Source organism: Bacteroides sp. M10 (assembly GCF_014334015.1).
In the GTDB taxonomy this organism is placed as follows: Bacteria; Bacteroidota; Bacteroidia; order Bacteroidales; family Bacteroidaceae; genus Bacteroides; species Bacteroides intestinigallinarum.
The window spans coordinates 2,259,626-2,317,296 of sequence record NZ_CP060488.1; the positions used below are offsets into that span (position 1 = coordinate 2,259,626).

At 41.5% G+C, this 57,671-nt stretch carries 34 protein-coding genes and 1 tRNA gene (2 of these 35 running past the window's edge); 5 read left to right on the forward strand and 30 right to left on the reverse strand.

What is annotated here, in order from left to right:
- On the forward strand, positions 1–623 hold the end of the coding sequence (locus H8796_RS08140) for an ATP-binding protein (protein WP_117932241.1). 943 nt of this gene lie to the left of the window's left edge; only the last 623 of its 1,566 coding nucleotides appear in the window; its start codon lies off the left edge, out of view; it ends in the stop codon at positions 621–623.
- Positions 624–776: 153 nt separating this feature from the next.
- On the opposite strand, the gene H8796_RS08145 is transcribed toward H8796_RS08140, so the two are convergent.
- On the reverse strand, positions 777–2,888 hold the full coding sequence (locus tag H8796_RS08145; RefSeq protein WP_117932239.1) for a BT4734/BF3469 family protein: 2,112 nt from the start codon (positions 2,886–2,888) through the stop codon (positions 777–779).
- Between the two features lie 1,089 nt (positions 2,889–3,977).
- Between H8796_RS08145 and H8796_RS08150 the strand changes: the two genes are divergently transcribed.
- Together H8796_RS08150 and H8796_RS08155 are read left to right on the forward strand one after the other, a co-directional pair.
- Entirely contained in the window at positions 3,978–4,454 is a 477-nt protein-coding gene (locus H8796_RS08150) for a hypothetical protein (protein ID WP_117932237.1), read from the forward strand.
- Between the two features lie 197 nt (positions 4,455–4,651).
- Complete coding sequence (locus H8796_RS08155) at positions 4,652–7,210, forward strand: outer membrane beta-barrel family protein (RefSeq protein WP_117932235.1); 2,559 nt, start codon at positions 4,652–4,654, stop codon at positions 7,208–7,210.
- Between the two features lie 27 nt (positions 7,211–7,237).
- Here the strand turns inward: H8796_RS08155 and H8796_RS08160 are convergent, their stop codons facing one another.
- From H8796_RS08160 to H8796_RS08180, 5 genes are all read right to left on the reverse strand, one after another.
- Complete coding sequence (locus H8796_RS08160) at positions 7,238–8,641, reverse strand: glucoamylase family protein (RefSeq protein ID WP_117932233.1); 1,404 nt, start codon at positions 8,639–8,641, stop codon at positions 7,238–7,240.
- A 111-nt stretch (positions 8,642–8,752) separates the two neighbouring features.
- A complete protein-coding gene (gene bglX / locus H8796_RS08165) occupies positions 8,753–11,062 on the reverse strand; it encodes a beta-glucosidase BglX (RefSeq protein WP_117932231.1) in 2,310 nt (769 codons plus the stop codon).
- A 14-nt stretch (positions 11,063–11,076) separates the two neighbouring features.
- Positions 11,077–12,609: a RagB/SusD family nutrient uptake outer membrane protein gene (locus tag H8796_RS08170; RefSeq protein ID WP_117932229.1), complete on the reverse strand. Its 1,533-nt coding sequence runs from the start codon at positions 12,607–12,609 to the stop codon at positions 11,077–11,079.
- A 64-nt stretch (positions 12,610–12,673) separates the two neighbouring features.
- Complete coding sequence (locus H8796_RS08175; RefSeq protein WP_117932227.1) at positions 12,674–15,739, reverse strand: TonB-dependent receptor; 3,066 nt, start codon at positions 15,737–15,739, stop codon at positions 12,674–12,676.
- A gap of 209 nt (positions 15,740–15,948) precedes the next feature.
- Complete coding sequence (locus tag H8796_RS08180) at positions 15,949–16,809, reverse strand: AraC family transcriptional regulator (RefSeq protein WP_117932225.1); 861 nt, start codon at positions 16,807–16,809, stop codon at positions 15,949–15,951.
- Positions 16,810–16,948: 139 nt separating this feature from the next.
- Here H8796_RS08180 and H8796_RS08185 point away from each other — a divergent pair, with 139 nt between their 5' ends.
- Positions 16,949–18,595 carry an alpha-L-fucosidase gene (locus H8796_RS08185; protein WP_187343959.1) on the forward strand — a complete coding sequence of 549 codons (1,647 nt, stop codon included), beginning with the start codon at positions 16,949–16,951 and terminating at the stop codon, positions 18,593–18,595.
- A gap of 20 nt (positions 18,596–18,615) precedes the next feature.
- On the opposite strand, the gene H8796_RS08190 is transcribed toward H8796_RS08185, so the two are convergent.
- The 8 genes from H8796_RS08190 to H8796_RS08225 form a co-directional block, all read right to left on the reverse strand.
- Complete coding sequence (locus tag H8796_RS08190) at positions 18,616–19,506, reverse strand: PfkB family carbohydrate kinase (protein WP_117932222.1); 891 nt, start codon at positions 19,504–19,506, stop codon at positions 18,616–18,618.
- Positions 19,507–19,697: 191 nt separating this feature from the next.
- Positions 19,698–21,854, reverse strand: coding sequence for a GH92 family glycosyl hydrolase (locus tag H8796_RS08195; protein ID WP_117932220.1), 2,157 nt, complete (start codon positions 21,852–21,854; stop codon positions 19,698–19,700).
- A gap of 22 nt (positions 21,855–21,876) precedes the next feature.
- A complete protein-coding gene (locus H8796_RS08200; protein ID WP_117932218.1) occupies positions 21,877–23,982 on the reverse strand; it encodes a family 43 glycosylhydrolase in 2,106 nt (701 codons plus the stop codon).
- 106 nt (positions 23,983–24,088) lie between these two features.
- Positions 24,089–25,267 (reverse strand): glycoside hydrolase family 76 protein, encoded by a 1,179-nt coding sequence (locus H8796_RS08205; protein WP_117932216.1) that lies wholly within the window; start codon positions 25,265–25,267, stop codon positions 24,089–24,091.
- Between the two features lie 57 nt (positions 25,268–25,324).
- Complete coding sequence (locus tag H8796_RS08210) at positions 25,325–26,500, reverse strand: SusE domain-containing protein (RefSeq protein ID WP_158570817.1); 1,176 nt, start codon at positions 26,498–26,500, stop codon at positions 25,325–25,327.
- Positions 26,501–26,538: 38 nt separating this feature from the next.
- Positions 26,539–28,152, reverse strand: coding sequence for a RagB/SusD family nutrient uptake outer membrane protein (locus H8796_RS08215; protein WP_117932211.1), 1,614 nt, complete (start codon positions 28,150–28,152; stop codon positions 26,539–26,541).
- A 27-nt stretch (positions 28,153–28,179) separates the two neighbouring features.
- Positions 28,180–31,296, reverse strand: a complete 3,117-nt coding sequence (locus H8796_RS08220) for a TonB-dependent receptor (RefSeq protein WP_117932209.1) — start codon at positions 31,294–31,296, stop codon at positions 28,180–28,182.
- Between the two features lie 152 nt (positions 31,297–31,448).
- Positions 31,449–33,260: a glycoside hydrolase family 2 protein gene (locus H8796_RS08225; protein ID WP_117932207.1), complete on the reverse strand. Its 1,812-nt coding sequence runs from the start codon at positions 33,258–33,260 to the stop codon at positions 31,449–31,451.
- Positions 33,261–33,647: 387 nt separating this feature from the next.
- On the opposite strand from H8796_RS08225, the gene H8796_RS08230 reads away from it, so the two are divergent.
- Complete coding sequence (locus H8796_RS08230) at positions 33,648–37,655, forward strand: two-component regulator propeller domain-containing protein (protein WP_117932510.1); 4,008 nt, start codon at positions 33,648–33,650, stop codon at positions 37,653–37,655.
- A gap of 127 nt (positions 37,656–37,782) precedes the next feature.
- Here the strand turns inward: H8796_RS08230 and H8796_RS08235 are convergent.
- The 16 genes from H8796_RS08235 to H8796_RS08310 form a co-directional block, all read right to left on the reverse strand.
- Positions 37,783–37,864: transfer RNA gene (locus H8796_RS08235), tRNA-Leu, on the reverse strand.
- Positions 37,865–37,937: 73 nt separating this feature from the next.
- Positions 37,938–38,972 (reverse strand): S41 family peptidase, encoded by a 1,035-nt coding sequence (locus H8796_RS08240; RefSeq protein ID WP_117932205.1) that lies wholly within the window; start codon positions 38,970–38,972, stop codon positions 37,938–37,940.
- Positions 38,973–39,018: 46 nt separating this feature from the next.
- Complete coding sequence (locus H8796_RS08245) at positions 39,019–39,879, reverse strand: DUF3316 domain-containing protein (RefSeq protein WP_008642868.1); 861 nt, start codon at positions 39,877–39,879, stop codon at positions 39,019–39,021.
- Positions 39,879–42,524 (reverse strand): DNA gyrase/topoisomerase IV subunit A, encoded by a 2,646-nt coding sequence (locus tag H8796_RS08250; protein ID WP_117932203.1) that lies wholly within the window; start codon positions 42,522–42,524, stop codon positions 39,879–39,881. Before H8796_RS08250 ends, H8796_RS08245 begins: the two co-directional genes overlap by 1 nt.
- Before the next feature lie 203 nt (positions 42,525–42,727).
- Entirely contained in the window at positions 42,728–44,071 is a 1,344-nt protein-coding gene (locus H8796_RS08255; protein WP_117932201.1) for a Gfo/Idh/MocA family oxidoreductase, read from the reverse strand.
- Between the two features lie 87 nt (positions 44,072–44,158).
- Positions 44,159–44,398: a hypothetical protein gene (locus H8796_RS08260; RefSeq protein WP_004309603.1), complete on the reverse strand. Its 240-nt coding sequence runs from the start codon at positions 44,396–44,398 to the stop codon at positions 44,159–44,161.
- 3 nt (positions 44,399–44,401) lie between these two features.
- Positions 44,402–45,727 (reverse strand): Gfo/Idh/MocA family protein, encoded by a 1,326-nt coding sequence (locus H8796_RS08265; RefSeq protein ID WP_117932199.1) that lies wholly within the window; start codon positions 45,725–45,727, stop codon positions 44,402–44,404.
- Position 45,728: 1 nt separating this feature from the next.
- Positions 45,729–46,499, reverse strand: coding sequence for an FAD:protein FMN transferase (locus tag H8796_RS08270; RefSeq protein ID WP_117932508.1), 771 nt, complete (start codon positions 46,497–46,499; stop codon positions 45,729–45,731).
- A 10-nt stretch (positions 46,500–46,509) separates the two neighbouring features.
- On the reverse strand, positions 46,510–47,964 hold the full coding sequence (locus tag H8796_RS08275; RefSeq protein ID WP_117932197.1) for a putative oxidoreductase C-terminal domain-containing protein: 1,455 nt from the start codon (positions 47,962–47,964) through the stop codon (positions 46,510–46,512).
- A 7-nt stretch (positions 47,965–47,971) separates the two neighbouring features.
- On the reverse strand, positions 47,972–48,976 hold the full coding sequence (locus H8796_RS08280; protein ID WP_117932195.1) for a Gfo/Idh/MocA family protein: 1,005 nt from the start codon (positions 48,974–48,976) through the stop codon (positions 47,972–47,974).
- A 6-nt stretch (positions 48,977–48,982) separates the two neighbouring features.
- The gene (locus tag H8796_RS08285; RefSeq protein WP_117932193.1) at positions 48,983–49,774 is read right to left on the reverse strand and encodes a glucosamine-6-phosphate deaminase; all 792 of its coding nucleotides are present in this window, start codon (positions 49,772–49,774) and stop codon (positions 48,983–48,985) included.
- Positions 49,755–50,942, reverse strand: coding sequence for an N-acetylglucosamine-6-phosphate deacetylase (gene nagA, locus H8796_RS08290; protein WP_117932191.1), 1,188 nt, complete (start codon positions 50,940–50,942; stop codon positions 49,755–49,757). Before nagA ends, H8796_RS08285 begins: the two co-directional genes overlap by 20 nt.
- A gap of 17 nt (positions 50,943–50,959) precedes the next feature.
- The gene (locus H8796_RS08295; protein WP_004305154.1) at positions 50,960–52,276 is read right to left on the reverse strand and encodes a sugar MFS transporter; all 1,317 of its coding nucleotides are present in this window, start codon (positions 52,274–52,276) and stop codon (positions 50,960–50,962) included.
- A 6-nt stretch (positions 52,277–52,282) separates the two neighbouring features.
- Positions 52,283–54,487, reverse strand: coding sequence for a beta-glucosidase (locus H8796_RS08300; protein ID WP_117932189.1), 2,205 nt, complete (start codon positions 54,485–54,487; stop codon positions 52,283–52,285).
- A 23-nt stretch (positions 54,488–54,510) separates the two neighbouring features.
- Positions 54,511–56,079: a glycoside hydrolase family 26 protein gene (locus H8796_RS08305; protein WP_117932187.1), complete on the reverse strand. Its 1,569-nt coding sequence runs from the start codon at positions 56,077–56,079 to the stop codon at positions 54,511–54,513.
- A 41-nt stretch (positions 56,080–56,120) separates the two neighbouring features.
- Positions 56,121–57,671: the 3' portion of a DUF5018 domain-containing protein gene (locus tag H8796_RS08310; protein ID WP_117932185.1), read on the reverse strand. 147 nt of this gene lie beyond the right edge of the window; 1,551 of the gene's 1,698 nt are visible here — the last part of the coding sequence; the start codon falls outside the window, past its right edge; the stop codon is at positions 56,121–56,123.

A 57,671-nucleotide genomic window follows, 5' to 3' on the forward strand; every position in this document is an offset into this window, starting at 1 on the left:
TGGATGGTGCTATGGCTACTGCAGAGCAGTTTGATGCACCAACAAGTGGTATTACCGATCCTCTTCCTGTACTTTATCAGAGTGGCTATCTTACCATCAAGGGATATGATCCGGAGTTTCAACTCTACACACTGGCTTATCCTAACAAAGAAGTGCGGAAAGGATTCATAGAATCTCTTATGCCCGCTTATGTACATTTACCTGCTCGTGAAAATACCTTCTATGTTGTCTCTTTTATCAAGGATTTGCGTGCCGGAAAACTGACCGAATGTCTGGAACGAATCAGGTCTTTCTTTGCTTCGATTCCCAATGATTTGGAAAATAAGCAGGAAAAACATTATCAGACAATCTTCTATTTGCTGTTCCGTTTGATGGGGCAGTATGTAGATGCAGAGGTAAAGAGCGCAATCGGACGGGCGGACGTAGTAGTAAAGATGCAAGATACCATTTATGTCTTTGAATTTAAGGTAGATGGAACTCCGGAGGAAGCTTTGGAACAGATAAACAATAAAGGATATGCTATTCCTTATCAGCCCGATCATCGGAAAGTGGTAAAAATAGGAGTTAACTTCGATACTGCGACAAGAAGCATTGGTGATTGGAAAATCGTAGAGGAAGTATAATTCTTTCTCTCCCTGTTGATTTCGTCAATTCCTCTTTCAACCTATCACCATCGTTCTGAAACTCTTTATTTATCGTGTTTACAGAGCGGTGATAGGTCATTCTTAACCTATCACCGTATCTTTCACCTATCACCTGAACGGAGAGATGCATATTTATGCTCTTTTCGGCTTGATTCGAACCACTTTATAAACATTCCCACGTTTGGTGTGTATAGAAGGCACTTGATTCTTTTGCAATATTCTCCCGAATTGAATAATATTGCAATCAGATATATGAATTTTACTGTCGTGCTGCACCTGTTCCAGTATCTCAATAGCAAGAAGTAACTCATATTCTTCCTCCTCTTCTTTAGCAGCCCGGAAAAATTGGTGGAATAACTGCTCTGCAATAGGGATCACTTGAAATTCCTGATTGGCTTCGGTCATCACCTTTTCATCTTCAGTGTCGAACCAGTAACGTTCTCCCCTGTAAATGTCGTGCATTGCTTGTGCATAAAGTTGTTCGTAATCAATCGGAGAACAGTCAATCGGACCGGTCACATTGATAACAATGTAGCGTCGACTTCCGGAAGTGTCAGTCAGTAAATCCTTGTGATTGCTTGTTCCTATAAATGATGCGTAACGGCGCATCTCTTGTGTGGCTGTGCCATGAGGACGACGGATATTAACCACAGGTTTTTGCAGGATATGCTTCAGAAAAGCCTGTTGACTCACTCTGTTTTGATCGAACTCGTCCATGTTAATGAGCGCGAAACGATTTAGAGCCAGCTCGGCATCCCTTTTGTTACTGAAATCAATGCGGTCGGTATAGTATATCTGTAATTCCGGTGGCAACAAACTTCGGCAGAAAGTCGATTTTCGATAGGCTTGCGGCCCGACTAATAACGGTACTGTACAATTGGCATACTTGCGATCGGTGTGACGCCAGTGTTCCACCATATTTAGAAACCAACGGTAAAATAAATCCGGCCAGTGAATGTTGTTGCAAGGAACACGGGAAGCCAGTTCACGAATCCGGTCGCGTCCGTCCCAACGGACATCTACTCCGAAAAGAAAATCCTCAATAGGGTTGAATATCGGGATGCGGTCGGAATCGAGGTAACGGATCACGTCCCGATCCCATAAGTTGAGGCCTTCCAGGCGTGCGTTCATGGCAATACTGTTGCGTATACGGTTGGTGATGGGGCGGAAACAAAAACAAAAGGTGTTCCGTTCGCGATATTCCGTAACAGTCGTCATTGTGTTGTAACGAAATTCGTACCGGCGTTGCATAAACTCTTCTGTTCGGAATTCCAATTCCTGCTCTGTCGATAAAGGTGATTTTTGTCCGAATCCTTTTGCTCTTGTGTATACGTTTTGTATGGTTTGCCGGATAAGAAATTCTTTCTTCTTGGTATAGAAATGAGCGATTGCCCAACGGGCTGTTTCTTCTTCCGGTATGCCTGCCTGAAAACAGTTTTCCGCCAGGTGAACCAATAATGGCTTGAGATCTTCGTCGGAATGTAGGTGTATGTTGGGGTGAAGTTCGCTTAATGAATGGTAAGCCTTGTTCAGGGCTGCTTCGAAGAGTGCGGACAAAGTTTCAAAGCTGTCATAACCGGGAATCAGTCGTTTGAAAGGAGATGTTTCTGCCTGTACGGATTCTTTGTAGGTTGTGTCCGATGGCATTTCCAGTGGCTGACGCATATAAATGACGGTGGAATCGGGATTATAGTAAAGTTCCGGATCACACGTTTGCCGGCAGAATTGCTCCAATGTCGGATTTTTGAGTTCGATGGAGTAGGAGAGTGCCGGTTGATAAAGGCTGACGGCTTTTCTGTAGGCGTGAGCTTGGAATATTTCTGCTTCTTCCCGGTCTTTGGGGAGTGATTTGTCCGGGCGGGTGAAGCGTAGCCATATTTTTACGGAATGACCGCTGGAACCCATAAAAGCGGCAAAAGTCTGTGTAAGTTCGGCTGCTTCTTGTTTGATACGATTTACTTCCGTCCGGTTTGCCAGATGATTCACTTCTATTTGTATAATGCCGTTATATCCGGTCATTTGTGTGCCATTTGTTGTTTTGCGGAAGTTAGCCGCAGGGATGACTTTGGGTAGTTTTTGAGCTGCTTCCAGTTTACTGTCCGGTGAGGCATAACGTATGCTTGTCCGTAGATTACTTATCGGGCGGGCTTTTGTTTCATGCTTCATCGCTTCTATTTGTAGGTTTATGTCCAACGTCCGCATGGTTGATGTTCCGTCGTTGTCCCGCATCAAAGTAAGTTTCATGTTAAAAGTGATTATTGTTTATGCTTTTTATTAAAGGCTCATAAAGGTAGGCTTTATTATCCGGTCTGCCAAGCTATATCGTACTTATTTATTGTTTATTTTATGGGGGATTCTGTTCTTTTATGTGGTCACAAAATTCTATTGTGGAAAGAGTTAATCGCATTAATATACTAAAAGGAAGAATGCCACATTACGGGATAAAAAATGTTTCATGCCTCAAAACACTTGGTTTCAAGGCGGGAAACTCTTGTTCCCCCGCCTTGAAACTTTAGTTCCACCATGGGGAAACTTTGGTTTCATCGGTAGGAAACTAAAGTTCCCTAGCCTTTGAAACTAAAGTTTCGTACCGGGAAAATAAGTGTTTCAAGCCTTGGAAATAAGAGTATCGTATGCTGAAACAAGAATTACCCCTTATTAAAACGACTGTTTGCTATCTGCTTTTTCAAAAAAATAGGCGGTGATAGGTGATAGATGAGGTGATAGGTTAATAACAACCTGTCACCATGCTGAAAGTATTATAAATAGGGAGTTTTAGGAAGTCGGTGATAGGTTGAAAGAGGATTTTCATTTTTATGTATGAGAGAGCTTGATGGATATACATAACTTCCAGCATTTATTTCTAAATTTCCACCACATTAAAAAAAATATGTATATCTTTGCCATGTGCTTTCTGCTCATCAGCGTGATGAAATTAGCGGGAAGCAGTATATATTACTAAATTGAGTATATGTGTATTATCTCTCACCTCTAAAAATAGCAAGTTTAAGTAAAGAGAGATGATTCGACAGATACTCCACGTGAACGGCTGTATATCAACATATCCGTAAAAGATGTGTTATATATAAACGATTGACGTGGGTGTCTGTTGTTATCATTGTCTTTTACGAGGGTATTGCTAGCCTTAGAGGTAGATAATGGTGCAACAGCATTCACGTCTTTCTTGTGTCCGGTCGGTTATGATTACCCCAAAAAGTCTAACCTAAACAATTCCCCGTCCGCCCGAAATACAGAAAACGTGAATGCCCGTTGCTCCACATAAACAAAATAATATTCAATCTTTATTGTGGAACACATTAAAACAAGAGCATTATGTCGAAATGGATTAGCGTAGAAGAAGCGGCGGTCAAGTATGGAATTAACAAAGAAGTTATCTGGCTTTGGGCGGAGATGAAAAGATTTCCTATGTCGTATGAAGAAGGGATCACTGTTGTGGATGAAGAAAGTGTTGAAGGATTCCTGTTTCAGAATAAAGACCGAATTACAGCCGAGTATATCGATACATTGGAAGAACTGTGTATTGAAAAGGCAAATATCTGTAATTTATATGCTGAAATTATCGGTTGTCAGGATAAAGAACTCTTGTGTCAAAGGGAACAAATTGCCCGGATAAGCGAGATATTATCGGCCATGGAAAGGCAAGACGTCCGGCTCCGGGATTGTAAGAAAGTACTCACGAAATATGAACAAGAATTCGATGGCTGCTGGATTGGAAGAGTCTGCGCTAACTTGAGGCGTCTGAAACGACCGATACAACGGTATATATCATCTTTATTTCATTTCAAATAAAGAAGATTTGTTACCCTTAAACGGGAATGTTTAAATATACTAGAAATATACTGTAATAAGATATTTTATCCATTCGTTTTATATTCTTAACTCCGAAAAATTCGTAAGCGTAGATAAACCAATTACTTTTGGCCTCTGAATTTGCATCATTTTTGAATATACCACGTATAATAAACATAAGCTAAATATTTCTAGTCATGAAACACAGACTGTTACTACTATTGCTATTCGTGTTCGCTACATCTATGACTGGGTGGGCACAAAAATCCACGGCTCTTTCTTATACTATCAAAGGAGTACTTCTTGATTCTTTAACACAAGAAGGGGAACCGTATGCCACGATTAAGATAACTCCTAAAAATGCTCCGGACAAAGCTGTAAAGATGGCGGTCACAGGGGCGAATGGTAAATTTCAGGAAAAACTGAATGTCGCTGCAGGTAGTTATATAATCACGATTTCTTCCATTGGCAAGTCGCCTATAGTAAAAGAATTCACTTTAAAACCTTCGGTCAGGGAGATTGATTTGGGAACGATGATTTCTTCAGAAGCCAATAATGTGTTGAAAGGAGTGGAGGTTGTTGCACAGAAACCTTTGGTAAAGGTAGATGTGGATAAAATCGAATATAATATTGAAGATGATCCGGATTCAAAATCAAACAGTATATTGGAGATGCTTCGAAAGGTTCCTCTGGTCACGGTGGATGGAGAAGACAATGTACAGGTGAACGGCAGTAGCAGTTTCAAGATTCATGTGAATGGAAAGCCCAACAATATGATGAGCAATAATCCGAAGGAAGTGCTGAAAAGTATGCCGGCGAATACGATTAAATATATTGAGGTGATTACTTCACCGGGAGCTAAATATGATGCGGAAGGTATCGGAGGTATTCTGAATATCGTCACAGTGGGTACCGGATTTGAAGGATATACGGCTACTTTCAGAGGAAATGCCAGCAATAACGGGGTAGGTGCCGGCACTTATGCAATGGTAAAACAGGGCAAACTGACGGTTTCTGCCAACTACAACTATAATTATAATAATAGTCCGCGCAGCTATTCCGACAGTTACCGGGAGAATTATGAACCTGATAAGGAGAATGAAAAGTTCCTGGAGTCGGAAAGCAGTTCCAAATCGAAGGGTAATTTCCAATATGGCAATTTGGAAGCCAGTTACGAGATTGATACGTTGAGGCTGCTGACTGTGGCTTTCGGAATGTATGGTAGCAATGACAAGAGTAACAGTGACGGAAATACGATTATGCACGGAGCCGACCGCCAGAATTTTGCATATCGCTATCGAACGGACAATCACGGAAAAGGATCATGGTATTCCATCAACGGAAATATAGACTATCAACGTACTTCCCGAAAGAACAAAGAACGGATGATTACCCTTTCTTATAAGATCAACTCTCAACCTCAAACGAATGATTCCTATAATACCTATCTGGACATCGAGCCTGATGAGAATAAACTGGATATCATCAAAGAACTGGCATTGAAGAATTTCCATTCGGACGGAAAGACGAATACGATGGAACAAACCTTCCAGGTGGACTATACTACTCCGATTGGAAAGTTGCATACGATTGAGACGGGTGCCAAATATATTTTCCGGCGCAACTCCAGTGATAATCGGTTTTATGAAGCCGAAGGGGAAAGCGAAAACTATGCATATAATGAGAAACGCAGCAGCGAGTACCGCCATCTGAATCATATCATTTCCGCTTATGCCGGATATACGCTGAAATACAAGGATTTTACTTTCAAACCGGGACTTCGTTATGAGCAAACCATACAGGAAGTGAAGTATCTGGTCGGTGCAGGCGAGAATTTTAATTCGAACTTTAGCGATCTGGTTCCTTCCGTCTCTTTGGGAATAAAACTAGGCAAGACGCAAAACCTCCGCGGTGGATATAATATGCGTATCTGGCGTCCGGGCATTTGGAACTTGAATCCTTATTTTGATAATCAGAATCCGATGTTTATCAATCAGGGAAATCCGAACCTGAAGAGTGAAAAGAGCCATTCGTTTGATTTGTCTTACAGCAGTTTCACGGCCAAGTTGAACATCAACCTCTCTTTGCGCCATTCTTTCAATAACAATGGAATTGAAAGAGTCAGTCGCTTAATAACCGATAAAGACGGAGAAATATTTGAAGGTGGTCATAAAGCTCCTTATGGTGCTTTGTATAGCACGTATGATAATATCGGTAAAAGCCGGGAAACAGGATTGAATTTTTATTTGAACTGGAATGCTTCTCCCAAAACGAGGATTTATATCAATGGGCGTGGAAATTACAGTGATTTGCGGAGTCCTGCTCAAGAGTTGCATAATTATGGATGGAATGCTTCTGCGTATGGAGGAATTCAGCAGACTTTACCGGGAAAAGTCCGTTTGAGCTTGAACGGAGGTGGAAGTACACCGCGTATCAGTTTGCAGGGAAGAGGTTCGGGATACAATTATTATAGCTTGGGATTGAGCCGTTCTTTCCTGAAAGAGGAACGTCTTTCTTTGAATATTTATTGTAGCAATATCGTAGAGAAATACAGAACTTACAATAATCACACGGAAGGAGTCAACTTTATCTCGAAAAGTTCGAGCAAGTATCCAAGCCGGTATTTTGGCTTTAGCGTCAGCTATCGGATTGGAGAGTTGAAAGCCAGTGTGAAGAAAGCTGCACGCAGCATCGACAATGATGATGTGAAAGGTGGCGGAGGAGGTGGAAACACTGGTGGCGGAGGTGGTCAGTAGACCACTTCCACGCACCGTGGTTCCCACTTATTTCTGTCTCACATCTTGCTTGTTGGTGTTAAAACCAAGTTTGGTCAATCCGGCTTGCACGTCAGGATGGCTCATGAAAAGGTTCCATAACAATCCTGTCCGGTAATTTTCGATCATTACAGCGATAGGTCCCTGATCGATAGCCAGATATCGTTGCGGGTACCAATTATCCGTTTCGCTGAAAGCATCATAGAATCCGAAAGGACCGAACACTTTATCTCCCATACCATACAAATGGCGCATTACCTGCATGGAATACTCCGGTGTATAGACAATCGATGAAAGTGCGGCAGTGGGGGAGATAACTCCTTTGTCGTCCTGCTCGTTGGGGGAATGAGCTGCATATCCATCAACGGAGTAGCTGGCAGTCAGTCCCCAACAATCCGGTCCGAAACCTTTGTAATGTTTGGGGTTGCGGATGCAGTAGGCACGGTTGACTAATGTCAGGTTGCGCATTTCGTGGAAGTAGCTGGGGCAGTATTCATCTTTCAATCCTACCGGGTCGAGTCCGAGGAAAGAATATTGAGCCCAGAAAAGCGGTCCGGCTTCCGTGCCCTGATAGCGGAGATGCAATTCGATTCCTTCTACTTTATGGGGAGAGACGATGGCTCCGTTCTGTGCCCAACCGTCATGATAAACAGCGGCAGGTACTCCATGTGTAGGAGAAGCGGCGGCAAGAATATACATAATCATACATTCGTTGTAACCATGTACGGGGAAATTCATTTCCCAGCCATACGTCGGACTCCAATGCCAGTAAAGGACATTTTGCCCGCCTTTCCGGTACCAGTTCCAGTCGACATCCCGCCAAATCCGGTCGATACGTTGAGCGAGTGCTTTCTCTTTCTCATTTCCGTTGACGTAATATTGGTGTACGGCAAGCAGACCTTGTATGAGGAAAGCTGTCTCTACCAGGTCGCCTCCATTGTCTTTCTGGCCAAACGGTTTCACCTTTCCGGTGTCACCATACCACCAGTGGGGGTAGGCTCCGTGGAAACGGTCTGCTTTTTCGAGGAAAGAAACGATGCGTTCCATGCGCGTCAGTCCTTCTTCGCGGGTGACATAACCGCGGTCGATTCCCGCAAGGATAGCCATGATGCCGAAACCGCTACCGCCGGAGGTGACTACGTTGGCATCATTTTCAGGATATACGCCATCCACATGATACCGTTCGGGAGCCAGACCGCTATTCGGTTCGGCACCTTCCCAGAAGTAGAGGAAAGTCCGTCGCTGAACGGTGTCCATTAATGCGTCGTCCGACAGCGAGTCGGTAGCGGCAGAAAGGTTGTCATTCTTGCTTTTCCCTTTACAGCTCTGGAAAGTCAGGGCGATGGCGGATAGAAACAGTAACATGAGCGGAAGTGCGCTCATCACTGCGATTCTTTTATATTTATCGTTCATAATCAAGGTTATAATTTATTGGATTAGGCACGGATTACACGGATTTCACGGTTTTAGGAATTGTGGTTACATAAAACAACAGCGTAATCCGTGTAATCCGTGCCTAAAAGTTTAGTTCAACGTAAATTTCGCAGTTTTCACATCCCGGCTGTTCGTACCGATCATCACTTCAAAGTCGCCCGGTTCGGCAACCAGTTGCAGGTCATAATTGTAGTACCGTAGCATTTCCGGTGCAATCTTGAAACGGACAATCTTCATCTCTCCCGGTTCCAGAAATATTTTCTGAAAGCCTTTCAGCTCTTTGACGGGACGGGTGCTACTGCCTACAACGTCACGGATGTAAAGCTGTACCACTTCCGTGCCGGGCCATGTTCCGGTATTGGTAACTTCCACTGCTGCGGTCAATGATCCGGTCATATCCATGCTGGAATGGCTCAAGTCGATGTCACTGTAAGAGAAAGTAGTATAAGAAAGACCATAACCGAACGGATAAAGCGGATCATTATCCACATCGAGATAGTTACTGCGGAATTTCTCAAACCATTTACCTTCTTTCAAAGGACGTCCGGTATTCTTGTGCGCATAATAAAGAGGTATCTGGCCTACATTCTTCGGGAAAGTCATAGTCAGTTTACCACCCGGATTGACATAGCCGAAGAGGGCATCGCCAATGGCATAAGCTGCTTCACTACCTCCAAACCATACATTCAGAATGGCGGGTACATGTTCCTGTTCCCAGCTCAACGTAAGCGGACGGCCTGTAAATAATACCAGTACTACCGGTTTGCCTGTCTTTAAAAGCTCTTTCAACAGATTCTGCTGTACATCGGGAATGTTTAAATCCGTGCGGCTGCTACTTTCACCACTCATTTCGGAAGATTCGCCTAAGGCAGCGATGATAATGTCCGACCGGCGGGCTACGTTCAACGCTTCATCCAACAACTGTTGGTCGGTGCGGTTATCGCGGTTCAGGGAACGGCCGAACATCGTTGCCCGTTCTTCGTAACTTGCATCACTAATCAAATTACTTCCTTTGGCGTACATGATATTCGCTTTTCCGGCAGTCATCTCTTTCAGTCCTTCCACGAGAGAAGGGCAGCGGTCGAGCACGGCTGCTACGCTCCATGTACCCGGCATATTACTCCGGCTGTTTGCCAACGGACCGATCACTGCAATATTTCCTTTCGGATTGAAAGGCAGCAACGGATTTCCGTTCGGATTACCGTCGGGACTGTCGTTCTTTAGGAGAACGAAACTTTCTGCTGCAATCCTGCGGGCTGCATCGCGATGCGCTTTGGTAAAGATGTCGCGTGCCGGACGTTTCGGATCGCAATATTTATAAGGATTATCAAATAATCCCAGTTTATATTTGGCTTCCAGAATACGGCGACAAGCAGTATTCAACGTTTCCATAGAGACTTTTCCTTCCTGAACGGATTTCTTCAATGTCCCAACAAAACCTTCGCTTACCATATCCATATCCACTCCGGCATTGATGGCACGGGCGGATACCGTTTGAAGATCACCGATACCATGATCGATCATTTCTGAAATACCCGTATAATCGGTTACCACAAAACCGTTGAATCCCCACTGTCCGCGGAGAATGTCTGTCATCAACCATTTGTTGGCAGTGGCCGGAATACCATCCACTTCATTAAAAGAAGCCATCACGCTACCTACACCTGCTTCAACGGCTGCTTCATACGGCAGCATATAATCATTGAACATCCGCTGACGGCTCATATCTACGGTGTTATAGTCACGTCCTGCTTCTCCCGCACCATATAGTGCAAAGTGTTTTACACAAGCCATGATTTCATCATTCCGTTCCATGTTCTTCCCCTGATAGCCGCGCACCATCGCTTCGGCAATCATGGCTCCGAGAAACGGGTCTTCACCGTTACCTTCGGACACACGTCCCCAACGAGGGTCGCGTGAAATATCCACCATCGGGCTGAAAGTCCATGAGATACCGTCGGCACTGGCCTCTACGGCTGCAATACGGGCAGATTCCTCTATGGCAGTCATATCCCAGGTGCAAGACAATCCGAGTGGGATGGGGAACATCGTTTCGTATCCGTGAATAACGTCCATACCGAACAGTAATGGAATTCCTAAACGGGATTCTTCCACAGCCTGCTTTTGTACTTCACGTATTTTCTCCACTCCTTTCAGGTTGAACAGTCCTCCCACTTCGCCTTTCTTGATTTTAGCGGCAATATCGCTGCTTTTGGCTTGTCCCGTAGTAATCTCTCCGGTGACGGGAAGGTTCAACTGTCCGATCTTTTCTTCCAAAGTCATTTTGTTCATCAATACGTCGATGAAGCGATCCATATCCTGTGGCGACTTCTGTGCCGATGCGGTCAGAAAACCTGCGGCAAACAACAGGATGGATAGACTTAACTTTTTGTATATCATGCTATTATATTTATTTATAGATAATCGGGGTTCTGTACCAGTACTCCTTTAGACTTGTCAATCTCTGTTTGAGGCAATGGCAGTAATGCGTTTTTGTCCTGATAATTAGTTTTACCGGCTGCGTGCAGTACTTCCTTTGCAATACCCCAGCGAACAAGATCGTAGAAACGGTCGAATTCCATTCCCAGTTCCACGCGGCGTTCGTGGCGGATGGCATCACGCAATTCTCCCTGGTCGGTGGTCGTTACTTTAGGCAATATATTGGTATTGGTACCTCTGGCACGTGCGCGGACCTGTTCCAAATAGTCGATTGCTTCACCCGGGATTCCTTTTTCGTTGGCTGATTCAGCTCCCATCAATAATACATCTGCGTAGCGAATCAGACGAATGTTTACCCAGAAACCCTTGTTGGTGTATTCTTTACGCAAAGCCGGATCGGTATATGCTTTCTTATTGAAGTAAGCCCCTATTGCCGGAGAAACCGGAGACTCGCCATAAGGCTCATTGGTGTTTTCCGGGGTGATAGGATCATCATCCGAGTGGCGGAAATAGAGTAGGGTAGCGTTCTTACGCGGGTCACCTTGTTCATAAGCCTGTGCCATGTACTCTGTTGCCATGTGCCATCCCCAGCCTAAGTCCCATTGACCGGCTCCGCGAATACCTTGTACTTCGCAGAATTGGCTACCGATAATATCACTTTGGGGAAGAGCGGCAGTAGCTGTACATTGCAGTTCGAATATGGAACCGCCGTTGTTTTCGCCGTCGTCCGTGAATATCTCGTCGTAGGGAGTCTTCAGGTTGTACAATCCTTTTTTAATAACGTCGGTAGAGGCCGTGTACATATTGTTCCAATCGTTGCGCATCATATAAGTACGCGCGTGTAAAGAACGGGCGGCTCCCCAAGTCAAGCGTCCGGTGTATTCGGTGCTCCATGTTTCCGGCAATGACTCTTCCGCTGTTTTCAGGTCGTTGTCTATCTGCTCGTAGATTTTATCCACCGTTGTTTTCGGGATATTGGCTTCCGAAGCATCATTGATTTTATAAGTTACCAGAGGTACTTCACCGAAGGCTCTTACCAAATTGAAGTAGCAATAGGCGCGGAAGAAAGAGGCCTCTCCTTTATTGATAATGTCTTCAGTCTCTGTCTGTCCGGCTGTTTCTTTATCTGCGATGGCGGTAAGTATGTCATTGCATTGGTAGATGATGGCATAATTTTTCCCCCAATAAGCACCCAGCAAACCGTTGGTCGGTGTGTACAGGAAGTCGTCGTACATTTCGGCTACATCAGAACCGTCACTGGAAATACTTCCTTTTTCCGAATCTTCGGAACGGAAACAGTGGATGGCAAGTGCAGGAGGTCCGGCGGTGACATCATAATTACGCATCATCGTATAGACGTTGTAAATCTTACCGTTGACCAGTGCGTTCGGATTATCATCTTCCGTGAACTGTCCTTGTGGACTACGGTCCAGAAAGTCACTACAACCACCTAGAAATAAGGTAGTTGAAGTAATAAGGGTTGCAAATATATATTTATTCAGTTTCATATAATGATAGTTTTAAAGATTAAAGTGGTGTCCCGCATGGAAAACTGGCAGTGACACCTTATCACTAGAATGTTAAGTTGATTCCGAAAGTATAGACTGCCGGTACGGGATAGCTGCCGTTGTCTACTCCGAATGCAGTAGCAGTACCTCCCAATTCCGGTGTATATCCGGTGTTATGTTTCCATGTTTTCAGGTTCTGTATGTTCACATAAACCTTGAGTGCCTGTAAACGTATCTTTGCAAGCAAGCTCTTGTCGAATGCGTAAGCCAACTGTATATTACGGATGCGGAAGAAATTTCCGTTTTCAATGTAATAGTCGGAGTTCATCGTATTGATGGAATGTTTGGTATTCAACAAGGGTTGCGTGTTGGAAGTACCCTCTCCGTGCCAACGGCCCAGGCGTTGCTCCAAGTAGTTGAATTGGGCGAAGTTGTAATTGTCCCATGTGCGGTAAATTTTGTTTCCGCCTTGTCCCATCATGTCGATGCCTAACGACCAGTTTTTGTAATCTACTCCGAGAGATAAACCGTAAGTTACTTTAGGAGTCGGATTTCCTATCATGGTACGGTCTTCCGGAGTGATTTTGCCATCACCGTTGACATCGGCAAATTTCAAGTCACCGGGGGTAACTGTTGCCAGTGTGTTTTCCGGAGATGCATCGATGTCGGCTTGTGACTGATAAACGCCTGCTACCTTATATCCGTAGAAATATCCGATAGGATAACCCGCCATCGTATAACTTTGTTGCTTATCTCCGGCAATGATGGAATATCCATCCTGAACGAGGCTCTTCACTTCATTCTTGATGGTAGTCAGGTTAGCACTGACAGAATATCCCCATTCGCCGATCTGGTCACGCCAGGTCACTGCCATTTCTACTCCTTTATTCTGAATCTGTCCCAAGTTACCGATGCCGGGGATTGTTCCAGAAATACCGGGAACTTCTGCCAGCAAGTCTTTGGTGTTCTTCATGTAATAAACACCTTCAAAATGCAAGCGGTTACGAAGAACATTCGTTTCGAATCCGGCTTCCCATGCTTCTACTTTTTCCCAACGGAGGTTAGGGTTGGGCAGATAGGCCAGTTGGTATCCCGGGTAAATGATAGACGGCTTTCCGAAGACTGCCGAGTAGGCATTGGTCAATAGCGGTTGGGCAGGATAGGCTTTATCCAGATTCTGGTTTCCCAGTGTACCATAGGATGCTTTGATTTTCAACATGTCAAGCCATTTGATATCTTTCATGAATTCTTCTTCAGACATCAGCCAACCTCCACCCAGGGAGAAGAAGTTTTGCCATTCATTGCCTGTATAGGAGAAAGCGGAAGAACCATCCCGGCGGAATGAACCGTTGAACAGATATTTGCCTTTATAATTATAGATGACACGTGCAAGCACGGATAGCGTACTGCGTTCCCATTGGGTACTTCCATTGGTAGCTGTGGCGGCATCACCGATGCTGACAAACCATTTGTCCGGATCGTCGGGAATAACCAGTCCTACACCTTGTTTACGTGCTCCGTCCAACCGGCTCAAAGAGTTGTAGTAAGTCGTAAAACCGGCGGTTGCAGTCAGGTTATGATTGCCATTATCGAAACTATTGGTATAGGTTAATACATAGTCGCTCTGTACTTTCGTCTCATTTTCCTTGAACTGGCTGACTTCTGTCTTTCCTGTTCCCAACGTAGAGACGTTTCCGCTAACTGCGGCATCATATACTTTTACGATCGGTGTGTAGGTACGTCCGTTATTGGATGCATAATCCATTGAGAACGTTGCTTTGAATTTGAAATGTTTCAGGAAGTCCACTTCACCGTAAATGTTGCCCGATGCCCGATAATTCTCGGCTTTGGTAGTATTCGCTTTTAAGCCTATATCTACCATCGGGTTGTTGATCTGTGCTTTCTGGAATTCGGGCAGAGAGGTATATAATCCATATTCTTCGTTATATACCGGAGCAATAGGAGTGGCGCGAAGAGCATTCAGCACCTGCTTGGAATCGGCAGGGAGCATACGTGCTCCGTTAAACTGAAAACCGACTTTCAAGAAGTCTGTAATCTTATAATCATTGCTGGCGTTGATGGTCACCTTGCTGAATTTCTCATGCTCGATGTTTCCTTGTTCGTAAGAGTAGCCTACACCCAGATAGAAACTATGTTTGGGCGAAGCTCCTGTAATGCTAATGTTGTTGTTTGTAATGAAAGCAGTTTGGAAAATTTCGTCTTGCCAGTCTGTATTGGCATCCCAACCGGTATAATCGAACGGAGCGTCTCCCTGGTTGGCAAGTTGTTCGCTATATAGTTCCTTGAATTGCGAACCATTCACCATTTTCACCTTGTCCACCACTTTCTTGAAACCGAAAGAAGTGTTGATGTTCACCAGCGTCTGTCCCTCTTTGGCTTTCTTTGTGGTGATGATAATCACACCGTTCGCACCGCGAACACCGAAGATAGCCAAAGATGACGGGTCTTTCAGAATCTCCATAGACTCGATGTCTTCCGGATTCAGAAAATTGATGTTGTCGTTGAATAGTCCGTCGACAATGTAAAGCGGTTTATATCCGTTGATGGAGTTTGTTCCGCGGATACGGATTTCCGGATCAGAGCCGGCCCGTCCGGAATTTACAATCTGTACACCTGCTACCTTTCCCTGAAGGGAAGACAGCGGATTCATAGCCGGTTTGTTGGCTATTTCTTCTCCTTTGACATTGGTGATAGAACCTGTCAAGTCTCTTTTCTTTGCACTACCGTATCCGATAACGACTGTTTCGGCTAGCACTTGCGAGTCTTCTTTTAAAGTGACATTGATTACACTCTGTGTTCCCACTTTGACGCTTTGCGAAGTCATTCCCACGTATGAAAATGCCAGCACGTCCTCCGGAGTGACAGAGATTGAATATTTACCGTCCATATCCGTGATGGTTCCGGTGGAAGTTCCTTGTACGAGTACCGATGCGCCGATCAATGGCTCATTGGCAGCATCCGTCACTGTTCCTGTCACCGTCTTTGTCTGTGCAAAGACTGATGCAGACGCCAGTAGCAGGCAAACAAGCGTCATGATGCTCCTTGACCTGATGGCTTTTTTCTGAAGATGTTGTAAAAGTCTAGTCCTCATTGCATTAAATTTTTCCATTTGTTATTATTTAGGTTGAAGTCTTTTTTCTGCCGTCTTTTGGCGAGAGTAACAAAGGGAACAAACGAAATTCAAAAAAGATTTAGGAAAAAAGGGGAAATGCTTGTTTTTAACACAATAGTAAAGGCAGAGGGGGAGAGTGGAAGCTGAAATAAATAGAGCCTCCATTGATTTAATACGGAATCAGTGTGTGGTGATAGAATTATGCTTTATGACTTGTATGTATCTTTGTATTGTTGTGGAGTAAGTCCTGTCAATTTTTTGAATAAGCGGTTGAAATAAGACTGGTCCTCATATCCTAGCAGATAAGCAATGTTCTTAATCGACATGTTATCTGTTATCAATATGAGCTGTGCTTTTTCAATTCTCTTCTGGTTGATATACTGCAATGGAGTGTTGTTTACCTCTTTTTTGAAAAGCCGGATGAAATGGTCTTTGGACAGGCAGGAGATTTCTGCCAGCGAATCTATTTCTATTTTCTGATAAATATTCTTCCGGATATAAGACAGGGCTTTTTGAATCCGGTCGTCATTTGTTTCAATTTTAGGCTTGGCATTTTTCAGGAAACGTGCCATGAGTTGATAAACTATTCCCCTTGACTCTACCTTATCATAGAAGTCTCGTTGTTTGTTTTTGATGATACTTTTAATCAATGTCGGATTGTTGTCATAACTTGTCGGATCAGATTGCGGCAAGTGCATGGTCGGGTTGATCTGGCACAATCTTTTTATGAGTGGAAGCTCCAAGTCGCCTGCCGGTATTTCCACAGGAAAGTTATAGTCTTCCAGAATGCTCATTTCCGATTGATGGTCTTCGTATATATGGAGGTAATAATGCGAGAAATGGGCCTCACATGAATAACTGTGAGTTGTAAATGACGGAATCAGGTAGAGGTGGTTGGGGAGTAACTCCTGTACTCCTGACGGTAAGATGATACGTGCGGTTCCTTCGGTCACATAGTACAGTCTGGTGAATGGACTGCTGACGTTTTTCCAGTTCCAATCTGCGTTATGGATGGCTAGTCCTACGTTTAATATCAACAAATGTAGTTGGTCGATGGATTGTGTCATAACTTTAGTGAATTAATTGTTTTAACATACAAATATCGATAATATCCTATATGATGACGTGTTTGGATAATGAAAATCTCAATTTGCTGTTCTATTTTTGTATCGTCACAAATATAGAGAAATTATAAATAGTTATATCATGAAAACAACACACTTATTATTGATTTCTGTTTTATTATTATGCGGAGAGACAGTAATAGCTCAAAATTATCCTGTTCCGGTTTCGGAAAAGAATGAGAAAATGATGAGAGGGAAATTTGAACCGACTTGGGAATCCCTGAAAAATTACAAAGTTCCCGAATGGTTTAGAAATGCCAAGTTTGGTATTTGGGCTCATTGGGGACCCCAGTGTGTGGAAGGTTCCGGTGACTGGATGGCGCGTGAGATGTATTTTGAAGGTTCGGGAGCTTATAAACATCATGTGGAACACTATGGACATCCATCCGAGGTCGGTTTCAAGGATATTATTCCTTTGTTTAAAGCAGAGAAATGGGATCCTGATAAGTTAGTTGCATTATATAAGAAAATAGGGGCGCAATATTTCTTTGCTTTGGGTAATCATCATGACAATATGGATCTCTGGGATAGCCGGTACCAACCGTGGAACTCGGTGAACATGGGACCTAAGCGGGATATTCTTGCAGAATGGGAGAAGGCTGCGCGTAAATACGAGCTTCCTTTTGGTATTAGTTTCCATGCCGATCATGCCTGGACCTGGTATGAGCCTTCACAGCGTTATGATAGAGAGGGGGCGAAAGCAGGTATTCCTTATGATGGAAAACTCACTAAAGAGGATGGTAAAGGTAAGTGGTGGGAAGGATATGATCCCCAAGATTTGTATGCACAGAATCATCCGATGAGTGAAGGTAGCTGGAGTAATGGCATGATTCATAGACAATGGGGATGGGGAAATGGAGTTTGCCAGCCAACAGTGGAGTATTGTACGAATTTTTATGACCGTACGTTGGACGCAATAAACCGCTATAATCCTGATCTGATTTATTTTGATGTAACCGTACTTCCTTTTTATCCTATCAGTGATGCCGGGTTGAAGATTGCCGCACATTTCTATAATCATAATATGGCGACTCATAAGGGGGAACTGGAAGCTGTGATGTTTGGTAAGATTCTGGATGAGCAGCAGCGTAAGGCTTTGGTTTGGGATGTAGAGCGTGGTGCTCCCAACAAGATTATTGAAGAGCCCTGGCAATCGTGCTCATGTATCGGAGGTTGGCATTACAACACCTCTATTTATGAGCATAATGGTTATAAGTCGGCTGCGTCAGTCGTAAAGCTGTTGGTTGATATTGTCAGCAAGAATGGTAATTTATTGCTTAGCGTCCCTTTACGGGCAGATGGAACGTTTGACGAAAAAGAAGAAGTGATTCTGAATGATTTGGGTGACTGGATGACTGTCAATAAAGAAGCTATCATCGATACTCGTCCGTGGAAAGTCTTCGGTGAAGGTCCGATAGCGGAATCTGCTATCCCTATCAATGCGCAAGGGTTTAATGAAGGTGCTTATGACAAGGCAACTTCAAAAGAGATTCAATTTACACAAACGGATAAAAGCTTATATGCTGTCGTATTGGCATGGCCGGAAGAGAAACAAATCACGATTAAATCATTGGCAGCAAAAAGTGAGTTGCATCCGGGTAAGATCAGTAAAGTTGAATTACTGGGCTACGGGAAAGTTCCGTTCACCCGTTCTGAACAGGGGCTTGTTATAAATATGCCTGATAAACGGGTGAACGCGATTGCACCGGTGTTTAAGATTAGAAAGTAGATACATGAGAGATCAGGACTTTAGAACATCTGTTCTGCAGTCCTGATACATTCAATGACATCTTCCTTATCTCCGCTGAAAGGACCGGATTTCTCTATTTTTAAAGTCGACATGGCTGCAGCAAAACGTCCTGCTTCTTCAATGCCGGCACCTGACACCCGTTGGTATAGATAGCCGATGGTATAAGTGTCTCCACATCCTGTTGCATCCACCACTTCTTTGGGTTTATAGGCCGGGATGCGATAAAATTCTTTTCCGTTGAAAATAAGTGAGCCCATGCTTCCCAAGGTGACTAATACTTCTTTTACTCCCCATTTATATAATTGACGGGCAGCTTCATGCGGATCGGAAAGCCCGGTCAGCACTTCCATCTCATGCTCGTTGACTTTGAGGAAATGAATATATTGCAAGGCTTCTCTCTTATCTGTCCAGTCCACCGGATAAACGTGGGTGTCACGAACCTTGCGTAGGTAACCTTGCGAATCTACTGCAATCAAACCTTTCTGGGATAGTGTTTTGATGACTTCTAGTGAAAAATCATCTGCCAGCAGAGAACCGAGGTGGTAGATTTGTGCATCTATTTCTTTGAGTTGGCTGGCTGTGAACGGATCGGCTTTCGCTAATACACGTTGGGTACGGTCGTCCGGATTGGCGCCATAGATATTTTCGAAGTATACGGAGTGCTTGCTGGGTAAGGCGGTTACGTTAATACCCACTTCACGTAGTTGCTCTACAACCTTCATCTCGGTGGCACCTACTGCCGTTACCAGCGCATAATCGATATCATTAAAATGACGGATGGCATGTGAGCAATAAAAAGCTGTTCCTCCCGGCATGTAGACAGTGTTTTGAGGAGTGACTACTTTGTCTAATGTGATGTGACCGATGCAGCAAAGTTGATGTTTATTCATATCAAATCAATTCAAAAGCCTCCAAGATAGTATCCTGAAGGCTTCTAGTTTATTTTACTTAAATCAATGAACTTCTAATTCTTTCGCAAAGGTATTTTTTATTTCTGATAAACCTAGTTAAAGTGACAAAAAAACACCAAATCTTAGACCTTAATCCTTTTGAAATTCGTCCGTTTCTTATGATTTACCATTCATTCTACGCTAATTATCAGCTCTTTTCCTTCTTTCAACTTATCATGTGTAATGAAGTAACTTTCAATTTTTTCGTTGTTATAAGTTATGTTTGTTATCTTTTCTCCATTTCCTTTTTTGCTGATAGTGAAATCTTTGCCATTCAAATTAAATATTGTCTTGTCGAATAAGGGTACAGTGATAATATACTTGGGGTCAGCAGGTGAATATGTATATAACCCTATGGCATTCAATACATACCACGAAGACATCTCTCCTGCGTCATCCATGCCGCAATATGCTAATTTTTCGGGTCCCATGCGGTAATAATCGTTTAATATCTTATTCAATATTTTCTGTGACTTTTCCTGTTTGTCTACAAAATAGTACATATAAGGAATGCTATGTCCAGGTTGGTTCCCATGACAATATTGACCGATAAAAGTAGTCAGATTATGTGCTTCATATCCCTCCCATGGGATCATGAATAATGAGTCTAATTTCGTTTCAAATGCTTCTCTACTGGGGAATAAATTGATGAGACCTTGAGGATCGTGGAGAGCAAAGAATGTGGATTGCCATCCATTAGCTTCACGATACATATATTCATAGAATGGTCTTTTAGGGTCGAATGGAGTAACCCATTCTCCATTTTCCAACCGGGGACGCATCTGCTGTGTGGTAGAATCGAATAAATGTTTATAGCTATCTGTTCTCTTCATTAACCTTTCATAATTTTGCATATCGCCCAATTCTTTTGCCAGCAAGGCAGTGGCATAATCATCGTATGCATATTCCTGTGTTTTGGTCACAGCTGCTTTTGCTACTGTTTCCAATTTCGGATCTTTAATATCCATTTCGGATATCCATCCTCGTTCCATATACTCTTTAATATGAGGTCTGCTACCTTCGCCCTCAGCAAAAGCATTGTTTAATAGTATTTTATATGCTTTCTGCACGTCAAAATCACGGATGCCTCTTAAATAACTCCCTGTAACAAAGGCAGACGCATGATCTCCATGGAAAAATCTTGGCATAAATCCTTTAATTTCTCCATAATCGGTAATAGACTTTATGACATCCGCCGTGACATCAGGAGAGACCATACCCAGCAAAATCAACTTATTGCGATAATCATCCCAAAAAGAAGGTTCACTGTAGTAACGAAATCCTTTGTTTACCACCTCGCCTTTGGCATTAACATATTCTCCATTTACATCGCTCAATAATATGGGCCATAAAAATGCTTTGTAAAGAGCAGAATAAAAGGTTTCTTTTTGCTCCTCCGTACCGCCTGACACCTGAATTTTAGATAACAATCCTTCCCATGTGTCGCTTGCCTCATTTCTTACTTGCTCGAAATCTTTATTGAGTATCTCTGCCTCCAGGTTTTTCTTTGCATTTTCAACACTAACATAAGAGAAGCCGACCTTCATTTCGAGAGGATTGTCTATGTTTTCATTGTCGATAAAGTTTACGATACGAACTTCCGCATCTCCATCTTTCAATGATTCTATATCCTTGATCTTATGATTAGTAACCGCATAGAAATAGAAAGTAGGACCTGTTTGTTGATAGCCGCTGAATACGTTATCGCCCGACTTCTCTATATTCCAGCCTCTTATATACTCATTAGAATGGGAGAGGTCGGCCAATAGTTTTTTCTCTTTCCCGTTTTTATAAGTATATTTGTGATAACCACATCGTAATGATGAAGTCACTTCTGCATTAATATCATATTTTTTGAGATAGACTTGATAATATCCGGGACTTGCCGATTCGTTATCGTGACTATATCCCGTATAATAAGATTTTGGATCAACATTCCCGCTTACTGCTATAAATGGAACATAACAGAGATTCCAATGCCCTTTGCTGGTATGAACAAAAGCATGGATAATAGTATCTTCATACTGATAGCCCGAACCGCTTCTCCACATGGTGACGGGAGTGACTTGTACCATAGAGTTAGGTAAGGATGCACCCGGAAAAGTCTCCCCTCCCCATGCCCTGCGGGTAGGATTGTAGCCTAAATCGATACTGTCCCACAAGGTGGTGGTCCCTATAAATGGATTGACATAATCGGTCAAACGTTTGTTCTTACCCTTCTGAACTGAACATCCTGCGGTAATGATTAGAAAGGCGAGGATGATAGTCGTTTTAATTTTTCCAAACATATATCTTTTATTTAATCATTTTTCATCTGAATACAGGAGCATTATATCCTGTGTAAGTAGGGTATGTATTATTTACAACTGGCCATCCATTTATCCAATTTACTCTATCAAGCATCAAGCAACGATAATCGAGTTCGTCAACATATCCATGATACAGGATCCAGTCCTGACCTATATCGTCTGTGATAATGCGCGAACAATGCCCGGTTGAAGAGAACCGATTATTGCCTTTTAACATCAACTCATGCTTGACATCGTTCATATCTTCCCCTTTTTTATTAGTATATGGGCCCATGATGTTATTCGACTGTCCGACAACTAAACTATATGTACCGCCTTTTTGATATTGGCCGGTAGATAATATCAGATTGTATACTCCGTCTCTCTTGATGACATAGGCGGCTTCGTATTGACCTCCGGCAACTTTCTTTCTTACTGCTCCTTTCTTGATAGACATTCCGTCGGCAGTCAGTTCTATCACGCTAATCTCACGGAAACTGCCCCAGAACAGGTAGTTACGACCATCTTCCTGATAAAGAAATGCATCAATGGAAATGTCAACTCCTTGCTCGTTACTGTCTATTAGTTTTCCATGATCGGTAAAAGGCCCGGTGGGTGAAGATGAAGTGGCAATGCCGATGGCATGTTTCCATTCGGGTGCAGGCTGTGAGTAGTATATTATATACTTATCATTCACCTTGCTTACGGTAGGTGCCCAAATACCGGCATCATTCACTCCTGTTATTTGAGGATGGGTTTCATCTGTGAAGATTGAGCCTGCTTTTGTCCAGTTAATAAGGTCTCGCGACTTCATAATTGGTGCATTTTTCATATTAATATCTGTCATTGAGTGTTCCGTTGCATACAGATAAAAGTAGCCATCATCCCCTCTTATCACATCAGGGTCGGGTAAAGAGAAGTCTGTAAATACAGGGTTTTGGTATTTGGCAGTATAATTTCCATGAGAAGTTATATCCAGAAAATCGTGGGTATAATTCTTCCCAGCTGTCATAGAGATCAAAATAGTGGTATAATACCTGTTTAAGTCATTTTCATCACATAATTCAGCAGGAAATTTGAATTGTGCCCCATTCCATTGTCCGGTTTCAGTAGGAGCCATGTCTCTGTAGCCCGGTCTGTCAATGACCGGCCTTTCTCCGAATTCTGGTCCGAGTTGTCCCCAGGCTTCTTCCTGTTCGTTAATCGTGAAGATTATTTTGTATCGTTCGTCAAAGCCCCAGTCGGTAGCGAATAATTGCACATTGTACTCTTTTAGTTCCCAACATCCATTTGCTGTATAATTAAACTCGTTTTCCCGCCCTGTCCAGCTAAAACGGATTGCCACCTTATTTATTTTCTCTATGGTAGCCTGGTATGTACCAAAGTTCAAACGGATACGATAAGTGCCTGTCTGTGTTACGGTTGTTCCAGTAAATTGCTGTCCGGTAGTTTCGTTCAATGTTATCCCATCTTCTTTCAGATTGAATGTTCTTTTTTGTTCACCTAATTGTGAATAAAAAGAATAGGGCTTGTTAGCTTCCAGTTTCGTATATATTTCATAAATGGTGGAACCATTGTATTCAACTTTTTTCACTTCCTGGCCATCTTCTGCTCCCTCGCCGGTGATGTATAATTTCTCTCCATCTTTGATGATGCTTCCTAAATCAACTGGCAGGACGAAAGTGATACTTCGATATTCTTCAGATAAAATAGAATTTGGACCTTTAGTAGTCTGTATAGCCCATTTTAGTTTAATGTTATCTCCGGCAATGCCTCCGGCAGCGACTGCAATATCTTTAAGTTTTTTTTGTGTTATTCTGATATTGGTATTAACCCCTGCATGATCCGACGAAGCCTTATATACAGGAGCTGAAAAATTGCCATTTTCTTTATCGAATAGAATCGTATAATTAACATCTTTAGTTTCGCTTTTTGACCATTCGAATAATAGATCTGTAACAGATTGTAATACAATGTATTCATCATTGACAGGGACGTTAAGACTCTTAACAGCAATGAGTTGCTCGTCTTCTATTTCATCTTTGTCGTTACAAGCAATAAAACTGATTCCCAACAGACTTATTATTGCTAAAGTGAGTAAGGACTTAAAATTAATATGTTGTTTCATCTGATATTATTTATGATTGGATATAACAGGAGGTGCTATTACCCTGCAATTAGCCAAGATTGCAGGGTAATAAATAGATGGGTAGTTTATTTGTTATAGATTTTACTTAATCTACAAATCCATTTTTCTCTAATAAAGCCATAGCTTCTATAGTTGTTGTACCGCTAATGGCGGAACGTAAATCGCCCCATGATGTATCACCTTTTGGCATTTGCCACCACGTAGGACTCATTTTGATATCCGGTTTTTCGGTTCCAAGAGTCCATAAGTAATTTGCATTATTCTTCAGGAAAGCAACAAAACGCATTCTGTCACCGTCTGAAAGATCCGGATGCTGTATAAGTATGGTAAAGTAGCGTACAAATATACCTTTGAAGAGGTTGCAGTCGTGTCCGCCGCCATCACCGGTTTGTTCGCCATAATCCCTCATAACCTTATAGGCGGTATTTACATTGTTTGCTATATGATAACGGGCTACTTTCACTGCATCGTTAAAATATACTTTCTCTTTGGTTATATTATATAACTCGATAGCTGCTCCCATAAATGTTCCTACATCATACGAATAATCTCCATTTGTAGTGTCATAATTTTCAAATATCCGGCCTGTAGACAATACGGTACGGTGATATTTCATCCATTCGTATATCCGTAGTGACCATTGTAGATTAGTGAATCCGTTTATGGTCTCATCTGGGTATTTTTGTGCAAATCTGGCTGCAATAATAGCTGCAGGTCCGTTTGATGGTATACCTTTCCCCATACTTTCAGCATCAGTTCCTACTTTCCATTGGATACCTCCGCCGTCGTAATCATTCCAACCTTCGGTGATCCATGTCCACAGATCGTGAGATGATTTTAAGAACCGGTCATCATTGGTTGCATAGTATGCACGTAGATGAGCCATTGCATGCCAACCCATATCGTCATAAAAATCGTGTCTCCATTTGCCTCCATTTTTATTTTTTACTCCATCATAAAAATCCCAGATTACTTTTTTATACTTTTCATCATGGGTACGCAGGTAAGCATCCACTACCACATCCAGACCATGAGCTTCGGGCCAATAGTCGTTTTGTGCTATTTGTCCGTCGAATGTATTGTTGAAACAGCCTACAGATGTGTTCCAATACCTGTTTACAAAAGTCGTTGAAGCGCTGTCGGCTGCTGCTGTCCATGAGTACTTAGGAAACTGGTTTACTTCTATATATTCATCGTCGTATGAGCCACACGACATCAGAGAACATGAAAATGTAAGGAAAATCCCGAATAATATATTTTTCATAATTACTTCTGTTTTTTAGCAGTCTGTTTCCCTTACGAGAAACAGACTACGTATGGTTTAGTCACCTGTATTTATATTAGTAAAGTCATGAGTGTAATTTTTCTCTGCAGTCATAGATATCGTAACATCTGTAAAATATTTGCTGAGATTATTTCTGTCACAGAGTTCTTCCGGGAATTTGAATTGACTACCATTCCACTGACCGTTATCGGTAGGAGCCATATCACGGTATCCGGCTCTATCTATGCTAGGTCTGTTATCAAAGAACTTGTCTTTAATTTGTCCCCAGTCTTCTTGTTTGCCATCTACGGTAAATTCAATCTTATAACGTTCGTCAAAGCCCCAGTCTGTCTTTTGTAGTTGCACATTATAGTTCATGAGTTCCCAAACACCTTTCTCGGTATAATTGAAAATACCGCGCACATTTGTCCATGAATTACGTATGGCAACCCTATTAATCTCTTCGAAAGAAATCTTCTTGTTCTTGAAATCAAGTTTAATACGATAGACACCTGCTTTATCTACTGCATAAGTAAGCGCTTCGCCTCCGGCAGTTTCTTCAAGAGATTCTCCATCTTCTTTTATTGATATGATTCTGTCAGAGTTGGCTTGTAATCTGGTGTAGAAATAGAATGGTTCGCCGGCCTCCAGTTTGGTATATATTTCGTAATAAGTGCCCGATTCAGCTTCTATCATCTTCACACGTTGTCCTTGTTCCGAACCTGCTCCACCAATGTACAATCTTTCTCCATCGTCCAAATCTTCGAGACCTGCCATACGGAGTAAGGTTATTGTTCTCGATTCTTGAGCCAAAGCGAAGTTCATTCCCCTGTTTGAGCGCACGGTCCACTTTACAACTGCTTCTTCTTCAGCCTTTGCACCGGCAAGCCGGGCTATTCTATTCAAGCCTTTTTGCGTAATGGTAGCTCCGGTATTCAAACCATTGCCGTCTGCCTGATAAATATATATAGGGTTAGAAAAGTCCCCGTCGAGTTTATCGAATAATATATCGTAATACACCACGCTGTTATCTTCCGCTTGGGCTTTCTCCCATTCAAAGTACAGGTTTGATACATCTTCTATTACTGCATATCGATCTTCAACCGGTTCGTATAATTTAGGAACTGAAGTGACAGATACACTCTCAAATTCTTTCACTTTCTCACAACTTGTAAATACTCCTAATGCTAATGTCAGGAATGTTATGGACGTAAATAATATTTTGTTTTTCATCTTTTTATATATTAAATGATTAAAAATAAGCGTCATGATTAATATCCGGGGTTTTGGCCCAGATTGGGGTTGATCGTAAATTGTTGCCTCGGCACAGCCCATAGATAATCCCGATCCCTGTTGAATGAGTTTTCATGGTATGAGAAGTATGTCAAATCACCGCCACTCAACTTAAATTTGGCTCCTCTGAATGGTTCATTCAGAACATCTTCTGCAATTTTCCAACGGCGTATATCATAAATACGCGTTCCTTCCAGTGCCAATTCTACACGTCGTTCGTCCCTGATAATTTGCCGAATATCTCCACTTGTTGGATAGTCCATTGCCGCAGGTGTTTCATTGAATCCGGCACGGCGGCGGAGCTGTGTTATTGTTTGCTCCCAAATTTCGGGAGTCATTTTCTCCAATTCGTACATAGCTTCTGCGTACATCAGCAAAACATCGGCATAGCGCAGTGTTACAAAATTGATGTTGCAACTCCATGAAGTACCTACTGTCCACGCACTTGGACTCGGATCATAATACTTCCTATAGAAATATCCGGTTTGCGAACCACTGGCATGACCAATCTTGTCTTTATTCTCTTTTGATGCACCGTTGGGATTTACATTTACTGTATAGGAAGAACCGTCTCTTTTTTGCACTATACTGCCATGACGAACGATTGTCATATCCATACGCGGATCACGGTTTTCATAAGCACTTTTTGCTTCATCCCATTTACTTCCATCTCTCATGAGATAGGTGTCTATAAGGCTTTGAGCAGGACTTGCGACTATGTATTGCACCGATTCCAGATTGAATGGAACATATGTGGATATATCACTCCATGTACGTACTTTAGGCACATACTGGATATCCAGAATTATTTCGTTATTATATTCATTTGCTTTATAAAATATTTCCTGATAATTGGAGTGAAGTGAATATCTTCCATAGTCAGCTTTGTCAATCAACTTTTCTGTATACTTTTTCACTCTCTCCCAATCGTTGAAATTTAAGGCTACACGGGCGTTAAAAGCTACTGCCGCTCCGCATGTAATCCGTCCTCTATCGGCTCTTGCATACCGTTCTTTGGTCGGCAGTATTTCTGCTATCTCTTCCAACTCCTGATGTATCCATTCTACGATGGTAGCTTGTTTGGTTCGTCCAATGGTTCTTGCAGTTTGTTCGTCAATATCCTGCGTAAAGAATGGTACATCTCCATACCAATTTGTCAATTGGAAATAGAGGAAAGCACGAATAAAGCGGGCTTCAGCTTTCATCCTGTTTTTGAGATTTTCATCCATTTCTACTCTATCGATATTGGCTAAAAGTGTATGGGTTGTTTTTATCCCACCATATATCTCACCCCAAACTTTATCGAAAAGACCTGTCGAGGATGTAGCCTGTCCGTTACTGATTGTTTTGATATCATCACCACCGTATCCGTTATAGAGGTTGTCACTCAATCGTTCGTCACGGAATACCCATTCCGTACTATTCATCTGGCGATATGCCATATGCAAAAGCGAAGCTGCTTTTTCTTCTGATGTCCAATAGTTTTCGTCAGTAAATTTATTTGTAGGGGATACATCCAGATCGACGCAGCCGGATGAAAATATGCAAATAAACAGACACCATGAAAAATATTTAATTATTGTTGTTTTCATATATTATACTATATCTGATTATTGTATTTAAAATACGATCTCAATACCACCACCATAATATTTCAATGTAGGATAGTTACGTCCACTGTTTGCACCACCGGCATTCATGCTGTTACCAAATTCAGAAGACTCCGGATCGATAAATTTATTTTTTGTGATTGTTAATAAATTCTGTCCGGTTGCATATACCCGTACTTTGCTCATACCTATTTTCCTTGTTATAGTTTCCGGAATAGTATAACCAATTTGTAAGTTTTTCAATCGCAGATATGCTGCATTATAAATGTTTCTGTCGGATGAATGCTGGTAATTGTTCGCATACGAGGATGTTGCATAATCATTTATCAGCCGTGGATATTTGGCATCTGTGTTGCTCGGACTCCAATAATCCAACTGGTGTTCGAACATGACAAAATAATAACTTCCATGAAATGGCTCAACCATTTCGCCACGTAATGCCATATCGCGTTTGCCTACACCTTGCCACAGCATATTGAAATCAATCCCTTTCCAGTTGAGTAAATAGTTGAATCCAAATATATAGCGAGGGAAAGCATTGCCCAAGATATAACGGTCGTTGTCATCTATAACTCCATCTCCGTTGCGATCTACATACTTCACGTCTCCGGGTGACAAGTTTGCTCCAATAAACACTGCTGAATTCCGTATTTCTTCTTCGTTTTGATATAGGCCATCTGTTTTAAATCCGTAATAACTATGCAGAGGAACGCCTTCGCGAACAATACGTTCTATTCCGTCGACTTGAAAAATATCCTGTTTGCCATATTTGATTACTTTATTAAAAGAGTCGCCTATATTGAATCCGAAGTTATGAGTAAAGTCGGAATGATTCAGACGATAGTTGATAGACAATTCCCATCCGCTGTTTCTCATTTCTCCAATATTTTTATAGGGCACAGCTCCTCCTAAAGTACTCGGAGTTTGTGGAACTAATAAAATATCGGTAGTGTATTTATTAAAGTAGTCGAAAGATAGACTCAACGTGTTTTTCAGCAAAGTAGCATCAAAACCGATGTTGAATGTCTTTGTCTTTTCCCATGACAATGATTCATTGCCAAAGGTATATCCTGTACCTGTTACCGGAGTTTTATTAAATCCATATTGATTTTTGTAAATATCGTATGTGGTAAAATACTGATAGTCTGGCACAGACTGCGTTCCCAACAAACCATACGAACTTCTAATTTTCAGGTCGCCTACTTTTTCTTTCCAGAAAGAGAAAATTTCTTCTTCTGAGATTCGCCATCCAAGAGTCGCTGATGGGAAGAATGCCCATCGATGTCCTTTTGCCAACAATGATGAACCGTCGTAACGGCCACTCACTTCAACATAGTATTTGTCCATATATGAATAGCCCAAACGACCTAACCACGAATGAAGAGCACGTTCTACTGTTCCACCAGGTGTGTTGTAGCTGCCGGGATCTATTTCGGTGTCATCTGTATCTGTATAGAGATCAGGATCGACATATTTTCTTTTTATCTCATTAGCTTCTCTGCGGAATGACTCTGTTGTATATCCAAATACCCCCGTAACATTATGTACTTTGTTGAAAGTACGGTTATATTCTAGTAGGAACTGGGTATTCAACATTGTTATTTTTCCGTTATAGTCCTCAATACTATAATCTTTCTTATCACTCTCATTCGTTATTTTATCCCTGTCGATATAATCATATACCGGGTGATAACGTCTTTTTATAAGGCGGTGTTCCGACCTTAGGTCATAGCCTAATACTGCTTTCGCTTTCAATCCTTTCCAAATGTTTAGTTCCCCGGATACAACCCCTTGAAAATGGTCATCATTGTTTGTTGTAAGACCGCCATGATATAAGGTGGCAAGGAAATTACCTCCAGTGGTTATGTCTGTATTGTAATATTTTCCATCTGCATCGGGATATATGTCATACGTATTGTATGTTGGTACACGCATTACATCTGACAACCACAAGCCACCTCTGTCCGAACGTCCTTCTTGTCTGTCGTATGCCAATAATGCAGTCAGTTTCAAACGTTTAATGTCAGTTACGATATTACTTCTGAAATTGTATCTCTTAACACCAAAGTCCTGTCCCTTATAATTACTTTCCTGATCGTAATATCCGAAAGAAATATTGTAAGAGGTAGATTTGGAGCCTCCTTGTACGCCTAAATTATAACTTTGTTGCAGAGCATTCTTCAGTATCGCTTTATATCCCCACTCACTGTCTCCTTTGGCAAACTGATGTATTTCCTCTGCAGTATAAATAGGATCTTTTCCTGCGTTTACATACGAGTCATTGCGCAACAATGCGTTTTGATAACCCGGTAGCGGCTTCAATAAGATATCTGGATTTTGTGATCCGACGGAGGCGCTGAAAGATACCTGTGGTTTCATATCCAAATGACCTTTCTTTGTGGTAATCAGTATGACTCCATTGGATGAACGTGATCCATAAATGGCGGCTGTACCGGCATCTTTCAATATAGAAACATTTTCTATATCACTAGGGTTAAGCATATTCATTGCTTTAACATCGTCGGCAATCATTCCGTCTATAACAATCAGAGGATCGTTGTTATTCATAGAACTGACACCTCGAATATTAATATTCATCGTGTTGTCATTCGGATTCATACTACGTTGCTGGATAGTGAGACTCGGTGATGCTCCTTGCAATGCCTGAGTAAGATTGGCCACCGGACGATCTTTAATAAGTTTATCTTTTACCTGATCGACTGCCCCTATCACATGTTTACGGGTAGTAGTACCATAACCGATAACGATAACTTCATCCAATAATTTCGAGTCTTCTTTCATAACAAGAGCAAGCAATGATGCGTTTCCAGCTTTTCTCTCAATGGTATTAAAACCTACATACGAGATTACTAACATATCATCACCGTTGCAACTGATGGAAAATTTTCCATCTGCATCCGTGATTGTGCCATTGGTTGTGCCTTTTATGGCAACGCTCACGCCAATCAACGGTTCACCTTGCTCATCCTTCACAGTGCCTTTTACAGTTTTCTCTGTTCGGGATTGTTGTGTGACACCAGTTTGAGCAAATCCTTTTGTGGTATTTCCTGCGTATAGCAGTATTAAACCGGTTAACATTAATAGTTTACATATTCTACTAGTCATATTATAACTATTTTTATTGATAATAAATTGTGATTTAATAGTTCGATTTTTCGATTGTACTTATTCGTAATTTGTTGTTTTACATAGTTTTAGTTATTTATTATTATACTTGAAATACTATTCTGCTTCGTCTAATCCCTTTGATACCTTCTTTATTCAGACAGTGAATTGATGATTTCCTGGTTAATCTTTCTAATACGATCTTCCTCTACTTTAATAACCTTTCTGTCATAAGTTATTAAGCCATTTACTTCTCCTTCGACATCTGTAGTTTGTGTGTATACACCACCGGATATTCCACTTTTTACCAAATTCAGTAATTGTCGTCCGTATTTCACATATTCGTCTGTAACTTCTTTTGCGCTCTTGAATTGTACATATCCCCAGTTTTTATCTGGTTGCCATAAATGATCTGTAAGCGGCATACCTATTCCTCCATATTCACCGATAACAGTAATTCGTTCGTTATCATACATCATCATCTCTGGTGAAGGATATTTATGGAAATCGAGAATGTCTCCAACTTTAAGATAATGATTGCCGCCACTTGCCGGGTTTACTAGACGTGATGGGTCATAATACTGCGTCCATTCTGTAATTTCCTGCGTTTTGAACTGTCCCCATGCCTCATTGAACGGAACCCATATAGCAATAGACGGATATGGCATCAAATAATCCATTATTTCTTTCCATTCTTTGCGGAAATTTTGTTCCGATTCGATAGAACGCGTGACCTCTTTTCCATCAAAGTAGTGGTGCATATCCCAATGAGGTCCTTGATCTCCATTCGGCATATCTTGCCATACGAGTATACCTAAACGGTCGCAATGAGTATACCAACGTGCTGGTTCTACTTTTACATGTTTGCGAATCATATTGTATCCGAAGTCTTTTGTCTTCACAATATCATATTTCAATGCTTCATCTGTTGGTGCTGTATAAAGTCCGTCAGGCCACCATCCCTGATCTAATGGTCCAAAATGGAATATATCCTTATTGTTCAATTGTATACGTATTATGCCATTTGCATCGCGTTTTTTCGACACCTTGCGCATTGCGGCATAACTACTGACTTTATCTACTGATTTTCCCCTTTCGATGAGGGTAACATCCAGATCGTAAAGGAATGGAGATTCGGGCGACCAAAGTTTCGCATTCGGAATAGCGATATCCAATGTCTGTCCTACAACGCCTTTTGCCGAAGCGATCACTTTATTGTTATCCTTTAGTTTTACTTCTACAATATCAGATGACTCCGTATTCTTTGTACACACTTTCACTTTTAAATTGTTATTGTCTATATTGGCAATGGGGGTAATGCCGACAATGTGCTTGTTATTTACTGGTTCCAACCAGACAGTTTGCCAAATACCTGAAACAGGTGTGTACCATATTCCATTAGGATTAGTCACTTGTTTGCCTCTTGGTATAGAGCTATCGCTTGTAGGATCCCATACTTTAACTACCAGTTTTTGATTTCCTGAAGTAAGGAATGGGGTTACATCGAAGCAAAAAGGAGTATATCCTCCAGTGTGACTTCCTATTTTAATATTGTTAAGGTAAACTTCTGCTTTCCAGTCCACTGCTCCGAAATGTAGTATTACATTTTTGCTTTTCCAATCGGAGGGAATTGTAAACGTACGTCTATACCATAGCTCTTTTTCTTTACCCAGTTCTTTTTGGACACCTGAAAGGCTTGATTCTACTGCAAAAGGAACAAGAATTTTTCCATCGAACGTCTGAGGTTCCTGTTGTCCCATAGGCAAAATGGCATAATCCCACAAACCATTCAGATTTTGCCACTTATCGCGTTCCATTATCGGACGAGGGTACTCTGGCAAAACATTATTAGGGTCAATTTTTTCTGCCCAAACCGTTTTAATTTTATCACCCACAGGTTTCCACTGCGCAAATGATGATATGGAAGAAAAGAGTAAAATAATTAATAAAAGAAATGTTTTCATTGATAATAGATTTTTGTATGTAATTAGTTTAAATATTTAAAGGCTGTAGGAATGTGAAGCCTGAATGCTGTTTCCAAAAGAAAGGAAGATTACTGCATATTTGATAAGCGGTATTTTCTTGTTTGTCAGTTTTTCCATGGTATTGAATATATGGTTATAAACTTATCTTTATATTAAAATAGGGTTAACAAGCTCTCAACTTGATTGATGGCAAAAATAGATAAATTCACTATTGCAGAGGTGATATATTTGGGTAAAAAAATGGCAATAAAAGGTTTCTGTAGCTATATTGACTAAAATGTGATATAAATAAATAATAATTGATATTTTTCCACTACTGATAAAAGCGTATATTTGTCGAAACTTTCACGTTATACCATTCTTTATATGAAAAATCACTATTTGTACATCTTGCTTTGCCTCTCTCTTTATAGCATTGCCTCTTTTTCGCAGGGATACTCTAATTTTCATTTCAAGAAGTTGCAGGTGGATAATGGACTTTCTGCAAATTTTGTCTTTTGTATCATGCAAGATGCGAAAGGTTTTATGTGGTTTGGGACAAAAGATGGTTTAAATAAATTCGATGGGAATAGTTTCAAGGTATTCAGACATAATCCTCGGAAAGAGAAGACGATAGGGAATAATATTATACATTGTATGATAGAGGGTGATAATAATAAGCTCTATGTAGGTACAGAAGCAGGACTTTATATAATGGACATAGCCGACGAGACTTTTGAAAAAGTGGAAAATACAACTGCCGATAATTTTAAAATTACCTATACTGTAACCACTATTTTTAAGGATGGCAAAGGAAATATATGGATAGGGACCAATTCGCAAGGTATTTATACTTATAATCCCGAAAAGAATGAGTTGAAGAGGGTGAGGGTAAACGGATATGATTTCGACTCAAATATAGTATGGTCTATATACGGAGATGCCTCTGATAATATATGGGTAGGTACTAGACTTGGATTGCTCAGGTATAATTCAAATACAGGCTTTTTTGATCCGATAGAAAGATTATATAGTCTCTATGATAACTCCGAGCATGAGACACAAACAATCGTCGAAGATACCAATGGTGACTTATGGCTTGGAACATGGGGTAAAGGTCTGCGTTTATACAAAAAACAGTCAAATGCATATACTACTTTTCTTAGTTCAAATAAAGAGTCTTCTGCCGTAACACGTATTATGGCTATTTGCCAATATCGGGACAATGCTCTGCTCGTAGGATCAGACAATGGATTATATATGTTCGATATTGAAAATAGAACATCCAAGCGAATCGACATTCCTAATTCTTATCATAGTTTGAGCGATCAGGCTATTGGTTCAATCTACAAAGATAGGGAAGGGGGAATATGGATTGGTACATATTCGGGTGGAGTAAATTACTTAAGTCCAAGTGTATTCAGTATAGACACCTATTATCCCGACATCTTGTCCGGATCCTTATCGGGAAAGACAATCAGACAGTTTTGTGAAGATGAAAATGAGAATCTATGGATAGCTACGGAAAATGGAGGTGTAAATTACTTTAATACGAAAGATCAAACTATCACTCAACCGATAAAAGGATCGTACTATAACGTGCATGCTTTATTGATAGATGGAGATAACCTATGGATAGGTACCTATGCGAGAGGGATTCATGTATATAATACTAAAACGAAGTCTCTATCTGTATTCAAACACAGTTCTGATAGGAAGAACAGTATTAATGATGATGGAATATACGCCTTATGTAAAACTAAAAATGGAGATATTTATGTAGGAACTCATGCTGGATTGAATAAGTACGATAGGTATAAAAATGAGTTCATTAACATAGAGCAGGCTTCGAAATTTATATACGACATAAAAGAGGATGATTTTGGTAATCTATGGTTAGCAACTTACGGTTCAGGAGTCATAAGATATCATATACCAACTAATGAGTGGATATGTTACGATTCAATATGCGATAATAGTAATCCATTAAAAGAGAGTAAATTAACTAATATTTATATTGACTCTAAAAAAACGTTGTTATTCGCAAGCGAGGGACAAGGTATTTTCTTTTACGATTATAAAACCGATAGTTTTAAGAATATATCCGAAACTGATGGTTTGCCCAATGGGGTAATATATGGCATATTAGATGATCCACAAGGCAATTGGTGGATGAGTTCGAATAAGGGAATAATCCGGATGAACATATCAGATCTGCATAATATTAAACTATATACAAGGGACGATGGATTGCAGAGTAACCAGTTCAATTATAAATCAAGTTATAAGGCTTTAAATGGAAAATTCTACTTTGGCGGAATTAATGGGTTCAGTTCATTTTATCCACAAGATCTCAATAAAAATAAGAATACAGTTTTGCCGTCAATCGAAATATCTCAGATTGATATTCTAGGTAATGGAGATTCGGAACTGAATGAAGCCATACAGCAAAAATTAAACAAGCAGCAAAAGATAATATTACCCTATAACAAGTCCTCTTTTTCCATATCTTATACAAGCTTAAGCTATATAGCACACTCGAAAAATAAATATGCATATAAGTTGGAAAGGACGGATACTGAGTGGAATTATGTAGGAAATAAACAAAGTGTGACTTATGTAAATTTATCTCCTGGTAAATATCTATTCAGAGTGAAAGGCTCTAACAATGACGAATTATGGAATGAAGAAGGGGCAAAAGTGGAGATAGAGATATTACCCCCGTTTTGGTTATCCATTCCTGCCAAGATTGTATATGTTGTTTTGATTTTGGTTATGGCTTATTTGATTATCTCATTTTACATAAAGAAAAGTCGGGCAAAACAAGAAAAGCAATTGGAAGCATTCAAGACCGAACAGGAAAATTTATCTTTTAAATCGAAAATAGATTTCTTCACTACTATAGCTCACGAAATAAGAACTCCGCTGAGCTTAATCTCTGCGCCTTTGGAGGAAGTTGTTAATTCAGGAGAAGGAAGCCCTGAGACTAAAGAGAATATATTGATAATCGAAAAGAATTGTGACAGGTTGACTGATTTGATTAATCAGTTACTGGATTTTAGAAAGATGGACTCAACTCAATATATTATAAATCCGGCAAGAGTAGATTTGCGCCATCTCTTAACGGATTTGTACGGACGCATCAGTAAAACAGCGCAGAAGCAGCATATTGATTTTATTCTCCAGCTCCCTCAAGATGAATTTATAGTAAATTCAGATACAGATGCATTAATCAAAATAATAGGGAATTTGCTTACAAATGCACTCAAATATACTAAAGATAAGATAGTCTTATCTCTCGTAAAGAATAAAGATGCAACTTATTCTGTTTTTGTCGAAGACAATGGCAATGGTGTCTCTGATACTTATAAGAAACTGATATTTGATCCTTTTTATCAAGTACAAAATGATAGTGGGAAAATGGGTACCGGCCTGGGATTATCTTTGGCTAAAAAACTAGCAGAGATGTTAAACGGTAATATTACTGTAAAAGACAATGAAGCTGGGGGAGCTACATTTATATTCAATTTTTCCGATTTACCACTTCTATGCCAGCATAAATCCGAACTTGATAGTATTCCTCTCGAAAAGGAAATAATAAAAGATAGAAGTGTGTCAGAAAACAAAAACAGCATACTAATTGTCGAGGATAATATCGAAATGGCATCATTTATAAAGAACTCTTTGCACAAAGACTATGCTGCCGATACCGCTTTCAATGCCGAGGAAGCAATGTTATTATTAGAAGAGAATAGCTATGATATTATAATCTCAGATATTATGATGCCAGGGATAGACGGTATCTCATTTACTAAGAAATTGAAGTCGGATCTCAATTATAACCATATACCAATTATTCTACTTTCAGCTAAAACTGAAAATGCAGTTAAGATAGAAGGATTACACTCCGGTGCGGATGTTTTCATCGAAAAGCCGTTTTCTGTGTCATTTCTGAAGGCGCAAATCATAAGTTTACTCGAGAATCGTAGAACTGTGCTTGACGCCTTTAATCGTTCTCCTTTTATTTCTTACTCTTCATTAGTTACCAGTAAAAATGACGAGCTATTTCTGAGTCAGTTAAATGAAGAAATAGAAAAGCATATCGCAGACGAAAATTTCTCGGTAGAATCATTAACTGATATTTTCAATATCAGCCGTTCTCACCTACAAAGAAAGCTTAAAGCCATAGGAGGTGTAACACCAGGCGATTATTTACGGAATTACCGTCTGCGAAAAGCCTGTCAATTATTGTTGGAGACCGATATGAGGGTAAATGAGGTTGCATATAGTGTAGGTTTTAGTACAGCTTCCTATTTTACTCGTGTATTCCAGAAAGCTTATGGTATTCTACCTAAGGAGTTTATAGCCAAACATGCGAATAAAACAAAGAAGTAACCATGAAAGGGACCCGCACGTCACCGAGAATGTTACCGCATTTTTTTAATAACCTGTGAAAAGGATATAAAAAAGCCTCTAAATATTCATTTAGAGGCTTTTTTGTCTATTTATACTATAGAAAGTGTGCGGATGATAGGACTCGAACCTACACGCCTCACGGCACCAGATCCTAAGTCTGGCGCGGCTACCAATTACGCCACATCCGCATGTGTAGCTTTTTTGTTTAGCGGTGCAAAGATAGGAAGATTTTCTGATTTGGCAAATAATTCGACAATAAAGTTATTCACTTAAGATTTCGAATGCTTTTTCAATCAGAGTGTCTTTGTGCTTAAGTTGGTCTGATTCAGACATATTGATAGCAATATCCGGTTCAATACCTTCTTCCAAGGGTTGCTTGTTTTTATCGAAATGCGGACTGGCGGAGAAACGGATGCTCCATCCATTAGGTAATTCCGACGAGAAAGGAAGTCCCGAACCGCCTCCGGTCCAGTCACCTAACTGGATGATTCGTTTATCTTTATTGTCTTTGTTTAAGCTACGCATCGCATTCACAAAGTCATTGGTAGCACTATAACAGCGACGATTGGTCAGGATGATTACTTTCTTTTGCCACCGGATACTGTTGGATGGTTCCAGATAGATCGGCTCCATCTTGGAGAAATCATTATGTCCCGGTCCGGTTTTATGCTGTATATATCCGGTGAGCGCTTTCTCGTTGGTAAACCGGGCGGCGATCCGGGTGGAATTGGTCAGGTTTCCGCCTCCGTTATCACGTACATCGATGATTAATCCGTTGCAGGTGGCCAGGTAGAGAAGAACTTCATCCAAGTTGCCGTCTCCGACTCCGGAGCTGAAGCTTTCGTAACGAATATATCCTATGTTGTTATCGAATATTTTATACTTTAAACCGGCGGATGTGTAGTATCCTGTACTGGCACTACCCAGATAAGTTTGATAGAGAATGTCTTCCCGGTAGTTCCAGTCGTAACCCTGATACCATTCATCGTAGAAAGAAGTACGTTTGGCAGAGGATAGATTGACATGCCCGTCTTTTAAAATGTATAGCATCTGGCTTAGGATGTCAAACAGATCGTCATTAGACATTGTCGGAATAATCAGTGGGCTATATTTGTCGCGAACGGCATCCCAGTCAATACCTTTTGCTTCCAGAAAACAATACTGTTCGTCGATGATCTTCCATAGTTGTTCGAAGTTTCCTACAGGATCATTGGCGTAGTCTTCTTCTCCGATGCAACCGGTCAATACCGGAAGACAACAGAGCAGCCAAAGCATTTGTCTAATCTTATTTCTCATTCTTAATTGATCTCACTTGAAGTTTCAACATTAAATTTTTGTTCTCTTAGTAGGCTCTGACCGATGAAGGCAAAGCTGTTCCTTTTTTGTTTCGGATACGGTATAGGTCTTTCACAAATCCTACCATGAATACGTGCGAGTAGGTATGTGTCTTGATATTGTTTACATTGGATTGTTGCAAATCGGCCAGATAGCTGAATCGCATTTTGGTATATCCTATCGGTAAGTCGACGGAGAGCATCTGACGCAGTGAAGGCTGGTTGTGCAGGGAGGTGAACTTTATCACTCCACTCGAATTTCCTAAAGAGAATATCTCGTAATAAGATTGTCCGTAGTGCGGTGAGAACATCACTCCCATCACCGGTAGGTTGACCTGATAGCGTAATACCATCGGGTACCGTTTGATTTTCAAATGCCAGATAGCCATTCCGGAGGCATCCAGGTTGACGTATGCCCGTGCGGATGCCGGATTGTTGGTGTTCCGGAGATTATAGACAAAGCCTCCGTTGGCATCTATCAATCCTCCGGCTAATAATTTGAAATTCTCCGTCAGCCGAAACTGGTAGTGTAATCCGTAATTCCAGTTGACTAATCCGGAGAAGGTATTATTGTTGTCGGCACGGTTGTGGGTATAACCGATGTCTGCCTGAAAGAAATTCTGTACAGACACATTTCCATCGAATAACTTGGTCATCCGAATCGTCTCGCGGGAAATACGGAAGTCGATTCCTTTGTATTCCTGCGGCGAAAGATAGGTGTCGAATACGTTGGTAAATCCTACACCGTACATGGTGGCACGTGTTACATACCGATGGGTTTGCAGACTGTCAATCTGCGCTTGTAATCTGGTGCAAAGGGCGAACAGGATGCATCCTGTCAGCCCTAGGTATATTAGTTTTTTCTTCATCAGAATAATTTCATCTGCCCGGTGATCTCATCAATAATATCGCCTTCGCTCTTATCGCTGTCCGGGTCCAGATTTTCCGGTTCCTCTTCCGGGGGGGCCTGTTGCTCTTGCGCAGGTTCGGGGAAGCGGGTCGGTTCAAGTTCGTTGATCGTATCTACGGCATAGGTCGTGATACGTTTTCCTTTGGCTTTAAACCCTTTGACGGCAATGAACTCATCTGCGTCGATATCCAACGGATCACGGAAACTGTCGTGTCCGCCAAATATAACTTCCAGGCGCGGATAGTATTCGTCGGTCAGCAAGATGAGGCGATTATTCTTATTCTCTCCCAGATAGTTCTGTTTGCGGTTGGAGGCCTCGAAGCAGAAACGTTTCAGGTACGGGTAATTCTGCTGATCGGCATCATAAAGTGCGGCAGTCCATATCTTGTGCGGATCGAATTTCTCAACGATGCTCACATTGTCTTCGTAGTGATTGCTCAAGTCGAAGTTAGTGGTGTAGAAGTCACCGTTGTTCAGCACAACCAGTATGGAGTCGTCACTTTGGAATTCTCCCAGATATTCGCCGCGTCCATCATAGTTGAGGCGAAGTATGTCACGGTCGAACCAGACTTTACGTCCACCGAGAGTAGAGCCGCCTTTCTGTTTCAGGGATATTTTGTGTACCGGCAAGCGGGTGAGAATTACCCCCCGTGCCTGGCGTCCCTTGATACTGACTTCGCTGAAGTCATGCTCGAAGATGATGCGGCGTACACGTGGGTTCGGCTTCAATGTCACCTTGATAATTTCGGCTTCTCCGTTCGGGTTGGCACTGAAATAGGTAATCCGTGAATCAGGAGTTCCCAGTGTCACATCATATTCGCGGTCGCGGACCACGGAAGTTACGGCGAAGCGTTTTACGTAGGTCGTTCCTTCTTTTCCGTCGCGGTAGGCTACGTTGTAGATCGTACGTTTATCGTTCTTCTTGAATACATTGACATAAAGAACGTTCTTACCGACAAATTTCTTATCGGCAACGGGGGTGACGATATACTTACCATCACGGAAGAAGATAATGACATCGTCGATATCCGAACAGCAGGCTACGAACTCATCTTTCTTCAAGGTCGTTCCGATAAATCCTTCTTCACGGTTGATATAGAGTTTCTCGTTTGCTTCTACTACTTTGGCTGCTTCGATGGTGTCGAAGTTTCGCAATTCCGTGTGGCGCGGGAAATTCTTGCCGTATTTGTTCTTCAGCATCTGATACCAGTTGACTGTATAATCCACGATGTGAGCCAGGTGGTTATCAATCTCGGCAATTTCCTCTTTCATATTGGCAATCAGTTCATCCGCTTTGTCTGAGTTGAATTTCAGGATACGGCCCATTTTGATTTCCATCAACTTGAGAATATCTTCTTTCGTAACTTCACGGATAAATGTCGGATAGTAAGGTGTCAGACGTTCGTCGATGTGTGCACAGGCTGCATCCATGTCTTTGGATTGCTCGAACTCTTTATCCTTATAGATGCGTTCTTCGATAAATATCTTTTCGAGAGAAGAGAAATGCAGGGATTCCAGAATTTCTCCTTTCTTGATTTCCAGCTCCTGCTTCAGCAAATCCATCGTATTGTCTGCCGACTTTTTCAGGACTTTGCTCACAGTGAGGAAATGCGGCTTACTATCATCGATGATACAGCAGTTGGGCGAGATACTTACTTCGCAGTCAGTGAAAGCGTACAGAGCATCAATCGTTTTATCTGATGAGGTGCCGGGTGCGAGGTGTACTAATATTTCTACGTTGGCAGCCGTGTTGTCGTCTACCTTACGAATTTTGATCTTTCCTTTATCAACAGCTTTCAGGATAGAGTCGATTACTGTCGAAGTTGTCTTTCCGTATGGAATTTCTGTGATAGCAAGCGTTTTATTGTCAATCTTGTTGATCTTGGCACGTACTTTCACGGCTCCGCCACGCTCTCCGTCGTTGTATTTGGCTACATCGATAGAGCCTCCTGTCTGGAAATCAGGATATAGTTGGAATTCCTCTCCGCGTAAATAGCTGATAGAGGCATCACAAAGTTCGTTGAAATTGTGTGGTAAGATCTTGGAAGAAAGTCCCACGGCGATACCTTCCACTCCCTGTGCTAATAATAACGGGAATTTCACAGGAAGAGTGACCGGTTCCTTGTTTCGTCCGTCATAAGAAAGTTTCCATTCGGTAGTTTTGGGATTGAAGACAACATCCAGCGCAAACTTGGACAAGCGTGCTTCGATATAACGGGGAGCAGCTGCGCCGTCTCCGGTGAGGATATTACCCCAGTTACCCTGACAATCGATCAACAGGTCTTTCTGTCCCAACTGTACCAGGGCATCTCCGATAGAAGCATCACCGTGGGGGTGGAACTGCATGGTGTGTCCCACAATGTTAGCCACTTTGTTATACCGTCCGTCGTCCAGACGTTTCATTGAATGTAAAATACGTCGTTGCACAGGCTTTAAACCGTCATTGATATGAGGTACGGCACGTTCCAGTATAACGTATGAAGCATAGTCCAGAAACCAATTCTGGTACATGCCTGTTAACTGATGCTTTACGTTTTCGTCCCGCGTGTCCGCCGGTTTGTAGTCTGAATGTCCTTCCGTTATCTCGTTGATTTCGTCACTCATAAATTTGTATATACTATAATATTAACGCATACGCACGCAAAAATACAAAAATAAAAGAGATTTCGATGAAAAACGGGGAATATTCCGTGTGTTAAAAGGGTATAAATCAGCTTTGCGAAGGGAAACAGAAAGACATATCTTTATTAGATATGTCTTTCTGTAAAATTATAACCTAATGAAAAAACAGGAAAATGGAGTCGGGATTAAACTCGTATTTCCCATCCTTTCTCATACTCTCTTCCCCAGAGCTTATTAGCCTCCAAATCGTTGAGAATACGGCCGCTTCCCGGATCGATTTGTAATGAATGACCGACGCGCTGAGCGATATTGCCCAATTGTACTAGCTGGGTACTGATACAGGCATCTACAATTCCGGAGTTTAACTTAGTACCTTTGCGGATAGCATCAAACCAGTTCCGGAAGTGGAAAGAGTCCAGCTTTTCTGAAGGATTCAGGAGATTTCCGGTTTCAAACTTCAAATCACTCTTTACCTCCTTGATCGTTTTGCCTTTGATATCTGCTATCTTATATTCGTTACCGCCACCAATAAAAAGAGTGCCCGTATCTCCATAGAATGCAGTACCGACTCCATATCCGTCTACCGGCATCGTATTGCAACTACGTCCTTCCCAGGAGAAAGATGCTTCGTCGCCAAACTGGAAAGTGATAAGCTGTGTATCCGGCGTCTGCCAATCATCCTGAAAACGATAACGTCCTCCGATCGAATCTACTTTGGTTGGATAATCCACACCTAGTCCCCAGCGAAGCATGTCGACAAAGTGAGTACCGTTATTTAAAGCTTCTCCAGTTCCCCAGTTCCAGAACCAGTGCCAGTTGTAATGAATGAAGTTATCCTTGAAATCGGGTACACGCGGGGCAGGGCCTTGCCACAAATCCCAGTCCAGATAATCCGGTACGGGAATGATTTTACCTGTTCCGATAGAAGGACGGTTGTTGACATACCATGATTTGGCATATCTCACTTTTCCGATGGTGCCGGACTTGATTTCCTCCATCGCTTTGATTACATTCGGGAATGATCTGCGTTGATTGCCAACCTGAACGATTCGATTGTATTTTAAAGTGGCTCTAACCAACATTTCATTTTCTGCCGGATTGTGGCTGGTTGGTTTTTCCAGATAAACGTGTTTGCCGGCTTGCATAGCCATAATGGCTGCTTTAGCATGCCAATGATCCGGAGTGGCGATTACTACTGCCTCAAACTCATTGGATTCTAACATTTTGCGTATGTCTTTTTCTCCTTTTGGAGTCCGTCCGGTCAGTTTGTGAATCGCAGCCTGGCATTTTTCAAGTGCTCTTGAGTCTACATCGCAAATGTAAGTTACTTCACAATCGGGTTGTTTGGCAAATCCTTGCGCGAGAGCACTGCCTCTGGAATTTACGCCAATAACTCCGATACGTATTTTCTCATTAGCCCCCAGAATATCTTGATATCGGCTGGAACCAAACCCTGGAAGTATGCTTCCTAAAGAAAGTGCAGCTGTACCTGCTACTGTTTTTTTGATGAAATCTCTTCTTGTTGTCATAGTATCTATTTTTCTCCAAAATTAGGTTGTTATTAGGATATGTGAATGAGTATTTCCGTCAATTCTCCCTCAAAAAACGTAAATTTCTTATTTTTTTCTTCGGAAAAGACGGATCAGGACGCTAAGAATTCCCCGGGGAATCCATAGGATGAAATAAATGAAAATGCTGATGACAATCACATATCCGATTTGAGAAATTACTTCGATCCATGGTCGGGAATAGACAATGATTGCAATAACATTGACGATAAACGCAAGTATGAAACTTAGAAGATAGATATTTCTTTCTCGTTTCAGCTTTTGGGATGTGATGATAATATCTTTCATGGTTTAGAATTTCATATAAGGTATTTTATATTCGTCAGGAAAGAATATGTGGCGTTGTTCTTCCATGGCCTGATTTCCAAGTAAACAAAGAACCGTTGAACAATATGCTTCTTCAACTATATTCTGTGCTTTCTCTCCGGTGATACATGACTGGCAGAAAGAAGACAGGATAATGTCCGAACCGTCTTTGTCTGCTCCGATCATACTCAATCCGCTGTTTACGTGGATATCTCCATCAATGATAAAGTGTGGTGTGTACTCCATTTTTGTTTCTGGTCGCCAACTAGGACCTGCTGTCGGGATGGCGGCAAAGACCTTGTCTTTTACCTGGTCAATCAGTTGCCGGATACCCGAAGTTGAATGATCTTCTTCCAGATAATAAATACCTTTTGCCATTTCCACGGTTCCTTTACTTCCCAGAATTTGGTCTTCCATTCCGTTGAACTTATTGGAAATCAATGATTCGTATGCGATCTTAACTCCATCCGAGTATCTGTAAGTGACATTGACGCTATCATAAACTTCTCGTCCGTCTTTCCAGTATACAATGTCACCCATTCCCATAATGGATTCCGGCATTTTTTTGGCTGCCCAGTTACAAACTTCCAACTGATGGCATGCTAATTCCGTCATTAATCCTCCGGAGCTCTCTTTGTATAATCTCCAGTTAATCTTGCGTTCCAGCTCTGGTGAAGGAACCGGACGACGCCAGTCTGCATTACGGAACCAGTGACAGCGAAGACCTACTACATCTCCGATGAGACCGGAATGGATCATCTGCATTCCCTTGATGTACTTCTCGTCATACATTCGCTGCATACAAAAGTAGAGAACCTTGTCTGACTGGTTGTAAGTGTCATAGATAGCCTTGCACTCGTCAAGGGTACGTGCCATTGCTTTCTCGCAAAAGACATGTTTGCCGGCAGCTAATGCGTCCAATACAATAGGTGCATGCCAGTTTAGTGGTGTGGATATGATGACTCCATCGATGTCTTTCGATTCCAGTAGTTTGCGGTAATCCGTATATGACTTTGCATCCGGACAAAGTTCCAATGCTTGTTGAAGATTGGGTGCATAATTATCACATACGGCAACAATTTGTGCATGAGGTATTTCTTTGAGGTTATGGATGTGGTATTGTCCTCTGGACCCGGTACCAATCAAAGCGATTCGTGCTTTCTCATGCTTGATCTCTTGTAGTTTCTCCGGAGTACAGGAAGTCAGCCAAGGGGTGGTCGCCAATAATGCGGTTCCTCCGGCAACGTATCCCAGGCTTTTGATGAATTGTCTGAGTCCTAAGTCTACTCCTTTTTCTTTATGTTCTTTCATATCATAAATTGTATAGGGTTGCTTGTATATTATTGAACTTTTCTGAAATCTTTTTTTGTTCCTGTTCATTGGCAATCATCCAGACCGTACTAAGAACTTCGGCTTCCAACGGGTCGGGGGACAGGATAGAACTTGCCTTTCGTTGTTCATTAAATATGCCTGTAAGCGGATTCATAATGTGTCCGGTATATTGTAACGTATTACCGGAAGTGGATAATGTTGTATCCTGCAGATCGAATTCTTTTAGAAGAGACTGATTGTACGGGTTCAGAAAACTGACTTTCCAACAATTTCCATAAGGATGATGTCCCATACCCAGGATCGAACTGTTTCCAAAATTAGCAAATGCATCACTAATATTCTCCTGTTCAATGAATTTTCTTATTTTTTTCAAAGCATATCCTTTGGCAAAACCTCCAAAATCAAGTGAAATATCAGGAGATATAAAGGAGATGCATGAATGTTCATGAAGTTGTATTCTGGAGAAGTCTTTTAATGTAATGTCGAATAAGTGTGAAGTGGTCTCATAATAGTATGAGCAAAGCTGTAAGATTGATTCCATCTCTTTGCTGATTTGAATCTTGCTTTGAGAAGCATGATTATTAATCTTGGAAGCTTCACTATGAGGATCAAAACGATTTAATATTTTATCCAATCGCTCCAGCTCATAGGTGATATCTGCCCAAAGTGTATTCAATCGGTCGATATCGGAATGAATGAGCAGGATATCGAATCGGGTCCCCATGATATGAGGAATGAAGCCATGAAACATGGCTTCATTTTCATAATATTTGCATCTTGTTTCTAACACCTATTGTTTTGTTTATTTGTTTCCTTTCTTTCTTTGCCATTTCTACAGCAGTAGTAGTAATGTAATATTTAGCTAGTGTATTTTCATTTTCCCATTCCGGCATATCCTGATTGTGTACATAATGCAGGAAAGCCTTTGCCACTTTGCTGAAATGTTCTTCGTGTCCTAATCGTTTTTCCTGTGGTATGTCAATCAGATAAGTTCCATTCTTTTTGTTTTTGACAGATAAGAACGGATAAGTTATTTGAAGCTGTTCCACTGTTTTTTGCAATTGAGCTTCAAATGTCCGATTGTCAATGTCCGATTCTTTCTGTATATATAGTTCTTTTACAAATCCATTTTTTTCATCCTGAACGATTTTTAAAGTGGCTTTACTTCCTTTCTTTATGGAAGTAAATGTATCTCCTCCGTTAGTGGGTGGAGTATAATTCCATGTGACTTTTATTCCTATACAAATCCCTTTAACGGTATAGTTGAGACTTCCGTTTGCCATCACTTCCAATACATCGTTTTTTATGTATCGGTTAAGATAAGCAGGAAAAGAATCGATTTGTGTCGATTGACTGAACTCTGCTAATGTAATTGGAGTTGGCCAGTGTTTGGCGGCATTCACAGTGACATCCGATAGATAATGAATCGTTTCATCAGGAAAACATTGCCAGTTGATGAGGTCGATCAGATGTGTTGTAACATCTGCAATGCCCTCTCCTTGTTGCTCTACATCATAATACCATGCCGGGCGAATTAATGGTTTGCCGGAAACAGTCTTGAAAAAATGATGTACGCTTTCCATTATGACAGATGGATTGTCCGGTGAACCTTTTTGTAAATCTCCGAATAATTCCGTCTGATGTAAAAGCTCTTTTTCTATGATATTGAGAATATCATATCGTTCCGTCATCAGATCGTATAAAAGAAGATTCTTTTCTTTGGCGAGTTGATAGGCTTCTGTCAATAACTTGAAATCTTGTGGGTTGATAGCCAGTGGCTTATCGGCAAGGATATGATATCCGGCTTTGATAGACTCCATGATATAGCGCGTCTTTTTTTGATTGTTTCCAGCCAATACTACTACATTACCTTTATGATCGGCAAGCATTTTCTGAAGATAATCATCTCCGGTATATACTTGTTTTTTCCATGTCGTAGGAGATTCCGCCCGCTGGTTATAAGAATCAATGCTTTCCAGATATTGATTGACGCCTGTTCCTTCGGGGGCATATATCCGGATGGTGTCACTGACATCTGTCAATGTCTCTTTTTGAAGCAGGCTGGCATGGAAATGTCCGGGATCGAGTACTACTATTTCCAATTGGGGTATACCATTTGTCTCCATCCTATTCGCAGCTTGCTTTTTCGAGAAAGAACAAGAAACGACTATAAATAAAATTGCTATAATGCCAGTCCCTTTATATATAGATTTCATTCTCTTACTATTTATAAGTTTTGATTAGTTTTCGGGCATCTTTCCAACCTTTTTGATAAGCTTCTTCCAATGTAACAATTCTTCCATTCTCTGTTTTACTCATATTGGATGCTTTCATGAAAGTGAATATTTCGATTGTCTCTTCTTTGGAGATAGGTGAAATTCCTGTTTGAAAGTATTTAAGAATCTGCTCAAGAAGCGCTTTATAACCTTGGTAACCTCCTGCGGCTACTGCTCCTTTTGAAGTATAAGCAGTTCCACCATAAATTTGCGGTCCTTTTATAATCGCTCTGAAAGTTCCGATTCTGCCATCTTTCCATCGTCCTACTACTACATCCCCTCTATCTGAAGACATCCGGTTGACCGATTCGCATCCTGTCCCCATAATTGTGTATAATGTTTCTACTCCATGAATACCATAGAAACCAAAATCCGGATGCGTTGGTTCCACCTTGTGAGGAGAATAACAATCGGCTCCAAGGATTTTGCCAAATTCTCCATTTCTTAATTTCTGGTTTTGAGGAGTAAATCTAAGAGCAGAAGAGGAGAAAACAGGTGCATTGTATTTTTCTGCCATTTCATAAATAGCGATTGCATCTCCTAAAGTAGCTCCGATAGGTTTGTCAATATAGCATATCTTACCTGATTTGAATACCTCGACGGCTTGTTCCAAATGTATTCTGCCGTCATTGGTTTCCAAAAGGACACAGTCTACTTTTTCCAGTAAATCTGCTATTGATGAGGTGATTTCCACACCATTTGCTTTGACCTTTTCAATGTATCCGGGGATTCGTTCGTAACTGGATTGAATCGTCTTTGAACCGTACGGATAAGCTGCCACTACCCTAAAACCTTTGGAAAAGGTCTCATCCGAACCACTATTAATCAATTCGGTGAAAGCGGTGGAATGGGATGTGTCCAGACCAATAATTCCGATCCGCATAACTTTTTGTGCGTGTATACTGAAGCTGATAGCCAGTAGTATAAGAAGAAATGAGATTCTGTTTTTCATAATCCTTTATAAATTAATTCTTTCTGCACTTTCCGGGTCCAAATATAACGAAGAATTTTCTTTTCTTCGCAATATGCTGGCCGGACATTTTTCTGAAACTTCACCATAAACAGTCTGATAGACTGCTTGAGCTTTATTTTTGAACGGGACGATACAAAACATCCATTCAGCTTTTAGCAAAGCCGGTATCGTGAGTGTTAAAGCTTCTTTGGGTACTAAGTCTAGTGTCTTGAAGCATTTTTCATTGACTTGCTGTTGGCGACATATTGGGTCCAGTTCAACTACTTTTACAAGTTTGGGATCATTAAAATCTGCTACATCCGGATCATTGAAAGCAATATGCCCATTTTCTCCAATTCCCAGACAAACGATGTCAACCGGATGCTTAGTCAGCAACTCTGCATATCGCTGACATTCCTCTTCAAGGTTTTCTGCCAGGCCATTCAGATAGTTGACTTTCTTGAAAGGAACTTTGTCAAAGATACGAATTCTAAGGAAATGTCCAAAACTTTGTGCGGCTTTCGGATGTATACCGATGTATTCATCCATATGAAAAGCGTTTATTCTGGTCCAGTCGATGCGTTTGTCATGAATCAGATGACTCAAAAACTCATTTTGTGAGGGGGCAGCGGCGAAAATCATATTTATCTCCGGTTTGCTTTCCAATAAGCGACAAATTTGGTCGCCGACTTCTTTTGCGGCTACACTGCCCATCTCTTGAATGGATGGAAAAATTCGAACTGTTAATTGTTCCTGCTGAAAAACTTTGGTCTTAGTTTCATTTAGTATAGATAACATGGCCTTTTAATATTGTATTATTTATATTTATTTGATTATCAAAAATGACTATGTCGGCATCCTTACCAATTTCTAAAGAGCCTTTTTCTTTGTCAATATGAAGAATACGGGCGGGCGTCAGGGCCATCATACGAACAGCGTCAATGAGAGGAACACCGGCTAAATATACCATGGTTCGAATCAGTCGGTCAGTTGTTGCAACACTACCGGCAAAAGCTGTCCGATCCGGCATTTTGGCCACTCCGTCTTCGATAATGACTTTCTGCCCGTTGTTGAGGCTGCCTAATATCGATTCACCGTCCGGCATACCCGCTCCTCTCATGGCATCAGTGCAGAGGGCTGTTCTATCAACTCCTTTGAATTTGTATACGAATTGGAGCAGAGGTTTCGGAAGATGTATGCCATCGGCAATAATCTCCACTGTCATATCTTCAATCAAGTAGGCGGCTTCTACTACTCCGGCATAACGGAAAGCATTTCTGCGAGTCACTGATGACATAGCCGAATAAAGGTGGGTCACATGTGTATAACCTGCTGTAAAGGCTTCCTCAACTTCTTCATAAATCGCGTCGGTATGAGCGATGGAGGGGAGAATATGATGTTGTTGCAGAGTTTTCCCTAGTGCTAGAGCACCCTCCAACTCTGGAGCTATGCTCCAACGGATAATATCTTTTGAGGCTTCCAGAATGGCATTATATTCTTCTACTTGCGGTTTTTTCAGGAAGTTCGGGTCTTGCGCACCACATTGTTTCGGTGAAAAGTAAGGTCCTTCCAAATGTAAACCGATAAACTGCGAACCATTGACATTCATTTCTTTAGCTTTCCGATATACGGTAAACGTCGTCATTAACTCCTCGTTAGTGCTGGTAAGTGTGGTGGGAACCATTGCAGTGGTACCATACTTGGCATGTGTCTCGGCCACTCCGAGAAAAGCCTCGACAGTGCCATCCATGAAGTCATGTCCTCCTCCTCCGTGGATATGCATGTCGATGAATCCTGGTGAGACATAATTCTGACGGGCGTCTATTACTTTGTCACCGACGAGCGGTTGATAGCTCTCATTGGGAATAATCTGCTCAATTTTTCCATTTTCACATATCAATATTTGGCCCATTTCTATGCCTGTTGGCAGAATGAGTTTTCCATTTGTTATGATGAGTCTTTCCATATTATTTCGTTTTTAATTTATTTCCAGGAGTCTATTTTATGACCTTTAACTGCAAAGAAAACCAAATATAAAAAGCAGGGAATCAATACCCAATAGCCGAAACGCAGACTATACATATCTGCCAGATGACCATATATCAGAGGCAGAATGGCATTGCCGCATAATCCCATGATAAGAAGAGAGGAACCGGTTTTGGTGAATTTCCCCAGTCCATGAATGGAAAGTGGCCAGATACCTGCGTAGATTAAAGCATTCGGGAAACCCAATGCATTCAGAAAGAAAATGGAGGCATTGGCATGATGACCGAACAGAGTTACTTCAAAATCTGCAAATACAACTCCGAATGAAAGGAGTAATCCGATGATGGTACAACCTATAAGTGCATTTTTCTGTGAAACATATTTCGGTATTAACAGGATACCCAGCAGGTAACCAATCATAGTGCAGGCCAATGTATATGAGGGAAATGTTTTAGCTTCGAGCAGGTCCATACCCATCGAATTGGCATAATTGATGATTGTATCGATTGCGATAACTTGTGTTCCTACATGAAGAAATATAGCCACTGCTCCCAAGATAAGGTAAGGAAAGTCGAAAATACTTTTTCTGGTGTGATGGTGGCTACCTGTATCTTCCGTGCTGTTTTCTTCGTCTGTATTGATTTCAGGCAGAATGGAGTAACGGATACCGATACCGGTAAGCAGTAAAATAACGCCTAGAACAGCATAAGGCACAATGACGCGTTGTATTAATTCGTCAAGCATAGCGTTCTTTGTGACTATGTCTAAAGTCCCCGATTCTATAGTGGCAAAAAGCTCCTTGTCGGTAACATTTAATATCAATGCAGCAAATATGAGTGGTGAGACGATACCAGCGAATTTATTGCATATTCCCATAATACTGATTCGTCTGGCGGCACTATCAATAGGACCGATAATAGTGACATAAGGATTAGCAGCAGTTTGCAATATGGCTAATCCGGTGCCGATGGAAAACAGACCGGCCAGGAATATCTCGAACTGACGGGCCAATGCTGCCGGGACAAATAAGAAAGCTCCTAAGGCGGTAAGCATAAAACCATACATAATACCTCGCTTGAATCCTACTTTCTTGAGAAGTACTCCCGAGGGGATAGCCATTACAAAGTAGGCGATATAAAATGCAAAGGCGACAAAGTAGGATTCGAAATGTGTCAGTTCGCAGGATATGCGGAAGTATGGAATCAGTATGGCATTGACCCACGATACAAATCCAAAGATAAAGAACATCCCTGCCAGAATTGCAATTGATATGTAGTATGTCTTTTTGCTGCTTATAAGGTTATTGTTTCCCATGTGTTTTTATTTTTTCAGTTCGAAATCTTTCTGTAATTTGATGTCCCGTGACGATGCGCCTATTAATACTGTAAATATACCCGGTTCGTCTTTCCAGTGTTTACTTTCGGTATCGTAGTATTGTAAGGCGCGGCGCGGTAACTTGATAGTGACTTGTTTGGATTCACCCGGTTTTAAGCCAACCTTAGTGAACCCTTTTAATTCTTTAAGCGGGCGTTCTACAGAACATTTGTTTTGATGCAAATATAACTGTGCGATTTCCTGGCCATATCGTTTTCCTGTGTTAGTAATGGTGAATGATACGGCAAATTCTGTGTCCGAGTCTTTCCATACAGGTTTCATCTTTATGTCTGAATAAGTAAAAGTGGTATAGGATAATCCATAACCGAATTCAAATTGGGGGACTACACGGTAAGTATCGAAGTAGCGGTAGCCGACCATAAGCCCTTCTTTGAAACGGACGGTGTCGTTTATACCCGGATATTCTCCAAATACGTGATCGGGCATATCTTCCAGACGCTTACACCAGGTAGTAGTCAATTTTCCCGAAGGATTGACTTCTCCAAACAATGTACGTGCCAGTGCGTTTCCTCCTTCCATCCCTAGAAAACTGCCATGCAGTAATGCCGTAGCATCATTATACCATTCTCCTATCTCGACGGGGCCGCCGGAGATTAGTACCACTACAGTGTTGGGATTAACCTCCAGGATACCTTTTAATAATCTGTCCTGTTGGTAGGGAAGCTTTAAATTCGGTTTATCATACCCTTCACAGTCAGAACCATGTTCGTGGGAGGTTCCACCTATATAGATTACCAATTCTGCTTGAGCAGCTGTATTGATTGCTTTCTTATATAACTCTTCATCGAATTTATCAAATTCGTTCGTGAACCAATGGCCAACCTTATATGCCTTTTTATTCAATTGATAGCCGGGTGCATATTCGATCCGGGCTTTTCCATCTAAAAGATTTTGTAGCCCTTCCAAAGGAGTAACTTCATATTTAGCTTTAAGTTTTGTACTGCCACCTCCTGCTGCAAATACTTCGGTTGCATTTGCGCCAATCACTGCGACATTCTTGTATTGTGCCGGGTCTAGTGGTAGCATATCTTTGGAATTCTTCAATAATACCAATGATTCCTCCGCTATTTTTCTGGCAGCCTTGGTATGAGTTGGTATTGCAAGTTTAGCTGCCATACCTGTGGTGTCATAAGGAGCTTGTCCTATTAAATCAAGTCGAATCATCAATTTCAGAATATTACGTACTTTTTTGTTGACAGCTTCTTCCGGAATCTCTCCATTACGTACTTTCTTCAATAAAGGATCGGCCAAATAATATTTATTGAAAGCATATTTCCCATTTTCTTTGATGCTTGTTCCCATTTCGACATCCATACCACACAGAGCTGTTCGCTCTGTGTTATGGACTGCATTCCAGTCTGATACGACTAATCCGTCAAACCCTAGTTCATCACGAAGTAAAGTATCAAGAAGATAAGGACTTTCCGTACACCACAACCCTCGAACCTTGTTATATGCCGCCATGGCTGCCATGGCTCCACCTCGTTGTATGGCAGCTTCAAAAGCCGGAAGATAAATCTCATGTAAGGTACGTTCGTCTACTTCTACACTCACTTTGTACTGATTGTATGCCTGGCTATTTAGAGCAAAATGCTTCACACAAGAGGCTACTCCCTGTGACTGTACTCCTTGTATATATGGAACAGCCAGTTCACCGGAGAAGAAGGGATCCTCGCTGAAATATTCCCAATTACGTCCATTAAGTAAGGAACGGTGAATGTTGACTCCCGGAGCCAGACTCAAATGCTTGCCGCGTGCTTTACATTCAGCTCCAAGAACTTCTCCATATAGCTGTGCCAGATCACGGTTCCAAGTAGATGCTAAGGCGCTTAATGCAGGTAGATAGCTACATGCGTCGTTATCCCATTGGGCGGATTCCCACCCATTGGCTACTCCCTCAAATCTTACTCCGTGAGGTCCGTCGGAGTAGTGCAGGTCGGGGATGCCAAGCCTTGGAACACCGGTACTTGAAAACATCGTGTTACTGTGCAACATTCCAATTTTCTCTTCCAAAGTCATTTGCGATAATAAACTTTCTATCTGTTTATCAGTACTTGCTACTTTATTACGGGTCAGGCAGGAGGAGAATATAATCAGAATCAGCCAGCTATATGGAGTTAGTCTTTTCATACTAAAATACTTGTTGTCTTTGATTATTTTGAATTATTCTTTCTTGTTTCAATTTCACTGTACACAGCATCCGGGATCAAATCAAGCCAGTAAGGATCCTGGACGAGTTCCTTGTACAGTTCAAGTGCCAGAGGGTCACTTTGCAGGCGGCGGTCACCATTCTCTGCATTTTCGTGATTCTCCCATACGACGGCCTTGACGCGTGGCTCTTCATCCTTCAGCTTAAACCATTCTCTTACCCATCTCTGGTGGTCGCATGTACTGGAGTATCCTCCTTCACTAATCATGATAGGCTTGTCTGCCGATACTTGCTTGATTCCTTGCATCAGCGTGAGCGGATATCTTCTTTCTTCCGGATAAGTAGCGCTAAGCGATGGTGGATAACAGCTTACTCCCAGCCAATCTACATACATATCTCCCGGGTAATAGTTTTTCATTGCGTTTGCTTCCGTACCCGGCATGCTTACACTGTTGGGTGACCATACGAAGACATTGTAGGCAGTGACACCCAACTGTTCTGCAATGTTATACATACGTCTCCAAGCCTTGACATAGTTTGTGGGATCTCCGTAATACGGAGTCCAGCTTCCATTCATTTCGTTGGCTGGTCTGAACCAGATAGGTCCCATGTCACGTACTTTTTGGGCAGCTACTTCGGCGAAGTATGATTTGTGAAAATCGTCAAGTTCGCCATTTGCCATTTGCTGGGTGGGAATAACGGGCAGCCATCCGTAAAGGAAGAATCGGTATTTGCCCTGATAGTTTTTTCCCCAGTATTTCTCACGTACTGTTTGCATTTCGCTGAAATTTCGTCCTGGTTCCATATTCTGATACCATAAGATCATAGATAGTTGCTTTCCTACCAATTTTTCGAATAAGGCAACGGCACACTGGTCAGTACTTCCTTCGCGGTCTTCCGGATCGAATCCGTATAATGGTGGGAATGCTCCATGATAACATCCTTTTTCGGGGACGTACTTCATGTCATTATGAAATTCTCCCATTACCTTGATTTCGTCGATGAGCATCATCGTACTGGTGGAAGCTGAAGATTTGAGAGTCGCTTTCACATATCTGCATGCTACATTACTAAAGTCTGTTTTTCCCCAAGCGTCCGACTTTCCGTTACTGTCGGAATAGGTAATTGGTGAGGCTGCTTTTTCCCATTGGCTTTTGTCCTTGCTGGTTGATACTTCTATTTGAGCAGGGAATACAATTTGTGATGTCGGATCGGAAATAGCATGTACTGATACTTCTGTGATACTGCGTAATGATCCCAAATCAATTATTACTTCTACTGTTTGTACATCCCAACCGACTCCTCTGTTTTTAGTCGAGAGGGTACCGGTCTCCTCATCTGTCAGTTTGGTGCCGGATGTCCAGGGATCAAGAGGTGCTTTATCAGCGTAGGCGCTGTTGGCTACAACATTCATTTTATAGAATTTGCCTGCCGCCACATTAATAATGCTTTGTTCATTTGGATCTTTGGGCTTGTTTGGATCAAAAGTAACTTCCCACGATCTCGTTTCTTCTGCATTGCAAGCGTATATGAGTATTGCAACTGCTATTAACCATAAATTTTTTAATTTCATATTTAGTGGTATATTATAAGGTTGATTACTGGTTGTTTGTATTACATATCAATACAGTCATATTGGTAGCAGGCGATGCCTCCATTAGAGAATACGAGATAAACGTATAGATAATAACCATTTTTGGCAACTTTAAATACGACATCTCCGGTTCCTTCGGTGTTCTGACCGGAATTCTCGAGACCTCCATATATTTTGTCCGGGCATACTACTATTTGGTTGTCGAACGAGCCGCTACTAAGATCATACATACGGACAGCATCAGAACCTGTTACGGCATAGTTGAAACTATTTACCTGATTGTAAATGACATAAGGTACTTTGTTGAACACGGCATAGTCTACAGCATTGATAATTGTGTTACCCGGAGCACCCGTATTTGCCGCTTTTATGCTATTGTCTGTTCCTTTAAACCAGTAGAAATAGCGCTTGGCAGAAGTGTCTGTGACATGGCTAGCCAAGAAATAGTCACTTTGAGTGTCGGTGTCATCAGCATAAATCACATCCGCCCATTTAATCCAGTTTGAAGTCAGTAGAGAGGAACTCATAATGACAAATTCCGGATCCTGCGTTTGTAAGACACCGTTTACGACACGCCAGCGGGCAAACTGCACTTTACTGTCTTTCTGGAATACAGGAGTTGTGATAAGGGCATTGGCGTCCAAATCCCCCTGGATAGAAATCTTCCAGCCGAATCTTATATTGGTGCCAGTTTTATATTCAATATATTTCTGTGGTTTCTCATTCACTCCATTAGCTTTCCATACAGTGAAAGTACCTCCTGATGGAGTATAGCTGCAGAATAAAATGTTATTTCCCCGGTCTGCTGTTGCATGGAAGTTTGAATTATCACCGGCAAATTGACTGATATCCATAGAACCTGCTATTTCTCCGGTTTGGCTATTTAAGTAAATGGCACGATCATTGGCACGTTCGTTGATGACAACATATTTGTCGACTACTGCAAGTCCGGTTACTTTACCCGGTAGTAGAATACCGCTGATTTCAGATAGTCTTTTAGACCATAATAACTTACCGCTTCCTTGGCGGATACCTGCAACAGTTTTTTGCGGAATATCTTTTTTCACCGTATATGTCGCTTTATCTATGCCATTCTGTGCTGTGACGACAATAGTCTGTTCTTGTTCATAGTCTAGTGCCTCTGTTTCGGGGTTGGGATTGCAAGTTGCTCCATGCGAGATATCAATGTTTGCTATCTGCTCCCCTACATTATCTATGGTTACTAATGAAATTGTTTTTTCATTTTCATTAATGACTCCCAGTAGCCCTATGGCAGGAATATCGAATTTGGTGATGCTGCATTCGTTGCTCTTGCGGATTTCACCTATTACTTTGAATTCGATACTAGTCCCAGAGGTCTGATCTTTCACTGTGATGTAGTTGTCTTGGGTAAGATCCATATAAAGTAATGGCGGAGTTACACTGACATTATTCGCTAGGCTGGCACTCAATCTTACTCGTTTTAGTGCAGAGGTCGGCAATACATTATCCGACAATTTGGGATAATTGTATGGGAAAACAAATGTGATTGAATGATTGGTATAATCTATTTCACCTTTGAAACTATTTTC

Coding starts and splice junctions, on each gene's coding strand:
- H8796_RS08275 (WP_117932197.1), bottom strand. CDS start 47,964: ATGAAATCTATATATAAAGGGACTGGCATTATAGCAATTTTATTTATA.
- H8796_RS08255 (WP_117932201.1), bottom strand. CDS start 44,071: ATGACAACAAGAAGAGATTTCATCAAAAAAACAGTAGCAGGTACAGCT.
- H8796_RS08200 (WP_117932218.1), bottom strand. CDS start 23,982: ATGAAACAACATATTAATTTTAAGTCCTTACTCACTTTAGCAATAATA.
- H8796_RS08170 (WP_117932229.1), bottom strand. CDS start 12,609: ATGAAACTGAATAAATATATATTTGCAACCCTTATTACTTCAACTACC.
- H8796_RS08150 (WP_117932237.1), top strand. CDS start 3,978: ATGTCGAAATGGATTAGCGTAGAAGAAGCGGCGGTCAAGTATGGAATT.
- H8796_RS08160 (WP_117932233.1), bottom strand. CDS start 8,641: ATGAACGATAAATATAAAAGAATCGCAGTGATGAGCGCACTTCCGCTC.
- bglX (WP_117932231.1), bottom strand. CDS start 11,062: ATGATATACAAAAAGTTAAGTCTATCCATCCTGTTGTTTGCCGCAGGT.
- H8796_RS08260 (WP_004309603.1), bottom strand. CDS start 44,398: ATGAAAGATATTATCATCACATCCCAAAAGCTGAAACGAGAAAGAAAT.
- H8796_RS08280 (WP_117932195.1), bottom strand. CDS start 48,976: ATGAAAAACAGAATCTCATTTCTTCTTATACTACTGGCTATCAGCTTC.
- H8796_RS08155 (WP_117932235.1), top strand. CDS start 4,652: ATGAAACACAGACTGTTACTACTATTGCTATTCGTGTTCGCTACATCT.
- H8796_RS08185 (WP_187343959.1), top strand. CDS start 16,949: ATGAAAACAACACACTTATTATTGATTTCTGTTTTATTATTATGCGGA.
- H8796_RS08250 (WP_117932203.1), bottom strand. CDS start 42,524: ATGAGTGACGAAATCAACGAGATAACGGAAGGACATTCAGACTACAAA.
- H8796_RS08245 (WP_008642868.1), bottom strand. CDS start 39,879: ATGAAGAAAAAACTAATATACCTAGGGCTGACAGGATGCATCCTGTTC.
- H8796_RS08295 (WP_004305154.1), bottom strand. CDS start 52,276: ATGGGAAACAATAACCTTATAAGCAGCAAAAAGACATACTACATATCA.
- H8796_RS08215 (WP_117932211.1), bottom strand. CDS start 28,152: ATGAAAACAACAATAATTAAATATTTTTCATGGTGTCTGTTTATTTGC.
- H8796_RS08220 (WP_117932209.1), bottom strand. CDS start 31,296: ATGACTAGTAGAATATGTAAACTATTAATGTTAACCGGTTTAATACTG.
- H8796_RS08180 (WP_117932225.1), bottom strand. CDS start 16,809: ATGACACAATCCATCGACCAACTACATTTGTTGATATTAAACGTAGGA.
- H8796_RS08210 (WP_158570817.1), bottom strand. CDS start 26,500: ATGAAAAACAAAATATTATTTACGTCCATAACATTCCTGACATTAGCA.
- H8796_RS08240 (WP_117932205.1), bottom strand. CDS start 38,972: ATGAGAAATAAGATTAGACAAATGCTTTGGCTGCTCTGTTGTCTTCCG.
- H8796_RS08230 (WP_117932510.1), top strand. CDS start 33,648: ATGAAAAATCACTATTTGTACATCTTGCTTTGCCTCTCTCTTTATAGC.
- H8796_RS08305 (WP_117932187.1), bottom strand. CDS start 56,079: ATGAAATTAAAAAATTTATGGTTAATAGCAGTTGCAATACTCATATAC.
- H8796_RS08175 (WP_117932227.1), bottom strand. CDS start 15,739: ATGGAAAAATTTAATGCAATGAGGACTAGACTTTTACAACATCTTCAG.
- H8796_RS08285 (WP_117932193.1), bottom strand. CDS start 49,774: ATGTTATCTATACTAAATGAAACTAAGACCAAAGTTTTTCAGCAGGAA.
- H8796_RS08225 (WP_117932207.1), bottom strand. CDS start 33,260: ATGAAAACATTTCTTTTATTAATTATTTTACTCTTTTCTTCCATATCA.
- H8796_RS08205 (WP_117932216.1), bottom strand. CDS start 25,267: ATGAAAAATATATTATTCGGGATTTTCCTTACATTTTCATGTTCTCTG.
- H8796_RS08145 (WP_117932239.1), bottom strand. CDS start 2,888: ATGAAACTTACTTTGATGCGGGACAACGACGGAACATCAACCATGCGG.
- H8796_RS08190 (WP_117932222.1), bottom strand. CDS start 19,506: ATGAATAAACATCAACTTTGCTGCATCGGTCACATCACATTAGACAAA.
- H8796_RS08265 (WP_117932199.1), bottom strand. CDS start 45,727: ATGAAAGAACATAAAGAAAAAGGAGTAGACTTAGGACTCAGACAATTC.
- H8796_RS08270 (WP_117932508.1), bottom strand. CDS start 46,499: ATGTTTCATGGCTTCATTCCTCATATCATGGGGACCCGATTCGATATC.
- H8796_RS08195 (WP_117932220.1), bottom strand. CDS start 21,854: ATGTTTGGAAAAATTAAAACGACTATCATCCTCGCCTTTCTAATCATT.
- H8796_RS08300 (WP_117932189.1), bottom strand. CDS start 54,487: ATGAAAAGACTAACTCCATATAGCTGGCTGATTCTGATTATATTCTCC.
- nagA (WP_117932191.1), bottom strand. CDS start 50,942: ATGGAAAGACTCATCATAACAAATGGAAAACTCATTCTGCCAACAGGC.